A 42683-nucleotide genomic window follows, 5' to 3' on the forward strand; every position below is an offset into this window, starting at 1 on the left:
GCAGTTCCTCTATATGTGCTACGACATGCTCTGCCCTGACCACTTCTTTCTCCAGAGTATCCCGGCGCGCCACCTCAAAGGTTCCGTTTTCCATATCGCGCTGGCCTATAGCGAGGCGTACGGGAACTCCTTTGAGCTCGTATTCGTTGAATTTCCATCCTGGCTTATGCGTATCCCTGTTGTCGTATTTTACGGAAACACCTTTCTTCCTCAACTCCCGGATAAGCGGTTCTACCTTTTCCGAAATGGCACTAAGCTGTTCTTCTCCTTTGTAGATAGGGACTATAACTACTTGTATAGGCGACAGTTTCGGAGGTAATACCAGGCCATTATCATCACTATGCGTCATAATCAGTGCGCCCATCAAACGGGTAGACACTCCCCACGACGTAGCCCATACATAATCCTGTTTTCCTTCCTTATTGGCAAATTTTACATCAAAGGCCTTTGCAAAATTCTGCCCCAGAAAATGGGATGTTCCGGCCTGTAAGGCCTTACCGTCCTGCATAAGGGCTTCGATACAATAGGTCTCCACAGCCCCGGCAAAACGCTCGCTTTCCGATTTCACCCCTTTAATAACCGGTACGGCCATAAAATTCTCGGCGAAATCCGCGTAGACATGCATCATTTGTTCGGCTTCCGCTATAGCTTCCTCTTTGGTCGCGTGGGCCGTATGCCCTTCCTGCCATAAAAACTCTGCAGTACGTAAAAATAATCGGGTTCTCATTTCCCAGCGTACCACATTGGCCCACTGATTAATAAGTAGCGGAAGATCCCGGTACGATTGTACCCACTTCCGGTAGGTATCCCATATTATAGTTTCTGAAGTAGGACGAACAATAAGTTCTTCCTCCAGCTTGGCGTCCGGATCTACAATAACACCGCTGCCATCTTCTGCATTTTTGAGACGGTAGTGTGTAACTACTGCACACTCCTTGGCAAAACCTTCCACATGGTCGGCTTCCTTACTCAAATAAGATTTCGGGATGAACAGTGGAAAATAGGCATTCTCATGTCCTGTTTCCTTAAACATGCGGTCCAGTTCGGCCTGCATTTTTTCCCAGATCGCATAACCATAAGGCTTAATCACCATACATCCCCGGACACCCGAGTTTTCAGCAAGGTCTGCTTTAATAACCAGTTCGTTATACCATTTCGAATAATCTTCGCTTCGTTTCGTTAAGTTCTTACCCATTATCAGTAGTTTGGCACAAATATTGCGCTTCTGTTAAAGTAGAGAATAGTTTGGCAAAACTAACTATTTTTGTTATGTTCAACAATAAAATTTTGCAATGATGAATACTTTAAAAAATATTAAAAAGTTCCGTTTTCTACTGGCTGGTACAGTATCCGGAATTTTTCTCGTATCCTGCGGGTCCTATCAGCAGGCCTCGTATTATGACTCGGACGGTATTTACGGAAATACCACAGACTACGGTTACGCCGAAGCTCCGCAACAGCGTACCAGGACTACACCATCGTCATCGTCTTCCAACACATACCAGTCTTATTTTGCAAGACAGTCAGAACAATTGGAACAAATGACGAGTAACGACTACATCTTTACGGATATCGATTCTTATTCCAGCAACCAGGTAAACGACTCTACGGATGTCGTTGCGGATAATTATGCTTATGATTATCAGAACGGTTATGCCGGATGGGGCGACAACCCGCAATCCACCTCGGTAAACATATACAACAATTCCTGGGGCATGGGTGGCTGGTATGGCGCCGGATGGGGTGGCTGGTATGGTCCAGGAATGGGCTGGGGAGGTTTTTACGGCCCCGGAATGGGCTGGTACGACCCTTACTGGAATATGGGTATGGGTTGGGGCTGGAACAACTGGTATTATGGCGCCGGCTGGGGACTTGGATGGAGCTACTGGGGCGGATACCCCGGGTACTACTACAACCGTCCGTATTATTATAACAACCCCAGAAGGAGCTATGCCTATACCAACTCCAGAAGATATTACAACAGGAATAACATTACTCGTTCTACAGACAGAAGAAATGCTTCCGCTTACAGGAACTCTTCGACGTCCAGAAGGTCTTACCGCAACAGTTCCAATGTCGGAACCGACAGAAGTAGCACCAGCAGAAGAACGTACAGAAACAGTGCCAATGTAGGAACCGACAGGAATAGCACAAGCAGAAGAACATACAGGAACAGTTCTGATGTAAATGCAAACCGAAACAGTACGAGCAGAAGAACATACAACAGTAATTCTTCATACAACAGCCGTAACAGTTCTACCCCGTCCAGGGCTACGCGTTCATCTTCCACAACACGAAGATCCTACAGTACGCCCACCAGGTCGAGCAGCGGTTCTTCCATGCGTTCCTCTTCTCCTTCCAGATCCTCCGGTGGAGGAGCCACACGTTCTTCGTCGAGAGGTGGCGGACGCGGCAGAGGCTAAAATATAATGTTGAACAAACAAGCGTATTGATCATTGCAACAATGGTAAAAAATAATCGTGATATCAGCTATCATGATTATTTTTTACCTTAATATCACATCTTCCTTTTTTATAAATCTTATACTTATGAAAAAAATCCTGGTTATACTTATAATTTTCGGTGCTGCTGCGCAATCTCAGGCGCAGACTATCAACGACGTACTGCGGTACGGATCGGAAAATTTACAGGGAACGGCAAGATATCAGTCGATGAGCGGTGCATTCGGTGCTTTGGGCGGAGACCTTTCTGCACTGAATACCAATCCGGCCGGATCGGCTGTCTTTACCAATGGAAGCCTTACGATTTCCGGAACCAGTTACAACACTAAAAACAAGACCAATTATTTCGGAACACAGACATCTACGGATATTTCCGATTTTGATCTCAACCAGCTCGGTGGAGTACTGGTTTTCCACAACACCAATAGAAATGCGGGGTGGCAAAAGTTCTCGCTTGCTTTTAATTTTGAAAGGGCAAATAATTTCGAAAACGAATTTTTAGCTGCAGGCCGGGGTAACACCTCGATAGACCAGTATTTTCTCAATTTTGCCCAGGGCGTCCCCCTTGGAGATCTCGCCATATTCTCCGACGAAAATATAGAAGACGCATATCTAAACATCGGTTCTTCATATGGTTTCGGAACACAACAGGCTTTTCTCGGATATTACGGAGGAGTTATCGATCCGCTATCCAGCGGCGACAACAATAGCGATTACGTATCGAATGTGAATATGGGAAGTAACGGCACCGTAAACCACAGGTTTCTTCAAAGCACCTCAGGATACAATAATAAGTTTACAGTCAATTTTGCAGGACAATACCTCGAAGATTTTTATGTAGGAGCATCCCTGAATTTCCACGATGTGCAATACGAAAAATATACACAGCTCGATGAGGATGGTTATGGTTCCGGGAACAATCTTGACTATGTGAATTTTGACAACCTTCTCCGTACGGACGGTAACGGATTTTCGTTCTCCCTGGGTGGTATTGCACGTGTAGGTGAAATGGTACGGGTAGGTCTCACCTACCAGTCCCCAACCTGGTACCGCCTTACGGACGAACTATCCCAGAGGATAGGATCAGGACTGGAAGACAACAGAGTAGGATATATAAACTTTAACCAGGTGAATGTCTTCCCCGATCACAAAATACAGATCCCTTCCAAATATACCGGTAGTATGGCCGTCGTCTTCGGAAAACAAGGACTTTTAAGTGTCGACTATAGCTATCAGGATATGAGTAATGCCAAACTGAAACCCGAATCCAATCCGGATTTTTCAGCAGAGAACGATTATATCAGTGATGTTTTGAAAGCTGTATCCACCGTTCGGGTAGGCGGCGAATACCGAATTCAGCGATTCAGTCTTCGCGCAGGTTATCGTTACGAACAAAGCCCATACGATAATGATATGATAGGAGACCTCAATGGATATTCTTTCGGTCTCGGGTATGATTTCGGATCGGCAAGACTCGACGCGGCCTTCAATCAGTTTATGCGTGACTATAAATCGCAACTGTACGAAACAGGATTAACTTCAACGGCAGATATAGACAGCCGTAACACCAACGTCACCCTTTCCCTTACATTCAACCTGTAAAAATATCAGCTTCTGTCCGTATGAAAGTTATACCATTTTACGGACAGAAGTAGATTAAAGTTATAAGAGCATTGTCATTATCTATACTTCAAAAAAACAATTGTCCTATATAAATACTTATCTTTGCCATTCCTTTTGCCCGAGATGCCAAAAGTGTTTTTCTGAAAGGTTATTTTCCTTCGGTATTGCCGGGAATGTCCTTTAGAAAATAGCTATATTTGCAACCTTGTAGCAAAAGACAAGCGAGATTAAAAAATGGAACTCTCGTTTGTTTTCAGGAAATTATAAATTCCGAAACGATGAAAATAGACAAAGCCTTGGAAGAACACTTTGAAGAGATTGGTGATGACCACGTTTCATCATCTGCAGACACCCCTTTGAGGGAGGATGCTTTTGAATTGTCTGACGATGAAAAAATAGAAAAAATTCAGCAGGATGTCTACAATATCATGGAAACTCTGGGTCTCGATCTTACCGATGACAGCCTCCGGGGAACTCCGAGAAGGGTAGCCAAAATGTTTGTAAAGGAGATCTTTGCCGGCCTGCATCCGGAACGCAAACCCAAAGCCTCCACATTCCAGAATAAATACAAGTATGGCGAAATGCTCGTAGAAAAGAACATTACGGTTTATTCTACCTGCGAACATCACCTGCTGCCTATCGTAGGACGTGCCCATGTAGCTTATATCTCCAAAGGAAATGTCATCGGACTTTCCAAAATGAACCGTATCGTAGATTATTTTGCCAAACGCCCTCAGGTTCAGGAACGAATGACCATGCAGATCGTTCAGGAGCTCCAACAGGCACTGGGAACCAAAGACGTTGCTTGTGTAATAGATGCCAAACACCTTTGTGTAAATTCCAGGGGAATACGGGATATCGAAAGCAGCACCGTTACTGCAGAGTTCGGAGGAAAATTCAAGGATCCCGCAGTACGAAGAGAATTCCTGGATTACATCAAGTTAGAAACCGAATTTTAATAACACCCCGATATTCAACTCACCGAGAATGCAACTGTACCAGAACCAGAAACTAAAGCTCTATAACTCGATTACAGGAAACAAGGAACTGTTTGAACCCATCAACGAAGGCTACGTAGGCATGTATGTTTGTGGCCCCACAGTGTACAACTACGTGCACCTGGGGAATTGCAGGACCTTTATTTCTTTCGATCTCGTGTTCCGGTACCTGAAGCACCTCGGTTATAAAGTAAGATACGTCCGCAATATTACCGATGCGGGACATCTCGAAAACGATGCAGACGCAGGAGAAGATCGTATCGCCAAAAAAGCAAGACTGGAACAGATAGAACCCATGGAAGTAGTACAGCGGTATACGGTTGACTTCCATAACACCCTGGCACGTTTTAATAATCTTCCACCAAGCATTGAGCCTACGGCAACAGGACATATCATCGAACAGATCGATATTATCAAAGATATCCTCGATAAAGGATTTGCCTATGAGATCAACGGTTCGGTATATTTTGATGTCATTAAGTTCAACACGACCACAAAATACGGAAAGCTGAGCGGTCGTAATATAGAAGACCTCATTCACAATACCCGGGAGCTCGACGGACAAACCGATAAAAAAAATCCACAGGATTTTGCCTTATGGAAAAAAGCCGAACCCCAGCACATTATGAGGTGGCCTTCGCCCTGGAGTGACGGTTTTCCAGGATGGCACCTGGAATGCACGGCGATGAGCACCAAATACCTCGGGGAAAAATTTGATATTCACGGCGGTGGAATGGATCTGAAATTCCCGCATCACGAATGCGAGATCGCTCAGGCCGAAGCCTGCAACGGGCATACACCCGTAAACTATTGGATGCATGCCAACATGCTTACCCTCAACGGTAAGAAAATGGCAAAATCCACGGGAAACAATATTCTTCCCAACGAAATATTCACCGGAGACAACGATATCCTCAGCAAGCCGTTTTCTCCGGCTGTAGTACGGTTTTTTATCCTTCAGGCCCACTACCGCAGCGTGCTGGATTTCAGTAATGACGCGTTACTTGCCTCGGAAAAGGGATTCAACAGGCTTATGGAAGCTATTCACCTGCTGGATGAACTTCGCGTCTCCCCACAAACATCAGGAACCGATACAGCATCCTGGAGACAAAAATGCTATGATGCGATGAATGATGATTTCAACAGTCCCGTTCTCATCGCTCATCTGTTTGATATGGTAAAATATATCAATCAGGTCAAAGAAGGTAAAGCATCGATCTCCGAAGCCGACCTCACCCTGGTCAAAGATACTATCCACGCTTTTGTTTTTGATGTGCTCGGACTGGTAGATGTATCAGCTTCACAGGAAGACAGTACCGATAAACTGTCCGGTGTGGTAGAATTGCTTATCCGTTTGCGTGCAGAAGCCAGGGCCAATAAAGATTTTGCTACATCCGACAAAATCAGGGACGAATTGGCTGAGATGGGCATTCAGCTTAAGGATGGAAAAGAAGGCACTACCTTTTCTGTTTCCTGATATCCGGATCATTTTTGAAACCGCTATGCGATGAAACTCTTACTGAAAATACTCACGTACCCGTTTATATTTTTGGTAAAAATATACCAGCATCTCATATCTCCTCTAACCCCGGCAACTTGCAGATACACGCCCACCTGTTCTCATTATACGGTAGAAGCCCTGCAAAAACACGGACTTTTCAGAGGAGGAAAACTTGCCGTGAAAAGAATTTTCAGTTGCCATCCCTGGGGAGGTTCCGGTTATGATCCGGTTCCTGAAAAGGAAAAATAGTGATAGACCCTGTAAATAACAAAAAAGCCTTCTTCCTTTACCATTAAACCACTATAGACCTAAGGATCATAAGTTTATACAAATCATGAAATTACTGTCCCGGTCACTCATCATTAAGCTATTCAGGCAACAACCTAATACCCCAATAGCGTATTAACTCAATCCAATCGTATCATAACTTTTTTAGAAACCAAAGCGAAATACAGTAAAGTACATAGGTTTGACTCCGGATGAGACCCCTAAAAAAACAATCTGGCACATATACTACCGAAAAACTTCTTACAGTCTTCCGGCAGCATATATATATTAACTCGATGCCCCGGTATCCTTAAACTTTAACCTTATATTCCCCGGGCCTGGATCTCATGACCTGCTGAAGACGATTCCAAGAATTGATCTGAGCTATAGCCAATGTGAGCAATGCTATCTCCTGCACATTAAAAAATTGCTTCAACTTTTCAAAAAGAGTTTCTTCGATATGATGACGAGGCAGGTCGGTAAGAGCTTCAGCCAGCTCCAGCGCCACCTGCTCTTTTTCGGAGTAATACGGACATTCTCTCCAGGCCGAAACCGAATACAGTCGAAGAGGCTCTTCTCCCATATTTAACGCCTCTTTGTAATGCATATCAAGACAGTATGCACAGTGGTTCAGCTGAGATATCCTATACTTCAGCAACTCTACCAGATGGAGGTCTATACCACTTTGATGAAGATAGTTTTCCACCCCGGCCATAACCTCATACATACCTTTGGGAAGGTCCCCGTAACGTATTCTTTCCATAATAGCTTATCTTTTTAAGTTATATGCATCTAAGACAAACCAACTATAAAAAACGTGACACCTTTAACGGTTTTTGTGAAGATTTTTTAGCTTATCTGGGTTACGGACAAAATAAACATTTCTAATCTTTCCCTCCCGAATATCAACAGGCATACAACTGATCAATTCCTCACCGATATAACAAAAAACGGCAGGATAATGATTCACCCTTTCAATCTCAAAATGCATACCGGGAGTATTCATGTAGAATTTCCTGAAAATTCCCATAAGCAACCGGGATACATCTGTTTTTCCTTTCACCATATTTACTGCCGCCGAAACCTTCCCACCTCCGTCGGAAGTAGCATGAACATCATCGTGCAAAAGGGATTCCAGGCTACTCATCTCACCAGCCTTTATGACGTTCAACAGCGTAAAGAGACCTTCCTCATGCCCTCTCCCATCCTTCGAAGGATTCATTTCTCTCCCGAGTCTCCCCTTCCCCCTACTGAAGAGCTGCCTGGAATTATCTACCGTTATTTCCAGTGTCTCGGCAATTTCGGAATGTGTATAGTTATACCCCTCCTTAAGGATAAAAACAGCACGTTCCCTGGGGGTAAGTTTTTCAAGTAATATCATCAGGGCATAAGACAATATCTCGGTCCGTTCCAGAAAAATATCAGCACGATCCGTAGCTATCGGTTCCGGAAGCCAATGTCCGGGATATTCTTTTCTAAACTTATCCTGCCTTTTCCTTACGTTAATAGCATGGTTAATAACGGAACGTATCAGGTAAGCCTTCACATTGGCTACTCCGTCAACCGGATGCTCCAACTGCTTCAACCATACATCTTGAACCACATCTCTGGCATCTTCATAAGACCCCAGTATATTGTAGGCATAAGTCTCTAACAAAGGTCTTAAACTGTCTTTAATCATCTTAATCTAATTTTACGCATATCCGTTACGTTAAAAAAGTCTGCATGGTTTTAATCATACAAGACAATAATCACATCTCGAACGTGACCCCAATAGTGTTAAAATAATACTTTTAATTTAGTTTTTCGTTTGTACTCATTTCAATCCGGTTTGCCTATATTTACACCAATAAACGAAAAGCGCGGGATTTTACAGCCTGTTTCTAATCGACTTGCCTGTTACAACCGTCTTTGCAACCGTAACCTGATAATAGAAAAACATGCACTTTTTAAGTATAAACTGGAATCCGAGCGAAGGTCTGGACCTCGGTTTTTTTATGTTGAGATTCTACAGTCTGATGTTTGTCGTAGCTTTTGTTCTCGGCTGGTTCCTGATGAAAAAGATCTATCTGCGTGAAGGGCTCACTGTTAAGGAACTCGACTCTCTTTTTATATACACCGTACTGGCTACCCTGATCGGGGCACGACTGGGACATTTTCTCTTTTACGAGCCCGAGATGTTCATCAAAGATCCGTTACATATATTTCTTCCTGTAGAGTTCAGTCCCAAGTTCCGTATTGTCGGTTTCCGCGGACTCGCCAGTCATGGTGCTGCCATAGGGATTATCATAGCCATGTACTATTACAGCAAAAAGATCATACACAAACCCATACTCTGGATACTCGACCGCGTCGTCATCCCCGTTTCCATTGGCGGTGTATTTGTCCGCCTCGGTAATTTCATGAACTCTGAGATTATCGGTAAGCCTACAAACAGTGATTACGGTATCATATTCCGGAAACTCGGAGAAACATTTCCGCGACACCCTTCGCAATTATATGAAGCGGGAGGATACGTCATTGTCTTTCTGATCCTTTGGTACATCTACTGGAAAACAGACAAAAGGAATAATCTCGGGTATATATTCGGATTGTTTCTTGTACTCCTGTGGGCCGTACGGTTTATCGTTGAGTTCTTCAAGGAAAACCAGGTTGCTTTCGAAGACCAGCTTTCCCTGAATATGGGGCAATGGCTGAGTATCCCTTTTATCCTTATCGGATTTTACCTGATATACCGAAGTAAAAATAAAACTGTCAAAAGCGCATAACCGTAAAATCATCATGTTTAAAGCACCTGTATTTCTCGTTTTGTCCGCCCTGTTCCTGTTTTTATCCTGTAAGGATACCGGTTCGGGGAACAACGAGGTGAAAAAGGCAGAGATTTCCTTTACCAAAGAAGGGGAACTTCAATTATACAAACCGGACAATAGCCTGGTAAAAAAACTGGACATAGAGATTGCTGACGACGAGTATAAAATTCAGACAGGCCTGATGTACCGTACTGCCATGAAAGAAAACCGAGGTATGCTTTTTATTTTTGAGAACGAGGAGCCCCGTTATTTCTATATGAAGAACACCAATATCCCTCTTGACCTTATTTACTTCGATGCTTCCAAAAAAATTGTAAGTATCAGCGCAAATGCAGAGCCCCTGAATGAAGAATCGATCCCTTCCGGAAAACCTGCACAATACGTTCTTGAAATCAATGCCGGACTGGCCCGTAAATGGGGGCTGGAAACCGGCGATTACATGATTTTCGAGCGGAAGTAAGAGAAACGATCAGTAAGGGTCTCCGAAATGTGGAAAAACATAATTGAATCCGAGCTGTAAAGCCGCATAATGGGTTTTGGCCAGGTTGAATAGACCCGGAATATTATCTGCAATTACGTAAAAATGTATATTTTTTATATAAGCCGAAAGCCCTGCCCCAATATTCGTTTTTGAAAACTTATCCGCCGTATAGGTAATCTTGGCCGTTATTGACGGACTCAACTCCCTGCTGAAAAACCCCGTAATAGCCGGTAAAGGTCCATGAGGACGATTGACCATGAAAAACTGGGCCCCCATGGTATTGATATGATGTTCATAATCGGTAAGATAATAACGCTTCTTATTCCGACGGATACCAAAAGCATGTTGCACGGAAGCATTTAGTTTCCACGGACGTATTACGGTATACCCATCGTGTAGTCTCTTATAAGGTAACTGTGCTTCGATCTCCTCCCGGAGTTCTTCCCAGGAATCCCTCACCGCCCCCGAATCATCCAGTATAGAAGGCAGCACCAATTCAATCCCTTCCAGTTCATAAGCCCCTTTAAGGCTATAGGATTCTACATTTTCCTTATATTTTATGAACCCGAGATCCTGCAGGCTTCCTGTGACAGTCCATTGTTTGTGCGGATGATATGTAAACCCGAGATCGAGGCCCACTCCCATATTTCCTCCGAAGAAAGCACGGCTGCGGAGTTCCTTCCAGCCATTTTTTACCTGATTCCCATCATTTTCTATATCGCGCAGCGAAGTATATCCGGAAGTATGTATAACCACATCTGATACTACGCGATGCCTGTAAAAGTTTTCTACTCCGGTCTCGGTAACAAAATAACCGGAGTTACCGGTACTGCTAAAATTGATCATTCCCGAATACAGCTTGGCTCTTGCCCCTACAAACAAACGATCATTAATCTTTTTCCGGACTCCGAAATGCAGCACGGTAAGCATTTCGGCAGAACCGCTGAGATGTCCGAAATCAAAACGTTTCCCGAGATAATCCCTGTTGCCTTCGTAAGCCAGAACAGCCAGGTCCCTGGGCCAGTACATCAGGGCATCCGTCTCCTGGTACATCCCGAAGGAGTAATAATACTTCCCCTTCCAGTTATTTTTAAACCCGATATTAAATAGTTCCAGTTGCTGGTTTACCATCACCACATCCCGAGACGACAGGCGAAACACCAGGTCCCTGACCTTATCGCTAAAACTCACTTCATTATCTGCAAAGAGGTCATAAACAGAAAATCCGTTGCTCCCTGCCCCTGCACGAATACCGGACAACAACGGTATGCCCGCATACCAGCGATTATCAACCTCGGCAGCAGGGTTCAGCAGCAATGACTGGGGAATTCCGGTAAAATCATATAAGACAGGGTTATTTTGCCCATGCACAAAAACAGAAAGAAAAACCCAGCATATAAATACAATCCACTTCTTCATTACTCAATATGCAGATAAAAGGTTCCTTTCGATTTTAATTTCACATAAGCATTCTCATTACGGTTGGAGATATACGGAATATCCACGCTGAAGGCTACATGGGTCACGTATGTGAGTTGTTCGACATTTTCTTCTGTGTAAATGAGTTCTTCTGCCGAAACTTGTTCCGTTTGTCCGTCAGAGGGAGGTAAAGACATGGCGACTTCCTGCAATACCACAAAATTGTCATCCATCAACTGTATTTCGAGGGATAAAGGCTGTCCTACAGTACTCAGCGTTTCAAAATAAAGCACTGCTTTCTTTAGGTTATCTACCGTAAACGAATTGGAGAACAATTCGATACCGGTAGTATCGGATATCATCAATCCTAATGGAATACTGTCCATCACGACCGGAACGGGATATTCCAGATAAACCAGACTGTTCTCTACCACCGGCTCCATTTCAAAATCATTGACCTGGTCAAAATCGACATCGTTCAGGCAAGACACCAGGAAACCGCATACCCATAGCAGCAACACTCTATATATGCCTTGAAAACGCATTACAGGTAGGATTTGATTTCGAGAAGGCTGTGAATGGTAATAACACCATCTCCCTGCTTTTCATTCCGGGTATTGTAATGAATGGCATGCATTCCTGCTTTCAGGGCTCCGTGAATATCAGCTTCGAGATCATCGCCGATCATAACGGCATTTTCCGGAGCGGCCTGTGCCTTCTCCAGTGCATGCTGAAAAATGCCCGGGTGCGGTTTTTTCACCCCTGCAATCTCCGAATTCACCACATGGGTAAAGTAGGAATGAATACCGGAATTCAGGAGTTTTTTGTCCTGTACCTGATCAAAACCATTGGTTATAATGTGGAGCTTATACCCCTGTTTCAGGTAGGAGAGAATTTCTACGGTATGCTCAAAAAGATGATTGTGTTCTGTCAGGTATTCTATATAATCCTCGGACATCCGGTCGACGAACTCCTTGTCCAGCTCCCTTCCGAGCCTGCAAAAAGTCTGGTGCAGCCTTCCGAAACGCAACGCTTCCTGGTCAATACGTCCCTCCCTGTAATCTTCCCAGCATTTGCGATTTACCGGAATATATATTTCCAGAAAATCATCCAGGGAAATCCCCACACTGTTCTTCTCCAGTATTCTGCCGAAAGTAAGAGCGGAATTCTTTTCAAAATCCCATAAGGTATGATCCAGATCAAAGAAGACATCCGTTACACTATCAGTTCCTTTCCATTCCTTTTTTATGTACATTGAAAATTTTATTTACATCATTGCATACCGCAATGGTTCATATCTCACTAATTGTCCGCTGCATAAGCGATCCAGTCCATATAGACTTTTTTCAGATCCACACGGCTCTCTTCTGTCCACCGTTCATTGGAAAATACTGTAATAAAATTTCCCCCGACCTGTTTTACGCGATCGTACAGCACTTTCATTTTATCCAGGGCTTCGCGCTCGTTTTCCAATAGCATCAAAGCAGAATCCTGCACACAAAACGGGTTTACCTTCAAGGGTAATTGTATCTCATAACTAATATCATAAAAATAGAACGGCGTACATGTCCCGGCCCGGAATCCCACGTCATTCGAATATCCCATGGTGTAGTCTTCATTGAACCCGGCCTCTACGGCAGCTTTGTAAGTATCAGGGATATGAAGCCGGTTATATCGTGCCCGGGCCCTTTTTACCGGCCTGTTTATGATATTAATCAGACGTTCTCTTTCTTTCTTTAGCCGTACCGTATCATTCACGGCGTAATAGGACGTCATCAATGACACGATGTGATAATCCGCCACCGACTTGATCAGGGTACGAAAAGAAGCCTTATTATAAGGTATATTTTTGTCGAAAGCCGAATAATCCCCAAGCAAAAAAAAGAAGATAGCTTCGGTACCCAGGTGCTTATGTGCTGCTATCAATTCTTCAAAATGATCATAGGGATCTTTTTTAAGTCCGAGAAGAACCAGGTATCTCTCCGGGATCTTATACAGCTTCAGGGCTAAACCGTCTACAATAGTTCCTGCGAGTGTACGGATAATCCCTTTTTTGCGATAGGCATAAGCCGCTGCTATATCCATGACCGAAATATAACCGGTCTTTTTCTTCGTAAATTTTTCTTCGGGGAACCGTTTACCGAGTGCCACCGCCAGTTTCCGGACCCAATAATCGACTACCGGGATCTCGAGAAAACCGTGCTCCATGCCCATACTTTCCCTTGCGGGGTACCTGCCATGTTCGTCTTTTACATGCGGAAGATATTCTTCATACCGGCTCAGCAAATAGAAGGTGGCGGCAAAAATATCGAAGGGAATACTTCCTTTGTCACCTATTCCGAAAAAACAGGGAACATCATCCCACATCTGTACATTGATCTCCAGTGTGGTAATCCCCTGCTCGAAAAGAATATCATGACTACGCACGAAAAATTCGTTCTGCAAAGGATTTTTCGTATATGTAATCTTAGGCCCGGTATGAGCAATAAAATCTTCCACCTTAGCTGTAATCCCTACTTCAATCTGAAGCATATTTTTAAAGATATGCTTCATGACATAGGTTACTCTCGGTGTAATTTTATGTGTGTAAACTAACAGCATGATTACTTTTTACATAGTACGTTTTCCGGAAAAAGTACAAAAAAAAGGACCTTGTGGCATTGTATTTCCATACACACCGAAGTCCTGTATATCATCAGAGTATTCTTTGATCTGCAAAACTGAAATAGCTTTCCTCCGTAATGATCAGATGATCGAGCACATGAATATCAAGGCTTTCCGACGCTGTTTTCAGCTTTTTTGTCAATTGTTTATCGGCATCACTTGGCAACAGGGTCCCGGAAGGGTGGTTATGCACCAGTACGATAGCGGTTGCCCCGAGCTCTAATGCCCTTTTCATAACCAGGCGCACATCGACCAGGGTGCCGGTAATCCCACCTTTACTCAATTGAGTATATTGAAGTACTTTATGCGAATTGTTCAGGTATATTATCCAGAATTCTTCATGGGGAAGTTCGCCGATAACAGGCTGCATCAGCTCAAAAACCGATTTGCTGTTCGAGATTTTCACTCTTTCCAGAGCCTGCTCCAGCCTGCGCCTTCTTCCGAGCTCCAGTGCAGCGGCAATTGTTATTGCTTTGGCATCTCCTATACCTTTAAATTGGGTAAGTTGTGCCAGGGAAAATTTCCCCAATTCATTGAGATTGTTATTGGCGGCAGATAATATTCGCTTGGAAAGACCTACGGCACTCTCATCCCTGTTTCCACTTCCGAGCAGAATGGCAATAAGCTCGGCATCGGTAAGGACCTCTCTCCCTTTCCGGGATAGTTTCTCCCTGGGCCTGTCATCTTCTTTCCACTTTTTTATGGAAAAGGACTCCGTTTTCTCCATGCGATCGTATTTTGCATAAAGATATAGTTTTTGATGGGATTTTTAAAAATTTCCCACCCCCGATAATCCTTCATTAACCTTTATGTTCATACGCCGCAAGTGCCTCGTAAAAATCATCTTCATCTATCCCCATATGCTGACAGATCCACTGGGCGCCGATCAAATGCCTTACCACCTCTGTATCGGGCAGTGCTACCGGCATCGGCCCTTCGGATGTTTCCAGGACAAAATCATCCCCGTCTCTTTCGTATTCGGGTTGCCTGTAAGGATGCTTTCTTATGGGATTCTCCGAAGCTTCTACTATAGTTTTCAGCACTTCATCCTCTTCATTATATACGATAATTCCGCCTTTGACGATACTGTCGACAAATATCTTATAATCCGATTCGGCTTCTGAACCTCCTGAAATTCCGGTGAGCAATGCTATATTTGGCTTATACCAATGAAATTCCGGAGTGGCATCCTGTATCGAAGACGGCCGGTGACTTCCTGTGAGCAGTATAAAATCATTTTCTCCGGTGAGGGAAGCCATATCTCCCGAATCTCCGGATACCAGGTAGTCGGTCGGCCTGTTGTGATACTCCAGTATATGTAATATCACGGATACTATATAAGCACTGTCCGGAAGCCCTCCTGCTACTACCCTGGTTTTATAACGGGAAAATTCATATAAAAATTCGGGAATGGTGTATGTACTGATTCCCATATCTGTCGCAGCCTGTAGCAACAGGTTATCAGAAGATATTTCAGCTCCTGTAATTACAGCCTCGATATCTGCTGTAATTTGCCCGGCATACCATCCGTTCTCTTCCATCTCCAATCTGCGATCGGCAGCAACCTTTTCTCCACTACCGCTAATGACATGCCCGTCCTTTCTCAAAGCCCGGGCCAGGGTATACAATCTGTCTTCCCCGATTCCTATACAATGTATACGCATTCCAGTTTTTTTTTCTTGGTGTAAAGGTAAAAAAGGAGTGTCACAAAAGCATTAAAAAACATCAAAACTATAGCACTTTCCCAGCCGGATCAGGGTAGAATATACATGCCCTTCCCCTACTGTTCGTTTTTTCCGTAAATGCTCGGAAGTGCCAGCTTAAATTTCACGGCAAGTAACCGGATGGTAATCACAATGACCACAGAAATGATAAAAACAACATCGTCGGGCACAGGAAGTAACCGCATCAGGAAGTAAGATGTCGCCCCGGCTACACAGGCCGTAGCGTAAATTTCCCTGTGAAAAATCACCGGGATATCATTGCACAAAATGTCACGCACTACTCCACCGAAACAGGCCGTAATAGTACCAAGTGCTATACACATTACCGCACTGAGCTCTGCCACCATACCTTTTTCCACACCGACGAGTGTGTAAAGCCCGATACCGATAGTATCGAAAAGAAAAAGTGAAGTTCGCAGGTATTTGAGTTTTTCTTTGAAGATCAATGCAAAAATAACGGTAACAATAATAGTGTACATATATATATTGTCCTGTAACCAGGTTACAGGCTCTATCCCAATGAGGATATCCCGTATGGTCCCGCCTCCTACCGCAGTGACAAAAGCAATAATAAAAACCCCAAAAATATCAAGCCGCTTCTGTAATGCAGCCAGCACACCGGATATCGCAAAAGAAACCACCCCGAGAAGATCTATAATAAGGTAATACATGAATTCGCATTTTTAGTTTTGTCGCTAATAAATCCGTAGTTACATTTTCTGAGTGAAATAATTATAATCCTTCAGTACCCTGTCTATAAAAGCATGAACATCGGGCTCAGTCGCCTTAACCTGGATCACATCTTCTATCTTCGTTTTCAGCTTGAGCATAACCTTGTAATCTCTGGATTTTTTTGCCGACATAAATGTCTCTTTAATAATCCTCGCATCATTGTCGGAAAGCCTGATAACAGATGGATATACAGGCTGGTATTCTTCTCCGATATCCTCGAGGATCGTATGATCTATAGTGACTTTATTTTTAAGACTTATGACAGATGTTCCGGCAGTCATGTCTCCCAGTCGCTGGCTTTTCTGGCTGGCCACTATACTGATAATGGCTATAACCCCGCTCATCATATCGATATCCACGATCCGCAGAAACCACCGGATCAGATAATCCGGTAAAGAAGCCTGGTATCCGTCTATTTTTACAACTTTGATCTTCAGAAGTCTTTTCCCGGGGGTCTGCCCTTCGAGCATAGATTCAAACAACAGGGTGTAAAAAATAAAGGGGAGCAAGAAGATAAGGACCACAGCTATCTGAGACCATTGATCCATTCCGTTCAGGATAAGATCCATTTGAAAAAGCCGGAAAAGGATCTGATACATGACCACGAGATAAGCGATCTTGATCAGCATATCCACAGCATAGGCAAGAATACGTTCTCCTATGGAAGCCGCGGTAAAACTGATATTAACATTCTGTGTCGTATTGATTTGCAATTCTGCCATTCGTGTTTTATATAAACGGCGAATCCCGGTAAAAATATTTCCGGTCACTCCGTGTTATGATGTCTCCAAAGTACTGTACCCGCAGTAATCCTGTCCATCCCTTAAAACCGGTATATTTAGACAAAATAACCCGCAGCCCGGTGTAAAAGTATCAGTTTTATTTTAACTTTACACTTTCGACCCGTCTTACCGGTCACGGGAGCAAACCGCGGTTCCAAGCTAAATTACGACCATTTACAGGACTATGAGAGAAGTAGCCTTTATAAAACAAAATAAAGAAAAATGGCTCAATTTTGAAAAAGCTATTTTTAATCAACGGTTTAAAAACCCGGATGAACTGGCAACTTTGTATATACATCTTATCAATGACTTGTCTTATGCAAAGACCTACTATCCGAAAAGCAAGGTCATTACTTATCTGAATCAGCTTGCAGCACGTGCATTTCAACGAATATACAAGACCAAAAGGCAGGAAACCAATCGCTTTCTTTATTTCTTCCAGATCGAAGTTCCTATGGTAGTCTATCAATATCGAAGGTACTTCGCTTATGCTTTTATCCTGTTTTTCTCATTTGCAGCCATAGGTGCAGTTTCCGCAGCGTATGACGACACTTTCGTACGTCTTATCCTCGGGGATAATTATGTAAATATGACCATGGAAAATATACGGAACGGAGACCCTGTTGCCGTATATAAAAGCGGAAGTAACTGGGGAAGTTTCATCGGGATCACACTGAATAATATCTATGTAGGCATAAGGGCTTTTGTCTATGGTGTCTTCGGAGGATTGGGAACCGGATGGATTTTATTACAAAACGGTATTATGCTGGGAGCTTTCCAGTATATGTTCCACACAGAAGGTGTATTATGGGAGAGCGTCCGGGGAATATGGATACACGGTGCCATGGAAATTTTCGCCATCGTTGTCACGGGTGCGGCAGGTTTTATTCTGGGGGCCGGAATACTGTTTCCGGGGACCTACTCGAGAAAAACCTCTTTTAAAATGGCTTTTAAAGACGGAATGAAAATTTTACTCAGCACTTTTCCTTTCTTTGTCGCCGCAGGTTTCCTCGAAGGCTTTGTCACACGGTATTCCAATGCCATGCCCGATGCGTTGTCAATAACCATTATTCTCAGTACCCTGGCTTTTATAAGCTTTTATTACCTGGTCTATCCCTTTATGGTCACCCGAAAAAGCAACCCACATTTATGATACAGCTTTATAAAAAAAGAGATTTCGGAGAACTGTTTTCCGATACGTTTGCCTTTATTCGTCAGAACGGTGGGCATTTTTTCAAAAACTACTTTCTCATCAACGGTGCGTTTATACTCATTCTGATGGCCATAATGTATGTATTTGTCAAAGTGTACAGTGCTTTAATGACCTCTTCGCTAACACCCGGCGGCGGAGCTCCCGACCATGCTATTGAAAACTATCTCAATGACAATGCCATCCTCGTCTTTCTTTTTTTCTGTCTGTTCCTGGCTATTGCGGTCTTTGTCGGTTTTATTACCTATATGTACACTCCGATCTACATGCTGCTCTGCGCGCGGCATTCTTCCAATGCGTTCGGCACAAGAGATATCATCAAAGAAATGACCGGGAAGACAGGAAAACTGATCGTCTTTATCCTCGCTTCCGTAGTATTGTCTATGGCAGTGTTTTTAGGAGCAGGCATAGCCATGTTTATTTTGATGATTACGTTTATAGGTATCTTTTTCATCCCTGTAATTATTGCTGCCATCACATTAATGTACAACAATGCACTCATGGAATACCTGAATTCGCGCAAAGGCGTTTTTGAGTGTTTCAGCTACGGTTTTCAACTCATATTCAAGAACTTATGGACTTCGGTAGGCTGCGTAGCCCTGTTTTATCTTATGGTTCAGGTAGTACAGGGAGCTATTATCATTATTCCGTATATCGCGGGCATCTTCTCTATACTCATAAATCCCTCTGCCCTGGAAAACAATACCGAAGAAAGCGTAGCCCTGATTTTTACGATCATGATGTTTGTGTACATGCTTGCCTTCCTGATAAGTTTACTGGGCAATACGATTATTCAGATCAACCAGGGGATTATTTACTTTACCCTGAAGGAAGAGACCGAAAATATAAACACTACTTCTGTCATCGATCAGATAGGCCAGTCACAGCATTAAAAACCAGCGTGTTGAAGAAATTTATTTTACTTTTTATATATAGTATCGTCGGTACCTTTTCTTTCGCCCGGGAAAATGTACGGGACAGTCTCCGTACAGACCAAAGCATGCCGGAACAACGAAGTTTTGCACGGGATTTTAAAGAACGTTACTCCGGTACAGAATACCAGTACGACACCACAAATTCCACAGGGTGGTTCACCCGTCTCAAAGAAGCCTTTATCCAGTTTATCTTAGACCTGTTCCGGCTGGGATCTCGCCATGAAGCACAGAATATCGCAGATATTTTTCTCAAGATCTTTTATGTACTAATTTTCATCGCTGTCGTATATTTTATTGTCAGGGCTATTATGAACAAGGAAGGCCAGTGGATCTTTCGCAAACCATCCGACCGCAAAATCATTACGGCCCGGGATATCGAAAACAATATACATGGTACGGACTTCCATGAGCTTGTGAGTCATGCCGTAACCGCGGGCAGGTATCGCGAAGCAGTACGGTATTATTACCTATGGCTTCTCCAAAGACTCTCGGAAAAAGAACTGATCGATTACGATGTGGAAAAAACCAATTCCGATTACCTCCGCGAACTTGAACATCACGGATTACAACAGGAATTCCGTTACGCATCTTACCTGTATAATTATATCTGGTACGGGGAGTTCTCGATAGACAAACAACAATATGACAATGCCGCCCGGACCTTCTCGGCACTTATTAATTCTATAGACCAATGAAAAACAGCATAAAGATCTACATCGGACTGTTAGTGCTGCTTTTTATTGTGGTAGCCGTATTCGAACTGTCGGGACCCGATCCTGTAAACTGGACACCGACCTTCAATGAACAGCAGAGCAGGCCTTATGCACTGAAAGTTCTTTACTCCGAACTCCCGGAACTGTTCCCGGGGGGTATCGAAGATGTCAAAGTCACACCATACGAACATCTCCGCCCCCTGTACCAGCCATGGGACTCCGTATATTCCTCAGAGAACAGCTACATATACATCAACAGGATATATGTGCCCGATGTTACATCTACCCATGAGCTCCTTAACTATGTGTCATCGGGAAATACCGTTTTTATCGCTTCCGAAAGTATGCCGCAGGAACTCACCGATTCCCTTGATTTCACTACGGAGTACGACTTCGGTATAAAAAGAAAAGGAAGTCTCTATCTGGCCAATAGAACCCTCAAAAAAGACTCCGTTTCCCTGGAAGAAGGCATGACAGGCAGCTACTTCACTACACTCGATTCGGTCAATACCACCGTACTGGGGTATCAGGATTTCGGCACGAAAAGAATCAACTTTGTGAAAATTGCTTACGGTAAAGGATATTTTCTCCTCCACTCGTACCCGTATGCTTTTACCAACTACTATGTGCTGAAGGATAAAAATTACAGGTATGTTGCCGATGTGCTTTCTTATATCCCGGGAGACACTGTTTATTTTGATTGTCGTGACCGGGTGCATGAAGAACTCGGAAATTCGCCTTTGCGGTATATCCTTTCGCAACCTGCCCTTCGGTGGGCGTGGTATATAGCGCTGGCCAGCTTACTCGTATTTATGATCTTTAATGCCAAACGCAAACAGCGTATCATCAAAGTAATCCCCCCTGAGGAAAACACTACGGTGGCCTTTACAAAAACCATAGGGAATCTCTACTACGAAACCCGGGACCACACCAATCTTGTAGATAAAAAAATCACCTATTTCCTCGAAAAAATACGAAGTGAATACCTGCTGGACACCAATGAGCTCGATGACCGGTTTATCCGTTACCTCGCTGCCAAGACCGGGAAGAATAAAGATACGGTTAAAAAACTCGTGAGCCTGATCGTGCGTCTTCAATCCAAAACACATGCTACGGAAGAAGACCTGCTGGAACTGAACCGGGCTATCGAACAATTTTATATGACAAACACTATCAGAAAAGAACAGTAAACTATGAGTGAACAAGAATATACACCGGAAGAAACCCATGAGCAAAATCCGAATTCCGTACCGGAAAACACAGAAGTTCCCGGAAAACAGCAGGAAACAGGTACGGCACCGGCAGATCCCGATACCCTTGAATTCCGATCCCGCATAGACCTTTCCGGACTCCAGACTGCAATAGAGCAGATACGGGGAGAACTTTCGAAAGTTATCGTCGGTCAAAAACACATGATCGATATGCTCATCACCGCTCTCCTGGCGGACGGACACGTACTGATCGAGGGAGTGCCGGGTGTGGCAAAGACCATCACCGCCAAATTGCTTGCCAAAGCGCTGACGGTAGATTTCAGCCGTATACAGTTTACCCCGGACCTCATGCCATCGGATATTCTCGGAACATCGGTATTTGATCTGAAAAAATCGGAATTCGAGTTCAAAAAAGGGCCGGTTTTTGCCAATATGCTGCTTATCGATGAGATCAACAGAGCTCCTGCAAAAACCCAGGCCGCCCTGTTTGAGGTGATGGAAGAAAGACAGATCACCATGGATGGTCATCGTTATGTCCTCGAACCTCCTTTTATCGTCCTGGCCACACAAAACCCGGTAGAACAGGAAGGAACCTACCGCCTTCCGGAAGCGCAACTCGACCGCTTCCTGTTCAAGGTAGAGGTAGCGTACCCTTCACTGGAAGAAGAAGTAGAGATCATATCGCGCGAGCACCTGCTTAAAGAAACTAAAAAGACAGAAAAGATAACCGCTTTTCTCAGTCGGGAACAGGTACACACCTATCAGCAACTGGTCAATGAGATCCTGGTAGAACCGCACCTGCTCCGATATATAGCCGAACTCATCGTGAATACCCGGAGCAACCCTTTCCTTTATCTCGGGGCTTCCCCCAGGGCATCTATAGCCATACTCAAGGCCTCCAAAGCCTATGCGGCCATTAACGGAAGGGATTTTGTAACACCCGAAGACATCAAACAAGTGGCGGTTCCCGTATTACAGCACCGCATCATCATTACACCGGAAAGAGAGATGGAGGGCGTTACCGGAAAACAGGTTATTCAACAGATCATACAGGCTGTAGAGATCCCGAGATAACCCTTAGTATTAATCCAGAACAAGAAGCGATTGAAAATTTTCAGACCCTTATACCTGCCAAACCGTTTTTTTTACTGCTGCATAGCGGTAATTATCCTTTTTATTGTCAGCTTTATATTTGACAGGATGTTCTTTATGGCACAACTGGCACTGGTTGTTTTTATGGCCTTTACCGCTCTGGATGCACTGATCCTCTTCTTTACCCGTACAGGTATCGATGCGGAAAGAATACTCCCGGAGAAGCTGTCGAACGGAGATGAAAATCCGGTACAAATAAAGATACACAACTATCATACCTTCCCGGTCTACGCGCGGGTCATAGACGAGATCCCGGAACAGTTTCAGGTAAGGAATTTCCGTATAGACCGAAAAATAAAAGCTTCGGATGTCCATACCCTGGAATATGATCTGAGACCAACCGAAAGAGGGGAATACCATTTTGGTAAACTGAATATCTTTATATCATCGGCACTGGGGCTTATTTCCAGGCGTTATATCTTCTGTGACCATGCCATGGTGCCCACCTATCCCTCATTTCTGCAACTTAGAAAATACGACCTGATGGCATTTTCGCATCGCCTGCTTCAATACGGTATCAAGAAAATACGCCGTATAGGTCATACCATGGAGTTCGAACAGATCAAAGAATATGTGCAGGGCGATGATCTCCGTACGCTCAACTGGAAAGCCACGGCGAAAAAAAACCAGTTGATGGTCAATCAGTTTCAGGATGAGAAATCCCAACCCGTCTATTCCGTAATTGACAAGGGACGTGTCATGAAAATGCCCTTTAACGGACTGAGCCTGCTCGATTATGCCATTAATGCGACCCTTGTCATCAGCAATGTCGTCCTTAAAAAACAGGATAAAGCAGGGATGTTTACCTTTTCCAGGAAGGTGGAAAACATCGTAGTCGCAGAACGCAGGTCTTCACAAATGGGACTTATTCTGGAAACACTATACAACATAGAGACCGATTTTTTCGAATCGGATTTCGGCAGGTTGTACGCAGATATAAAGCGTAACATCACCAATCGGAGCCTGATTATGCTCTATACCAATTTTGAGACACTCGATGGCCTTCATCGTCAACTTCCTTACTTAAAAGGTATTGCCAAAAATCATTTGCTGGTAGTTGTATTTTTCAAAAACACCGAACTTAACGACCTCATAGACAACCGTGCAGAAACCATTCAGGAGGTCTATGACAAGGTCATCGCAGAGAAATTCGCTTTTGAAAAACGTCTTATCGTCAACGAGCTCCGGAAGTACGGTATATATTCGATTCTGACCACCCCGGAGAACCTCACTATAGATACTATAAACAAATACCTGGAAATCAAGGCCAGGGGGCTTTTATAAAGAAAACAAGTTCGGTTTACGTAACCTCCGGATCCCGGACTGGATATGCAAAACCTGAAGATTACACAGAACGACACACAGCGAGGGCATAGCTACCGAAGCATACATGAGTTACCTTACCCCATCAGGAGCAAAAAAATAAGGGGTAGTACAACCACCCCTTATATCTTTATACCACATTACCGGAACGTTATATCTTTTCGTCCAGCCATGCTTTCATCATCCATACGGTCTTTTCCTGTTCCGTAATAAAATCACTCATCATTGCATTTGTACCTTCATCACCTGCATCGGCAGACTCATCGAGTATAACACGTTCTATCTTGAGCAATTCCGTCAACGAATCCACAACCAGGGTTACTGCCGCCTCATCCTGATGTACATTTTTACCTACCGGCACCTTACCGGCCTTGATATAATCTTCGAACGTATGCAGCGGAGTGCCTCCGAGTGTCAGTACACGCTCTGCTATGAGATCTATTTTTTCCTGACTGTCATTGTACAGTTCCTCGAATTTCGGGTGGAGATCAAAAAAGCGTTTCCCTCGAATATTCCAGTGAATTCCTCTTAAATTCTGATAATATAATTGAAAATTAGCCAGCAGATTATTGAGGTCTTTCACCAGGTTCTCGGTTTTTTTAACGTCCAGTCCTAAGCTGTTTAATTGCATAATTTTATATTTTTAAGTTCCTAATCAATTTACAACAAATTTACGGATTATTTAAGGGGGCAGAGGCATAACATTTATCAATAGTTTTTATATTTTTATCGAATAAAACTATAAAAAATACCGGGAGGGTAGGATGTAGAAACCGGTTTGCATCCGTCTCCCTTAAGTTTAGATCATACGACAATGACCATCACGCAATTGCAATATGTACTGGCCGTAGCCGAGTACCAGAATTTCACCCTTGCTGCCGAAAAAAGTTTTGTAACGCAACCGACCTTGAGTATGCAGATACAAAAACTGGAAGACGAACTCGATATTATTATTTTCGACCGGAGCAAGAAACCCATTCAGCTTACGGAGGTCGGTAAGAAGATCGTGGCACAGGCCCGGAATATCGTCAGCGAATCCGGCAGGATAAAAGACATCGTTCACCAGGAAAAGGGTTATATCGGCGGAGAATTCAGGCTGGGGATCATCCCTACGGTCATGCCGACACTTCTCCCCATGTTTCTGAGGAACTTTATCAACAAATATCCCAAAGTACAGATCAGGATCGAAGAGCAAAACACGGCTACACTCATCCAGAAACTTACGGACGGACATCTCGATGCCGCTATAGCAGCAACACCACTCGAAAATGAGAATATCAGGGAACGGGTATTGTATTACGAACCCTTTGTGGCTTACATTCCCGAAAACCATCGTCTTCACTCCAATATGAAGATAGATACTTCCGACCTTAAGATAGAAGATGTCCTGCTTTTGGAAGACGGGCATTGTTTCCGTGACGGAGTCATCAACCTCTGCCATGCTGAAAAAGATTTTAAAGACGATCGTTTTCAACTGGAAAGCGGCAGTTTTGAAACGATGATAAGACTGGCAGACGAAGGCATGGGTATGACACTACTCCCCTATCTCCATACGTTGGGACTAAACGAAAAAGAAAAGAAACACCTTCATTTTTTTAATGATCCAAGTCCGGCTCGTGAGGTCAGCCTTATCTACCACAAGAGCGAACTAAAACTACACATCACCGAAGCCCTTAGAGAAGTTATATCCGGAGTTATCCGGGGGGCTATCGCTTTTCAGAATGTTCAGATCATAAGTCCGATCGGTAAGAAATAAAAAAACGGACTGTGGAGACCGGTTAAAACACAACGGGTATTTGTGCCCTGAGAACAAAAAATCCCGCAATTGCGGGATTTGATTTTTTATGATTTCAGGTGAATCAGACACTGTGAAAGTTCGGGTTTCCCCGTTATAAACTGGTCAAGCCAGATTTTTAATTCTTCCAGTTCATATGGTAATAATCGGTGAACCGCTTTTTCTACTTCTTTGCAGAAGAGAGCGGAGTCAAAGCTCACTTTCTGGAGTACGACTTGGGTATACTCATACATAGCTCTAGCCATAATTATGAACGTTTTTTAGGGTTAGTTACCGGCCATAGGCCAGATCTTAATTACACCAAATATAACGATTTTTTGTTATCGATTATTTTAGCCAATCGTTAAATATTTACTAATTAACTGATTTGCAAATGCATGAAACTTATAATTCCCAAACCTTACGTACTGAACTTCCGGATGATTCCCTTTTCCTTTATTTCTCAAGACGATCTTTAACATACTCTATCTGCGTTTTACCATGAGGCATCGGCTTACCGTCCTCGCCCAGGTTTACCATCACAATACGCTCTATCGATATAATGGTCAGCCGGGTCATTTTATTACGAACTTCGCACCGCAGACTGAGGGAACTTTTTCCGAAATTCACGACATCGATCCCGATCTCTATAATATCACCCTCCCTCGCCGAATCCACAAAATTGATATCGGACATAAATTTGGTAACCACTTTTTTATTTTCGAGTTGAATAATGGCATAAAGAGCCGCTTCTTCGTCTATCCATTGTAAAAGACGTCCTCCGAACAATGTACCGTTTGGATTCAGGTCTTCGGGCTTAACCCATTTACGGGTGTGAAATCTCATAGTAAAGGTATTATGTTTATCCCCTAAAATTATTTATTTTGCACGACATAACCTAATGGAAATCTCTATCGTTAAAAACCCGAAACACCATACGATTTGGAACTTAGTAACAATACAATGGCACTGCCCGGACCCGAACTGAAGGAGTTTCTGGATATCAAGGCAGCAACATATAACACTACCGATTTTATAGCGACAGATCCCATACAGGTACCCCATGCGTTTTCCCGTAAAGAAGATATCGAAATTGCCGGGTTCCTGGCTGCAACCATCGCCTGGGGTAACCGGAAAAGTATTATAAGTAACAGCCGGAAGATCATGGAACTCATGGGAAATGCTCCCTATGAGTTTGTCATGGCCCATACCGCTGAGCAACTCGAAAAATTAACCACTTTCGTACATCGTACCTTCAACGGATCGGATCTTCAGGGTTTTGTAAGGTCTCTTCGCCATCTTTATACGGCTCACGGAGGACCGGAAGCCGTTTTTGCCCGACATGCCCGGGAGGGATCTCTCCAGGAAGCCATTCATCACTTCAAAAAACACTTTTTTGAGATCCCGCACCTGCAACGTACGGAAAAACACGTATCGGACCCGCTGAAAGGTTCTTCCGCCAAACGCATAAATATGTACCTCCGGTGGATGGTCCGTAATGACAATACCGGTGTGGATTTTGGTATATGGAAGAAATTATCTCCGGCACAGCTTTCCTGCCCGCTCGACGTACACTCGGGGAACGTAGCACGAAAACTGGGATTGCTACACCGTAAACAAAACGATGCCAAAGCCCTTGCCGAACTCGATACCAGCCTGAGGAAACTCGACCCCGACGACCCGGTTAAATACGATTTTGCACTATTTGGACTCGGGGCTTTTGAAAAGTTCTGATCATTTATGCCAATTCAAAAAATACTACACCTATAGACTGAAGTACATCGCCTTGTAAAAAAGATAATATCCGGCCTTGTAAATTTCGTATATCCGTATCAAAACCCATATCTTTAACTGTACAATAAAACATATCCTAACCCAACAAATAATCTCGATGAAAAAGAAAAATACATTTTTACTCTTTGCTTTTTTATGCTGTTCGGCATTGTTTGCCCAGAAACGCACTATTCCTGCAGACACTACCGTAACCACGACACATCAGGTAACAGTCGACGGAAAACGTTTTTCATACGCAGCCACTACCGGGACCCAACCGGTATGGAATGAAAGCGGTGATCCGGTCGCGACACTATACTACACCTATTACGAACGGCAGGATATCAAAGACAGGGCCGCAAGGCCACTCGTCATATCCTTCAACGGTGGCCCCGGATCGGCTTCGGTATGGATGCATATTGCCTATACCGGTCCGCGGTTGCTCAACATCGACGATGAAGGTTATCCGGTACAACCTTATGGCATCAAAGAAAACCCGTATTCCATACTTGATGTTGCGGATATCGTCTATGTAAATCCTGTGAATACAGGATATTCCCGTCTTATCGAAACTGAAGAAAAAAAAGCGGAAAAATCAGACTTCTTCGGGGTCAATGCCGATATCAAATACCTTGCGGAATGGCTGAACACCTTTGTCACACGCTCCGGCAGATGGCAATCGCCCAAATACCTCATCGGTGAAAGCTATGGAACAACAAGGGTTTCCGGACTCGCCCTGGCATTGCAAAACCAACAATGGATGTACCTCAACGGGGTTATCCTCGTTTCTCCTACCGAACTCGGCATCAAGAGAGACGGTCCTGTAGAAACAGCCAACCGCCTTCCTTATTTCGCAGCGGCAGCCTGGTATCACAACATGTTGCCATCCGATCTGCAGCAGAAAAAGCTGGAAGAAGTTTTACCGGAAGTAGAAGATTACACCCTCAACGAGCTCCTTCCAGCTATTGCCCTGGGCGGACATCTCGACCAGGGAAAGAAAAAAGCGGTAGCCGCCAAAATGGCCAGGTATTCCGGTTTATCCGAAAAAGTATTACTACAACATAATCTCGATGTATCGTATTGGTTTTTCTGGAAAGAGTTGCTCCGGGACAAAGGGTACACCATAGGTCGGCTCGATTCGCGTTATCTCGGAATAGATCGCGAAGACGCCGGAGATGCTCCCGATTACAATGCCGAACTCACCTCCTGGTTACATTCCTTTACTCCCGCCATGAATTATTACGTTCGCGAACACCTCAATTTTAAAACAGATGTTAAATACAACATGTTCGGGCCTGTACATCCCTGGGACCGGTCTAAAGATAATACAGGTGAAAACCTCAGACAGGCTATGGCGCAAAATCCGTATCTGAAAGTCATGGTACAGTCGGGCTATTTTGACGGGGCCTGTACTTATTTTAACGCAAAATATACCATGTGGCAAATGGACCCGGCAGGAAAAATGAAAGACCGTATGCGGTTCGAGGCTTATCACAGCGGCCACATGATGTACCTGCGTAAGGAGGACCTGAAAACCGCGAATGAACACATCCGTGAATTTATAAGGAACTCCCTGCCCGGAAAAAACACTCCGGCCAAATATTAATTTCAAATCCTATGCCGACATGTTAAGTTCCATATTCCCCGGTAAAACACCTGCCCCATACCGTTACGGCATAGCACTCGGCGGAGGTGGTGCAAGAGGGTTTGCCCATCTCGGGGTTCTTAAAGCACTGGAAGAGCTGGGCATCAAACCCGATATCATTTCGGGCGTAAGTGCAGGAGCTATCGTAGGAGCCTTTATTGCAGGCGGTTTCTCACCCGAAGAGGTCTTTGGAATCATGAAAGAAAACCGGCTGGGAAATTTTACCAGCATACAATTCCCAAGGGACGGGTTGCTTAATTTCGACAAGCTGCAACACACTATTGCCAGGTATATTCCGGCAAAGAATATCGAAGATCTTCCTGTTCCTTTTTATGCGGCAGCCTCCAATCTGAACGATGGCATTATAGAATACTTCGATAAGGGCGACCTGGGAAAGATCGTGCAGGCATCGTCGTCCATACCCGTATTGTTTTCGCCGGTGAGAATTAATGGTAAAAAGTATGTAGACGGTGGGATTTTTGACAATATTCCCATTGCTCCGTTAAGAGGAAGGTGCGACAACATTATTGCCATCAATATCAGTCCGTCTCACAAAGCGGACAAACTTAACAATCTCATAGATATAGCAACAAGGACTTTTCATCTCAGTGTGGAATCGACCTCGATACGAAAAAAGGAAGAATGTGACATTTATATAGAACCTCCGGAATTATACAATTATCCTATACTCGATGCTTCGAAAGCCGAAAAAATGTTTCAGATCGGTTATGAATACACCCGTATGCTGAAGGTATTCAACCCGGAATAATCGGGGAGATTATTGAAATTTCAATTCGCTGTACCTCGCCTGTACGGTAATTTCCCGGGAGGAATCACTTTTTTTACGATATCCTTTAATGACTTTTTTCTGCGAATCCCCGGAAGAGGAAACCTTGAGACTTCGGGGGGTTTTAACCGAAGAATTATCTCCGTGGACCAAAAGCCGGAAATCCGATTCCGGCAGTACGATCAATGCATTGGTATTATCCAGTATGACCTCGAGTTTGTGAAAGTCGGTCCCGATAGTATCCACGGTGAGATTACTAAATGTACCGCGGATATACCCGGTGCCCGATAAGTGGCCTACCCGGACATCGGATGTATTGGATATCAGGTCAAGGCGACTTACATTGCCCAGGTTAACATGGTCTACATAATTCACTTTCAGAGTACCCCCGTTCCAGTTTTTAACAAGAACGGGAGCATAAGAAGTTTCTATGGAAGTCTCTTGTCCGTCTACACGGGCGGCCAGTAAACTGGCATGAGACAAAGTAGCCCGTATATTCTCCGAATTTTCTGCGAGCTTTACTTCACCATGGCGTACATTCATTTTCAGTTTTGCCTTCTCGGGAATCCGGATCAGGATGCGCTTTTTTATTTTTATGTGTTTTCTTCCGGAGTCACCTCCTTCGATACGGACCTCTTCCGGACCGTTTTCACCGGACAGGTAAATAACTTTCATGTTGGCATATTTCTTAGCAGCCTCCTTTCCTATTTTTTCTGCCTGTGTCCGGATCTCTTTCGACCGTTTTTCCATCTCCTTATTCCATTCCGCCATACTTTTCTTGAAATCCTCATTGAAAGTCCCCTTGATTTTCTCTTTCCATTCCTCCATATAAGCTTCCCCATCTTTCTGATAGGCTTCGTAATCGAAACTGAGTGCGGACATATCCGGCATTTGAGGAGGTATGGGAGGCAGAGGTGGAAGGACCTCAATAGTCTTCGGAACATCCGGAACTTCGGGGATGCCGGGAAATACAAACACATTCCCCGGATGCGTGGATATTTTAACCAGGCTTTTGTCTCCCTCTGCACGGAAGTCCCAACGTTCGAAATACCTGCTCGCCTCCTCTGCGGAGAGTCCTTCCGTTTCTATGGTCGCTACGATTTCTACTTTATTTTTATTCCAGGTCTCAAATTGTATATCGGAGTGACTGGTATTCACCTCCACGGTTACGTCTTTAGCCACCGGAAAGCTTTCCCGGAATGTTTTTGTTTCTTTTTGGGCCTGTAAAGACAGGGCACAAAACCCGGCCAGTAAGACACTACACCTGTACATCAGAAAATTTTTCATCATTTTTGCTTTTTAATTCCTGTAATTTGTTTTTCAACCGGTAGAGCAATTCTAACCTCAGTTTCAAATTATCTATCAAAGCAACAACCGTCTGTTCGTTGGGCCCTATATCGTTCAGTTCCCGGTTCAAAGCCTGATATTCTTTATTGAGTTCGCCAAGTCTGGCCATATATTCGTCGAAAAGCTGTTTGTTTTCGCTGTCCACTTCTACCTGAGACAATTCCCAGTTTATTGCCGTAACATAGTATTCTTCTACTTTTTTGAGGTCGGGGGAAAGATCGCCTAACGAAATCTTACGGGCATATTCCTCCGTCTTGTCCTTACCACCGGCTACCTGGCGGGTATCAGGGATATCTTTGTCGTGTTGCAGGCCGTAAAAAAGAACGGCGGCTACACCTCCCAGGAGCAGGAATGAGGCAGCAATTTTCCACACTTTCCCGGTTTCCTTTTGCTTACGCTGTTTAGCCGGTGGTATCTCGCGATCAAGCCTGTCCAGAAACCGCTCTTCATGCCCCTCCGGCATGTGGTCTGTCTCCTTATATCCTTTCTCTAACAGTTCCCTGATATCTTTCATACAACCTTCATTTTTACATTAAACCGTTTTCGCTGTCAATAATTCCTTTAATTTTTTCTTTCCCCGGAACAGTAATGTCCTCGAGTTTACTTCGGTTATTCCCATGATCTGCGCAATCTCCTCATGATCATAACCTTCGAGCAAGAACAGCATCACAACGTACCTGCAACTGTCCGGAAGCTGCTCCATAGCCCGGATCACCATTTTCGGTCGTACATGGTCGTCTACCATCCAGCCACCCGGATCATCTTCCACCGGTTGCGGGTAGATCTCGTCCAGCGACAGCAGTTTTTCCTTTTCCAGCTTTATCTTGTCCAGACAATAGTTGATCACTATCCGTTTCAGCCAGGCTCCGAAAGCTACTTCTTCCCGGTATTGGTGTAGTTTCCGGAACACTCGTATAAAAGATTCCTGTACGGCATCTTCGGCATCCTCTCTATTAGGCAGATAACGCTTAGCCACGCAAAACATAGCATCGCAATACTTCCTGTAAAGCACCCATTGTGCCTTACGGTCATTATTTCTGCATTTTTCAATGAGATCTGTCTGAAACATTCCAGCCGGTTTGTTCTTAATTTATAAAATTACGGTTCCTGAGATCGCTATAGCTTTCAATAGTATAGACGACACAAAAAAACAGGTGTTGCAAATATTCGTATTTTTTTGCGAATAAAAATTTCTACCTCAAAAACTATTCCCCCATAAAAAACTGAAAACAAGATAGCTAAGCCGTACTTTTCTCCTACCAGAAAGTTATTACGGCTAAAGCCAAAGGACAAAGGTTCCGTAATCCATAGAATGTCATATTTTCAATATCGGTGTACGACGATGGCAACACCGGAATACCCCGGCTGTGGCATACAGTCCGTAAATTTGTTTTATTTGAAACACACAAAGCCTGTGAATACCGGGTTTTTGTATTTTAGCCCCTTGCAAAAACGATTTACGATTTCCCGAAAGGATGTCGTATCCTAAAAATATATTCCCAGTGAAACATACCATTAAGAATGCCCATATCAGCTTAACAACCTTGACTTACGGCGCTACCATCCAGCAACTTCTCGTAAAAGACAAATATGAGAATGACATTAATGTCGTGCTTGGCTTCGAAACCGAAGATGACTATAAAGACAATCCCTTTTATATCGGGGCGTCTATCGGACGCTATGCCGGAAGAATAAGTAAAGGAGGTTTTGCACTCGACGGGGAACACTATACATTGTACCAGGACAACGGTGTCCACCTTCATGGTGGCAAAAACGGATTCGATAAAAAAGACTGGACTGTAGAACATATCGATACGAATCACAACCATCCTTACATCACGTATACCCTGACCAGTCCGCATCTGGAAGAAGGATATCCCGGAACACTAAAAGTGAGCGTTACATACCGACTCGTCGGGAATGGCCTGAAAATTACTTACCAGGCAACAACCGATAAAACGACGGTAATCAATCTTACCAATCATGCCTATTTTAACCTGGAAGGGAAGCATTCTATCCTGAACCATGAACTTACGTTACACAGTGAAGCCTTTGTAGAACTCGACAGCAAACTTTTACCCACGGGAGATTTTTTGCCCGTAAAAGACAGTCCGTATGACTTTCTGGAACCGGAGATTATCGGGGATAAACCCGGATTTTCCGGAATAGACGATGTTTTTGTACTTCATGAGGATGAGCCGGCTGCTATATTATATTCGCCCGTTACAGGTATTGAAATGGTGGTAAATACCGACCAAAGAGCTACGGTTGTGTTTACACCCACGGATCTCGGTGACCGGAATTTTGTGAATGGAGTTAAGTACGGAAATTATTCTTCGATTTGTTTTGAGGCACAGACTTTTCCGGATGCTCCTAATCAACCCAATTTCCCGTCTGCCGTACTGCAACCCGGAGAAACCTATCACAACAAAACGATATTACAATTCGGTATTCGATAATACCGTTTTCACCTGTTTGAACAGAGGAGTTTTTGAATTCACGGTGAAAAAAGACCGGGAAATTGTATTTTTACAACAATAACTTATCGGGAACAAAAGGGGTTTATTCCACAAACCCAAAATATTAAGCATTCAAAGGACGGGATTTTGGCAGCAGAACAAGAACATCATAAAGCGTTACGACAAGGACCGGAGCATTCTTCTCCGGCCCGATCGGTTACACCCCATCTGCAACGAAGGTTGAAACACGTCCGGATCGTTCCCGAAAAATTAGCTGAAAACATTATTTCTGGGGACATCGTCGCCCTTAGCCGCGCTATAACACTAATAGAAAGCACCCATCCGGACCACGCCGAGGATGCCTCGAAAATAACGGAGATGTGTCTGCCGTATGCCAACAAATCCGTCCGCATAGGTATTACCGGGGTTCCCGGTGCAGGAAAAAGTACGTTTATAGAAACTTTCGGTAAATTCCTGACGGCTTCGCACAAAAAGGTTGCCGTACTGGCGGTAGATCCCAGTAGTACGATCAGCAGGGGGAGTATACTCGGCGATAAAACCCGTATGGAAGAACTGGTTAAAGACCCGAATGCTTTTATACGCCCTTCTCCTTCCGGAAACTCTCCGGGAGGCGTCGCACGAAAAACCAGGGAAACCATCCTGTTGTGCGAAGCCTGTGGGTTTGATACTATTATAGTAGAAACCGTGGGGGTAGGCCAGGGAGAAACCGCCGTACACAGTATGGTCGATTTCTTTCTTTTATTGAAACTGGCCGGGGCAGGCGATGAATTGCAGGGTATCAAGCGCGGAATCATGGAGATGGCAGATGCCATCGTCATCAATAAAGCTGACGGCGATAACCATAAAGCCGCAGACCAGGCAAAAACGGAGTTTGCGAGAGCCTTGCACCTGTATCCGCCCAAAGAAAACGGATGGATTCCAGAGGTATTGACAGCTTCGGCACTCGAAAACCGGGGTATTCCCGAAATATGGAGGCTTATCTGCTCCTATATTAACGAAGCCCGAAAACATCATTATTTTGAACAGAAACGAACAGAACAGAATAAATACTGGCTGATACAAACCATCGAAGACAGACTTAAAACCCTTTTTTACCAGGACAAAAAGATAAAAAAACAGCTTGTCAAAGAGCTTTCAGCCCTGGAACGCAATGAAACCACTCCCTTTGCTGCTGCACGCAGACTACTGCATATATGGAACGCCGAAAATGCGGACCAGCCATAAAAATAAATACATAAATGTTCCTAATCGGGATATTTACAACGGATATCACATATTTTTTTTTCATCTTTGCGTGTTAAAAGCAGCCAGAATAATCCGTACAGGATTTCTGCTATTATTAATCGGAGAATGAATTACCAGTTTACCATTATAGTTCCTATCTACAACGAAGAAGATAACCTCGAGCGTTTAGAAAAAGAACTTTCCAGGTATATTTCCAATACACAAACCGCTACTCGTATACTTCTTGTGAATGACGGCTCCAAAGACCGGAGCCAGGTACTTATCGAAGCAATATGTCAGCGCAACGAAGCTTTTCACTTTTTACAATTTGCAGAGAACAGGGGATTAAGCGCTGCCATTAAAGCGGGCTTCGATCATGTAGACACCCCTTTACTGGGTTATATGGATTCTGACCTGCAAACTTCTCCGGAAGATTTTGATCTTCTGCTCGAACATATCGGCGCTTATGACCTGGTTACCGGTGTGCGGGCAGACCGGAAAGATTCTTTTGTTAAAAATATGTCCTCTCTCATTGCCAACAAGATCCGAAGGACATTTACGCACGACGGTATGGACGACACCGGATGTCCGTTAAAAGTCATCAAGACAGATTATGCCAAAAGAATTCCCATGTTCAAAGGACTCCATCGTTTTCTGCCTGCCATGATACTGCTTCAGAACGGTAAGATTATCCAGATACCCGTCCGCCACTTTCCCCGAACGGCCGGACAAGCTAAATTCGGGTTGTGGAACAGACTATTCGGACCTTTGGTAGACTGTTTTGCCTACCTCTGGATGAAAAAGAAATACATCAACTACACCATAGCCAATAAGGGATAAATGCAAGAGTGGATCATTTACGCTATCGGTTTTTTCGCCCAGATCCTGTTTTCCAGCCGACTGCTGCTACAATGGATCGTCTCTGAAAAAAACAAGGTTGTTCTCACTCCACGACTGTTCTGGCAACTCAGCCTGCTCGCTTCGTTCCTGCTCTTTATCTACGGATACCTGAGACATGATTTTGCGATCATGCTGGGGCAGACACTAACGTATTTTATTTACATCCGAAATATTCAAATCCAGGGAGATTGGATTAAATTCCCAAAAGTTTTCCGGGTTTTTTTATGGATTTTTCCGCTGATCATTGTAGCTTACTATTATAATAACAATACATTTGATATACAGAACCTGTTCCGAAATGAAAACATTCCGTTATGGTTGTTAGCATTAGGGAGCATTGCCCAGATTATTTTTACGTTCCGCTTTATCTATCAATGGATATATTCGGAACGCAAAAAAGAATCTGTTTTGCCGGCAGGGTTTTGGCTGCTCAGTCTTATCGGGGCATTACTGATACTGGTGTATGCCGTATTACGAAAGGACCCCGTATTACTAATAGGCCACCTGTTTGGAAGTATCATTTATTTCAGAAACCTGATGATCTTAAGAAAACAACATGGTTAAAAACCTGGAAAGATATCCGGTAATCACACTTTTACTGGTATGCCTCATTATTTTTTTCTGTAATCTGGACGAATTATACGTCAATATCATGGAAGCGCGGAACTTTATTACGGCACGCGAAATACTTTCGGAGAACAACTGGTTACTCACCACGCTTAACGGGCTTCCCCGTTATGAAAAACCTCCTCTGCCCACCTGGCTTACCGCGATCTCAGCAGCAACATTCGGGATGAAGAGCCTTTTTGCCCTGAGGCTTCCCGCAGCACTGGCTGCCACACTGATGGTAATGATGATGTACAGGTTTACTCTTAAACTACATCTGAACCCCCGGCTAAGCCTGTATTCCGGACTGATCCTGGCTACGTCTTTTTACGTTATTTTTTCGGGACGAAACGGACAATGGGACATATTTACTCACGCGTTTATGCTCACCGCCATTTATTTCCTCTACAACCTATTTCGCGGGGAGCACTTATGGAAAAATGCATTGTTTGCAGGGCTGTTCGCCGGAGCTTCTTTTCTGAGCAAAGGCCCGGTTTCGCTTTATACCTTACTGCTTCCTTTTATAATAGCTTATGGTATCGTCTATAAATTCGGTGGTTTTCGGAAACGTCTTCTGCCGCTAATCTTCTTCCTGCTGATCATGGTTGTCACAGGTCTCTGGTGGTTTGTCTATGTCCGCATAGCCGATCCGGAAGCCTTTATAGCCATAGCTTCGGAAGAGGCGGCCAACTGGGGGAGCTACAACATACGTCCCTTTTACTACTACTGGAGTTTCTTTACACAGAGTGGTATATGGACCATTCCCGCCTTTATAGGTTTATTGTATCCGTACCTGAAAGACAGGGTCAGCAACAAGAAAGCATATCTCTTTTCACTGCTCTGGACGTTGAGCGCTGTAGTGTTACTCTCTCTCATTCCAGAGAAAAAATCGCGCTACCTGCTTCCCGTATTATTGCCATTGGCTATGAATACCTCTTTTTACATCGAGTACCTCATTAATAAATTTGGTGTAATCAAAGACAAAAAAGAGACCTTCCCGGTGTATTTCAATTTCGGACTCATCGCGCTTATCGGTACGATATTTCCGGTTGCGGGATATTTCTTTTTCGGAAAAGAACTGGAAGGTTTCATGCTGGCTTTCCTGCTTACATCTATACTGTTGTGTACCACGGGATTATTGATGTACCGTAACCTTTTCAGGAAAAACATACGTAATGTTTTTTTCCTTACCATAGCGTTTATCCTTATTATTATAGGAATTGGGTTACCGCTGGAAAACACCTTTAGTAATGACAATAAAGATTTTCACAATATCGACCAGCTTGCGGATAAGGCAGCTCAACACGGCATAAAAGTGTACTCCTTCGGAGAGATCGCACCTGAGACGGTTTGGGAATACGGCAAGGTTGCTCCGCGTCTGGATGCTTTCCACACGTTGAAGTACCCCGAAGAAACGAGTTTCGGGGTTTTGGTAGCCCCTGCTGACGAAACCGAATTTAACCGTATCTTTGCTTCCGGCTTTGATCTTCGTCTCGAAGATGTCTTTGACATCAACTACACCGCCGGGAAAGATGAAAAAGACTATAAGCAACGATTGGTAAGCCGGTATTATATCGTAACAAAAAAATTGTAAGACAGACATCAATTTACCTTCTCCAGTATCCCACCGGGTACCGTATAAGGGAAAGGATTAACAGAAATTTCAATGAAAAATTTAAGCAGAATAGAAGTTTTCGGGTATATGTTCCTCATTATTACTTTTGTGAACAGCCTTTATTTCGGTTTTACCGACGCCTCACTTTTTAACGAGCATTATGCGCAGGAAGATGGTCTCGTGGAGAACGAAACCGCACTGATGCTGCTCTTAGTATCTGTCCTGAGTGTTTATCACCTTATTAAGTTATGGAAATTTAAAAAACCGCTATGGAAAGTCGGCACCCTCATTTTTGCCATTCTGTTTTTCTTTGCCGCAGGGGAAGAGATCTCATGGGGACAAAGAATATTCGGCGTGGAGTCGAGCGAGTTTTTCCTGCAGAACAATGCACAGGGAGAAACAAACCTTCATAATATGGTTGTCGGAGACACCAAAATAAACAAACTTATATTCAGCCAGATACTTATGATAGTAATGGTTTTATACCTGGTTTTCGTACCCGTGCTGTACAGGAAGGTCCGGGCCATAAAAAACCTCGCAGACACCTTTGCCGTACCTATCGTAGAATGGCGTCATACCATAGCATTTATCGTATGTACCATATTGGTAAGCATCATTCCGGCAGACAGAAAATGGGAAGTTTATGAGCTCGCTTTCGGAATTATATTTTTCCTGATCTTCCTGAATCCGCTCAACAGACATATTTTCCAGAAAAACGACGCTGCAGAACAGTAGTTATAAACGTTTACCGAGCAGAAGGTTTTTCCATTGACTTAAAAAAAACCTTCTTGCTCGTCCAACGCAGCAATACGAGGAACAGGAATCCTGCTGACACACCCACAACCATACCGGTAAGGACATCGGTCGGAAAATGTACGCCCAGGTATATACGGCTATAAGAAACCACCAAAGCCCATAACACCAGTATCGCAGTGAGAGATCGGTAATATCTCCCGAGCAGGAGTGAGAAAAAAGTGGCTACGGCAAAAGTACTGCCCGCATGGGCCGAAAAATATCCAAATTTACCCCCGCATTTTACTATACGCATCTTCCCCTGAAGCAACGGATCGTGACAAGGGCGCAAACGTTCAAAACCATATTTAAAAACGTTGGCTACCTGATCGGTAAAAGCGATCATCAGGCCCGTAGCTGCCAATACCAGTAAGGTCATCCTCCATCCGAGTTTTTTTACACAAAAAAACAAGAGCACCAGGTAAAGCGGTACAGATGTAAACTTATTCGTAATAATCAACCAGAAACCGTCCCATCCTTCGGAGCCAAGGTTATTGAGAAAGAGAAACAATTCGTGGTCGTACTCTACAATTCTATCCAGCATACGAAATGAGGTTTAAGAACGGTAAATATTATTCGTACCTGCTTATCTCGCGATCGTAGAAATCGTTAGCCTGCTGTATGAGGTTACCGGCTTCGGTTTCGAGCTCTTGTTCATCGGACGGATCAAAGTCTTCCAGCCATTCCACCTCATCATTTTCCAGGTTTATAATAAAACGGGGATAATCCGTATGAATTATAAATATCGCATCCGGATAATCGGTGTTATCCCCCAATAAGAATTTAGGAAGTTCCATAATATCAAATATGTTATATCAAAAAAATCGTGTGTTGTAATCCGTTTTATGCACTATCGCGTATAAGTTTCCTCGTCAGGTTGTTAAACCTGATAAAAAGCAGTACGGCCGAAACCGAGAGTCCGGCCAGTAATCCCATCCAGATCCCTGCGCTTTCCCATTCGGTATGCAGACCAAGGTAGTAAGAAACCGGGAAACCTACGATCCAATAGGCTACAAAAGTAATAAAAGTAGGGATCTTTACATCCTGTAATCCTCTCAGTGCCCCAAGCACAGCCACCTGTACTCCATCGGAAATCTGGAATACGGCAGCCACCATAAGCAGGCCGGATGCTGTTGTCATTACTTCTGTAATATCAGCCCTGTTGGCGATATCGTGCTGATCGAGGTACATGGTCGGCAACCAATCTCTGAACACCCAGAAACAAAGAGCAAATATAACATCGAGAATAATGGTCAGGACAAATACGGAAAAAGCAATTCGTCGCAATTCGTGAAAATTACGCAGTCCTTTCTGGTTTCCTACCCGTATCATCGCCGCCACGCTGAGACCGGTAGCTACCATAAAGGTCATACTGGACAGGTTTAAAGCAATCTGATTTGCAGCCTGAGGGTTTTTACCAAGCACTCCGCTGAGCCATATAGCAGAGGTAAATATCCCGACCTCAAAAAGCATCTGTAATGCAGAAGGAAAACCGAGATTTATTATTTTGGAAAACATAGACTTGCTGTACTCCCGAAGCTTAAACCCGGTAATATAAGCATGAAATTTGGTATTACGCCGAAACATATACCACAGAAAGATCACCATACCTATCCGCGAAACCAGGGTCCCAATAGCCGCACCTATAATCCCCATTTCAGGAAAGCCGAAATTACCGAAGATCAGGAGGTAGTTAAGGAGGATGTTTATAATATTGGCCACTACCGTAGCATACATAGGGTATTTGGTCTCGGAAAGCCCGTCCGAAAATTGTTTTAATGCCTGGAACATAATAAGAGGCACTAATGAAAATGCCACCAGATCCAGGTAGGGCATGGCATATTCTACCACCTCTGCCGGTTGATCCATTATATGCATCAGCGGTTTGGCGAACAGCAGGATCGTAAAAAGCATAAGACCAAGGCTCGTACACAGTAAAAGACCGTGTTTTAAAGCTGCTTTACCTCTTGCTACATTTCCTTCTCCGTCCGCCTCGGCTACAAGAGGTGTAATCGCCGTGGAAAAACCGATTCCAAGCGACATCGCTACAAAAACAAAACTGTTTCCCAATGATACTGCAGCCAGTTCTGCCGTACCGAGCTGCCCGACCATAACGTTGTCGGCAAAAGCTACGAAAGTATGTCCCAGCATCCCCAGCATTACCGGAAATGACAATTTCAGATTATAGGAAAATTCCCTGGCGTATTGTGAAAGCATGACTCCGAATTGAGGGGCAAAGATAGAAATTTGATACCGGTAAAATCCCGGGAATATCACAATTAATATTCTTTTAAAAGAAAGCCTTCGTCTCCTTATTTCTATTGAAAAAACTGTTCAGAAGACAATTAAAACACAGGACTACAGCCATATCCTTCCGAATTTACTACCGGAAGAATTCTTTAGCCTCATTCCAGTATACGTCCATTTCCTCCAGCGACATATCCCGGAGTGCTCTTTGGGAGGCCGCTGCTTTCTCTTCGAGATACCGGAAACGGTTTATGAACTTCTTATTGGTTCGCTCCAAGGCATTTTCCGGATTTATTTTCAGAAAACGGGCATAGTTGATCATACTGAAAAGTACATCTCCGAATTCGGCTTCCATTTTATCACTATCTCCTCGTTTTACCTCTTCGTAGAATTCACGGAGTTCTTCCTGCAGTTTTTCCCATACTTGCGAAGGCTCCTCCCAATCAAACCCCACTCCGGCTACTTTATCCTGTATCCTGTTAGCTTTTACCAAGGCCGGAAGGCTCCGGGGAACTCCTTCGAGCACACTTTTTTTGCCTTCCTTCAATTTGAGGTTTTCCCAGTTACGTTTTACATCTTCTTCATCAGCTACTTTCACATCGCCATATATATGCGGATGCCGTGCAATGAGTTTATCACAAATGGCGTTGGCAATATCGCCGATATCAAAAGCAGAGGTTTCACTTCCGATCTTCGCATAAAAAACGATATGCAACAAAACGTCTCCAAGCTCTTTTTTTACTTCTTCCAGGTCGCTGTCCAGAATGGCATCTCCCAGCTCATAGACCTCTTCAATGGTCAGGTGACGCAGGCTCTCGAGTGTTTGCTTCCTGTCCCATGGACATTGTTCGCGAAGTTCATCCATTATCGTAAGCAGCCTGTCCATCGCTTTCAGGTTCTCTTCCCTGGAATTCATAAGTTTTGTATTTATTTGTGTTTAAATGTTCCGAAGTTCGTTTTGCGATATTAATGATATCTGCCGAATATTAAAAATATAGGGGCTAAAAAACGATGTAACTTCCTATACAGCGTCTGTTTACTATGTACTTCCCAGCTTCAGGTAAACTATACAATCAGTGATCAGAAAGTTCCCGGGCACATACATAGTTGAATTTTAACCTCAAAAAAAGAGGCCGTCTAAAAAGTTTTAGGCGGTCTTTTTATATTTAGGCTATTTTCTTGCTTTCAACCTACAAGGAGCAAGAGTTGCGTGTTAAAAAGTTAATGAGTTAATAGAAGTTGTGGGATTACGCCCTTAACCCAACCTTTTTAAGATTGTGTGCCATAGCCACAAGCCCTATTTCGGTTTCCACTTTATCCAGTCCTCTGAGCATAAAGCGCTTGAAGCCCATATTCTGCTTTATATTCCCAAAGACAGCCTCCACCTCCCAGCACCTCCTTTTTCGGTGGGCAATGCCCTGTTCTGAGAGCAACAGTGCTTTGGCCTTGGCCTTTAACCGTATTAGCTCATGGTTTCTCTGGATGG

45 protein-coding genes are annotated in these 42683 nt (G+C 43.9%); 23 read left to right on the forward strand and 22 right to left on the reverse strand.

What is annotated here, in order from left to right:
* Nucleotides 1-1195: proline--tRNA ligase (gene proS, locus BT112_RS19675; protein WP_072319179.1), on the reverse strand; the 1195-nt coding region annotated here is incomplete at its 3' end.
* A 97-nt stretch (nucleotides 1196-1292) separates the two neighbouring features.
* On the opposite strand from proS, the gene BT112_RS19680 reads away from it, so the two are divergent.
* From BT112_RS19680 to yidD, 5 genes are all read left to right on the forward strand, one after another.
* On the forward strand, nucleotides 1293-2423 hold the full coding sequence (locus BT112_RS19680) for a hypothetical protein (protein WP_139276316.1): 1131 nt from the start codon (nucleotides 1293-1295) through the stop codon (nucleotides 2421-2423).
* Nucleotides 2424-2549: 126 nt separating this feature from the next.
* Entirely contained in the window at nucleotides 2550-4064 is a 1515-nt protein-coding gene (locus tag BT112_RS19685) for an OmpP1/FadL family transporter (protein WP_072319221.1), read from the forward strand.
* A 299-nt stretch (nucleotides 4065-4363) separates the two neighbouring features.
* Nucleotides 4364-5044, forward strand: coding sequence for a GTP cyclohydrolase I FolE (folE, locus tag BT112_RS19690; protein WP_072319181.1), 681 nt, complete (start codon nucleotides 4364-4366; stop codon nucleotides 5042-5044).
* A 28-nt stretch (nucleotides 5045-5072) separates the two neighbouring features.
* Nucleotides 5073-6560 carry a cysteine--tRNA ligase gene (gene cysS, locus BT112_RS19695; protein ID WP_072319182.1) on the forward strand — a complete coding sequence of 496 codons (1488 nt, stop codon included), beginning with the start codon at nucleotides 5073-5075 and terminating at the stop codon, nucleotides 6558-6560.
* Nucleotides 6561-6590: 30 nt separating this feature from the next.
* Entirely contained in the window at nucleotides 6591-6833 is a 243-nt protein-coding gene (gene yidD, locus BT112_RS19700; protein ID WP_072319183.1) for a membrane protein insertion efficiency factor YidD, read from the forward strand.
* A 328-nt stretch (nucleotides 6834-7161) separates the two neighbouring features.
* Here the strand turns inward: yidD and BT112_RS19705 are convergent, their stop codons facing one another.
* Both BT112_RS19705 and BT112_RS19710 read right to left on the reverse strand, forming a co-directional pair.
* Complete coding sequence (locus BT112_RS19705; protein ID WP_072319184.1) at nucleotides 7162-7614, reverse strand: carboxymuconolactone decarboxylase family protein; 453 nt, start codon at nucleotides 7612-7614, stop codon at nucleotides 7162-7164.
* Between the two features lie 63 nt (nucleotides 7615-7677).
* Entirely contained in the window at nucleotides 7678-8532 is an 855-nt protein-coding gene (locus BT112_RS19710; RefSeq protein WP_072319185.1) for a sigma-70 family RNA polymerase sigma factor, read from the reverse strand.
* A 259-nt stretch (nucleotides 8533-8791) separates the two neighbouring features.
* Between BT112_RS19710 and lgt the strand changes: the two genes are divergently transcribed.
* On the forward strand, nucleotides 8792-9619 hold the full coding sequence (lgt, locus tag BT112_RS19715; protein WP_072319186.1) for a prolipoprotein diacylglyceryl transferase: 828 nt from the start codon (nucleotides 8792-8794) through the stop codon (nucleotides 9617-9619).
* A 13-nt stretch (nucleotides 9620-9632) separates the two neighbouring features.
* A complete protein-coding gene (locus BT112_RS19720) occupies nucleotides 9633-10121 on the forward strand; it encodes a DUF192 domain-containing protein (protein ID WP_072319187.1) in 489 nt (162 codons plus the stop codon).
* A gap of 9 nt (nucleotides 10122-10130) precedes the next feature.
* On the opposite strand, the gene BT112_RS19725 is transcribed toward BT112_RS19720, so the two are convergent.
* The 8 genes from BT112_RS19725 to BT112_RS19760 form a co-directional block, all read right to left on the reverse strand.
* The gene (locus BT112_RS19725) at nucleotides 10131-11561 is read right to left on the reverse strand and encodes a DUF5723 family protein (protein WP_072319188.1); all 1431 of its coding nucleotides are present in this window, start codon (nucleotides 11559-11561) and stop codon (nucleotides 10131-10133) included.
* The gene (locus BT112_RS19730; protein ID WP_072319189.1) at nucleotides 11561-12106 is read right to left on the reverse strand and encodes a hypothetical protein; all 546 of its coding nucleotides are present in this window, start codon (nucleotides 12104-12106) and stop codon (nucleotides 11561-11563) included. Before BT112_RS19730 ends, BT112_RS19725 begins: the two co-directional genes overlap by 1 nt.
* Complete coding sequence (locus BT112_RS19735) at nucleotides 12106-12816, reverse strand: YjjG family noncanonical pyrimidine nucleotidase (RefSeq protein ID WP_072319190.1); 711 nt, start codon at nucleotides 12814-12816, stop codon at nucleotides 12106-12108. The genes BT112_RS19730 and BT112_RS19735 overlap by 1 nt, the downstream gene beginning before the upstream one ends.
* A gap of 47 nt (nucleotides 12817-12863) precedes the next feature.
* On the reverse strand, nucleotides 12864-14162 hold the full coding sequence (locus BT112_RS19740; RefSeq protein ID WP_072319191.1) for a polysaccharide deacetylase family protein: 1299 nt from the start codon (nucleotides 14160-14162) through the stop codon (nucleotides 12864-12866).
* 94 nt (nucleotides 14163-14256) lie between these two features.
* Nucleotides 14257-14952: a RadC family protein gene (gene radC, locus BT112_RS19745; protein WP_072319192.1), complete on the reverse strand. Its 696-nt coding sequence runs from the start codon at nucleotides 14950-14952 to the stop codon at nucleotides 14257-14259.
* A 73-nt stretch (nucleotides 14953-15025) separates the two neighbouring features.
* Complete coding sequence (locus BT112_RS19750) at nucleotides 15026-15889, reverse strand: Mur ligase domain-containing protein (protein WP_072319193.1); 864 nt, start codon at nucleotides 15887-15889, stop codon at nucleotides 15026-15028.
* A gap of 116 nt (nucleotides 15890-16005) precedes the next feature.
* A complete protein-coding gene (locus tag BT112_RS19755; protein WP_072319194.1) occupies nucleotides 16006-16620 on the reverse strand; it encodes a trimeric intracellular cation channel family protein in 615 nt (204 codons plus the stop codon).
* A gap of 39 nt (nucleotides 16621-16659) precedes the next feature.
* Nucleotides 16660-17403, reverse strand: a complete 744-nt coding sequence (locus BT112_RS19760; protein ID WP_072319195.1) for an RDD family protein — start codon at nucleotides 17401-17403, stop codon at nucleotides 16660-16662.
* 244 nt (nucleotides 17404-17647) lie between these two features.
* Between BT112_RS19760 and BT112_RS19765 the strand changes: the two genes are divergently transcribed.
* From BT112_RS19765 to BT112_RS19790, 6 genes are read left to right on the forward strand one after another with little or no spacing between them, the layout of a single operon-like run.
* A complete protein-coding gene (locus BT112_RS19765) occupies nucleotides 17648-18616 on the forward strand; it encodes a stage II sporulation protein M (RefSeq protein ID WP_072319196.1) in 969 nt (322 codons plus the stop codon).
* A complete protein-coding gene (locus tag BT112_RS21930) occupies nucleotides 18613-19566 on the forward strand; it encodes a hypothetical protein (protein WP_072319197.1) in 954 nt (317 codons plus the stop codon). Before BT112_RS19765 ends, BT112_RS21930 begins: the two co-directional genes overlap by 4 nt.
* 11 nt (nucleotides 19567-19577) lie before the next feature.
* Nucleotides 19578-20303, forward strand: a complete 726-nt coding sequence (locus BT112_RS19775) for a DUF4129 domain-containing protein (RefSeq protein WP_072319198.1) — start codon at nucleotides 19578-19580, stop codon at nucleotides 20301-20303.
* Nucleotides 20300-21511, forward strand: a complete 1212-nt coding sequence (locus tag BT112_RS19780; RefSeq protein WP_072319199.1) for a DUF4350 domain-containing protein — start codon at nucleotides 20300-20302, stop codon at nucleotides 21509-21511. The genes BT112_RS19775 and BT112_RS19780 overlap by 4 nt, the downstream gene beginning before the upstream one ends.
* A 3-nt stretch (nucleotides 21512-21514) precedes the next feature.
* Nucleotides 21515-22606, forward strand: coding sequence for an AAA family ATPase (locus tag BT112_RS19785; RefSeq protein WP_083565001.1), 1092 nt, complete (start codon nucleotides 21515-21517; stop codon nucleotides 22604-22606).
* A gap of 30 nt (nucleotides 22607-22636) precedes the next feature.
* Nucleotides 22637-23968 carry a DUF58 domain-containing protein gene (locus BT112_RS19790; RefSeq protein WP_072319200.1) on the forward strand — a complete coding sequence of 444 codons (1332 nt, stop codon included), beginning with the start codon at nucleotides 22637-22639 and terminating at the stop codon, nucleotides 23966-23968.
* A gap of 190 nt (nucleotides 23969-24158) precedes the next feature.
* On the opposite strand, the gene BT112_RS19795 is transcribed toward BT112_RS19790, so the two are convergent.
* Complete coding sequence (locus BT112_RS19795) at nucleotides 24159-24638, reverse strand: Dps family protein (protein ID WP_072319201.1); 480 nt, start codon at nucleotides 24636-24638, stop codon at nucleotides 24159-24161.
* Between the two features lie 183 nt (nucleotides 24639-24821).
* Between BT112_RS19795 and BT112_RS19800 the strand changes: the two genes are divergently transcribed.
* The gene (locus BT112_RS19800) at nucleotides 24822-25763 is read left to right on the forward strand and encodes a LysR substrate-binding domain-containing protein (protein WP_072319202.1); all 942 of its coding nucleotides are present in this window, start codon (nucleotides 24822-24824) and stop codon (nucleotides 25761-25763) included.
* Between the two features lie 86 nt (nucleotides 25764-25849).
* Here BT112_RS19800 and BT112_RS19805 read toward each other — a convergent pair whose 3' ends face one another.
* Together BT112_RS19805 and BT112_RS19810 are read right to left on the reverse strand one after the other, a co-directional pair.
* Nucleotides 25850-26047 (reverse strand): hypothetical protein, encoded by a 198-nt coding sequence (locus tag BT112_RS19805; RefSeq protein WP_072319203.1) that lies wholly within the window; start codon nucleotides 26045-26047, stop codon nucleotides 25850-25852.
* Nucleotides 26048-26237: 190 nt separating this feature from the next.
* Nucleotides 26238-26627 (reverse strand): acyl-CoA thioesterase, encoded by a 390-nt coding sequence (locus BT112_RS19810; protein WP_072319204.1) that lies wholly within the window; start codon nucleotides 26625-26627, stop codon nucleotides 26238-26240.
* A gap of 117 nt (nucleotides 26628-26744) precedes the next feature.
* On the opposite strand from BT112_RS19810, the gene BT112_RS19815 reads away from it, so the two are divergent.
* The 3 genes from BT112_RS19815 to BT112_RS19825 all read left to right on the forward strand — a co-directional run bounded on the left by BT112_RS19815 (nucleotide 26745) and on the right by BT112_RS19825 (nucleotide 29968).
* Nucleotides 26745-27515, forward strand: a complete 771-nt coding sequence (locus tag BT112_RS19815) for a TIGR02757 family protein (RefSeq protein WP_072319205.1) — start codon at nucleotides 26745-26747, stop codon at nucleotides 27513-27515.
* A gap of 157 nt (nucleotides 27516-27672) precedes the next feature.
* Nucleotides 27673-29160 carry a S10 family peptidase gene (locus BT112_RS19820; RefSeq protein ID WP_072319206.1) on the forward strand — a complete coding sequence of 496 codons (1488 nt, stop codon included), beginning with the start codon at nucleotides 27673-27675 and terminating at the stop codon, nucleotides 29158-29160.
* Between the two features lie 19 nt (nucleotides 29161-29179).
* Entirely contained in the window at nucleotides 29180-29968 is a 789-nt protein-coding gene (locus tag BT112_RS19825; RefSeq protein ID WP_072319207.1) for a patatin-like phospholipase family protein, read from the forward strand.
* 9 nt (nucleotides 29969-29977) lie between these two features.
* Here the strand turns inward: BT112_RS19825 and BT112_RS19830 are convergent, their stop codons facing one another.
* The 3 genes from BT112_RS19830 to BT112_RS19840 are packed head-to-tail and all read right to left on the reverse strand — an operon-like array spanning nucleotide 29978 to nucleotide 32402.
* Complete coding sequence (locus BT112_RS19830) at nucleotides 29978-31276, reverse strand: hypothetical protein (RefSeq protein ID WP_139276317.1); 1299 nt, start codon at nucleotides 31274-31276, stop codon at nucleotides 29978-29980.
* The gene (locus tag BT112_RS19835) at nucleotides 31245-31847 is read right to left on the reverse strand and encodes a hypothetical protein (RefSeq protein WP_072319209.1); all 603 of its coding nucleotides are present in this window, start codon (nucleotides 31845-31847) and stop codon (nucleotides 31245-31247) included. Before BT112_RS19835 ends, BT112_RS19830 begins: the two co-directional genes overlap by 32 nt.
* 18 nt (nucleotides 31848-31865) lie before the next feature.
* Nucleotides 31866-32402: an RNA polymerase sigma factor gene (locus tag BT112_RS19840; protein WP_072319210.1), complete on the reverse strand. Its 537-nt coding sequence runs from the start codon at nucleotides 32400-32402 to the stop codon at nucleotides 31866-31868.
* Between the two features lie 433 nt (nucleotides 32403-32835).
* On the opposite strand from BT112_RS19840, the gene BT112_RS19845 reads away from it, so the two are divergent.
* The 6 genes from BT112_RS19845 to BT112_RS19870 all read left to right on the forward strand — a co-directional run bounded on the left by BT112_RS19845 (nucleotide 32836) and on the right by BT112_RS19870 (nucleotide 38893).
* Nucleotides 32836-33792, forward strand: coding sequence for an aldose epimerase family protein (locus BT112_RS19845; RefSeq protein WP_245777077.1), 957 nt, complete (start codon nucleotides 32836-32838; stop codon nucleotides 33790-33792).
* A 147-nt stretch (nucleotides 33793-33939) separates the two neighbouring features.
* Entirely contained in the window at nucleotides 33940-35037 is a 1098-nt protein-coding gene (meaB, locus tag BT112_RS19850; protein WP_072319212.1) for a methylmalonyl Co-A mutase-associated GTPase MeaB, read from the forward strand.
* 126 nt (nucleotides 35038-35163) lie between these two features.
* Nucleotides 35164-35877 carry a glycosyltransferase family 2 protein gene (locus BT112_RS19855; protein ID WP_072319213.1) on the forward strand — a complete coding sequence of 238 codons (714 nt, stop codon included), beginning with the start codon at nucleotides 35164-35166 and terminating at the stop codon, nucleotides 35875-35877.
* Entirely contained in the window at nucleotides 35878-36501 is a 624-nt protein-coding gene (locus tag BT112_RS19860) for a lipid-A-disaccharide synthase N-terminal domain-containing protein (RefSeq protein ID WP_072319214.1), read from the forward strand. It begins immediately after the preceding gene.
* Nucleotides 36494-38137: an ArnT family glycosyltransferase gene (locus BT112_RS19865; protein WP_072319215.1), complete on the forward strand. Its 1644-nt coding sequence runs from the start codon at nucleotides 36494-36496 to the stop codon at nucleotides 38135-38137. Before BT112_RS19860 ends, BT112_RS19865 begins: the two co-directional genes overlap by 8 nt.
* Nucleotides 38138-38209: 72 nt before the next feature.
* Nucleotides 38210-38893 carry a hypothetical protein gene (locus tag BT112_RS19870; protein ID WP_072319216.1) on the forward strand — a complete coding sequence of 228 codons (684 nt, stop codon included), beginning with the start codon at nucleotides 38210-38212 and terminating at the stop codon, nucleotides 38891-38893.
* A 10-nt stretch (nucleotides 38894-38903) separates the two neighbouring features.
* Here BT112_RS19870 and BT112_RS19875 read toward each other — a convergent pair whose 3' ends face one another.
* The 5 genes from BT112_RS19875 to BT112_RS19895 all read right to left on the reverse strand — a co-directional run.
* Nucleotides 38904-39494, reverse strand: a complete 591-nt coding sequence (locus BT112_RS19875) for a phosphatase PAP2 family protein (protein ID WP_072319217.1) — start codon at nucleotides 39492-39494, stop codon at nucleotides 38904-38906.
* 28 nt (nucleotides 39495-39522) lie between these two features.
* Complete coding sequence (locus BT112_RS19880; protein WP_072319218.1) at nucleotides 39523-39747, reverse strand: hypothetical protein; 225 nt, start codon at nucleotides 39745-39747, stop codon at nucleotides 39523-39525.
* A gap of 46 nt (nucleotides 39748-39793) precedes the next feature.
* Nucleotides 39794-41167: an MATE family efflux transporter gene (locus BT112_RS19885; protein ID WP_072319223.1), complete on the reverse strand. Its 1374-nt coding sequence runs from the start codon at nucleotides 41165-41167 to the stop codon at nucleotides 39794-39796.
* 166 nt (nucleotides 41168-41333) lie between these two features.
* The gene (gene mazG / locus BT112_RS19890) at nucleotides 41334-42113 is read right to left on the reverse strand and encodes a nucleoside triphosphate pyrophosphohydrolase (protein ID WP_072319219.1); all 780 of its coding nucleotides are present in this window, start codon (nucleotides 42111-42113) and stop codon (nucleotides 41334-41336) included.
* A gap of 331 nt (nucleotides 42114-42444) precedes the next feature.
* A partial coding sequence (locus BT112_RS19895) for a transposase (RefSeq protein ID WP_072319220.1) occupies nucleotides 42445-42683 on the reverse strand: 239 nt, incomplete at its 5' end.

Source organism: Sinomicrobium oceani (assembly GCF_900119185.1).
GTDB classification, from domain to species: Bacteria; Bacteroidota; Bacteroidia; order Flavobacteriales; family Flavobacteriaceae; genus Sinomicrobium; species Sinomicrobium oceani.

Excerpts from the sequence above, each read along its gene's own strand:
- BT112_RS19680 (WP_139276316.1), top strand. The coding sequence starts at position 1,293 with ATGATGAATACTTTAAAAAATATTAAAAAGTTCCGTTTTCTACTGGCT.
- BT112_RS19685 (WP_072319221.1), top strand. The coding sequence starts at position 2,550 with ATGAAAAAAATCCTGGTTATACTTATAATTTTCGGTGCTGCTGCGCAA.
- folE (WP_072319181.1), top strand. The coding sequence starts at position 4,364 with ATGAAAATAGACAAAGCCTTGGAAGAACACTTTGAAGAGATTGGTGAT.
- cysS (WP_072319182.1), top strand. The coding sequence starts at position 5,073 with ATGCAACTGTACCAGAACCAGAAACTAAAGCTCTATAACTCGATTACA.
- yidD (WP_072319183.1), top strand. The coding sequence starts at position 6,591 with ATGAAACTCTTACTGAAAATACTCACGTACCCGTTTATATTTTTGGTA.
- BT112_RS19705 (WP_072319184.1), bottom strand. The coding sequence starts at position 7,614 with ATGGAAAGAATACGTTACGGGGACCTTCCCAAAGGTATGTATGAGGTT.
- BT112_RS19710 (WP_072319185.1), bottom strand. The coding sequence starts at position 8,532 with ATGATTAAAGACAGTTTAAGACCTTTGTTAGAGACTTATGCCTACAAT.
- lgt (WP_072319186.1), top strand. The coding sequence starts at position 8,792 with ATGCACTTTTTAAGTATAAACTGGAATCCGAGCGAAGGTCTGGACCTC.
- BT112_RS19720 (WP_072319187.1), top strand. The coding sequence starts at position 9,633 with ATGTTTAAAGCACCTGTATTTCTCGTTTTGTCCGCCCTGTTCCTGTTT.
- BT112_RS19725 (WP_072319188.1), bottom strand. The coding sequence starts at position 11,561 with ATGAAGAAGTGGATTGTATTTATATGCTGGGTTTTTCTTTCTGTTTTT.
- BT112_RS19730 (WP_072319189.1), bottom strand. The coding sequence starts at position 12,106 with ATGCGTTTTCAAGGCATATATAGAGTGTTGCTGCTATGGGTATGCGGT.
- BT112_RS19735 (WP_072319190.1), bottom strand. The coding sequence starts at position 12,816 with ATGTACATAAAAAAGGAATGGAAAGGAACTGATAGTGTAACGGATGTC.
- BT112_RS19740 (WP_072319191.1), bottom strand. The coding sequence starts at position 14,162 with ATGCTGTTAGTTTACACACATAAAATTACACCGAGAGTAACCTATGTC.
- radC (WP_072319192.1), bottom strand. The coding sequence starts at position 14,952 with ATGGAGAAAACGGAGTCCTTTTCCATAAAAAAGTGGAAAGAAGATGAC.
- BT112_RS19750 (WP_072319193.1), bottom strand. The coding sequence starts at position 15,889 with ATGCGTATACATTGTATAGGAATCGGGGAAGACAGATTGTATACCCTG.
- BT112_RS19755 (WP_072319194.1), bottom strand. The coding sequence starts at position 16,620 with ATGTATTACCTTATTATAGATCTTCTCGGGGTGGTTTCTTTTGCGATA.
- BT112_RS19760 (WP_072319195.1), bottom strand. The coding sequence starts at position 17,403 with ATGGCAGAATTGCAAATCAATACGACACAGAATGTTAATATCAGTTTT.
- BT112_RS19765 (WP_072319196.1), top strand. The coding sequence starts at position 17,648 with ATGAGAGAAGTAGCCTTTATAAAACAAAATAAAGAAAAATGGCTCAAT.
- BT112_RS21930 (WP_072319197.1), top strand. The coding sequence starts at position 18,613 with ATGATACAGCTTTATAAAAAAAGAGATTTCGGAGAACTGTTTTCCGAT.
- BT112_RS19780 (WP_072319199.1), top strand. The coding sequence starts at position 20,300 with ATGAAAAACAGCATAAAGATCTACATCGGACTGTTAGTGCTGCTTTTT.
- BT112_RS19785 (WP_083565001.1), top strand. The coding sequence starts at position 21,515 with ATGAGTGAACAAGAATATACACCGGAAGAAACCCATGAGCAAAATCCG.
- BT112_RS19795 (WP_072319201.1), bottom strand. The coding sequence starts at position 24,638 with ATGCAATTAAACAGCTTAGGACTGGACGTTAAAAAAACCGAGAACCTG.
- BT112_RS19800 (WP_072319202.1), top strand. The coding sequence starts at position 24,822 with ATGACCATCACGCAATTGCAATATGTACTGGCCGTAGCCGAGTACCAG.
- BT112_RS19805 (WP_072319203.1), bottom strand. The coding sequence starts at position 26,047 with ATGGCTAGAGCTATGTATGAGTATACCCAAGTCGTACTCCAGAAAGTG.
- BT112_RS19810 (WP_072319204.1), bottom strand. The coding sequence starts at position 26,627 with ATGAGATTTCACACCCGTAAATGGGTTAAGCCCGAAGACCTGAATCCA.
- BT112_RS19815 (WP_072319205.1), top strand. The coding sequence starts at position 26,745 with ATGGCACTGCCCGGACCCGAACTGAAGGAGTTTCTGGATATCAAGGCA.
- BT112_RS19820 (WP_072319206.1), top strand. The coding sequence starts at position 27,673 with ATGAAAAAGAAAAATACATTTTTACTCTTTGCTTTTTTATGCTGTTCG.
- BT112_RS19825 (WP_072319207.1), top strand. The coding sequence starts at position 29,180 with ATGTTAAGTTCCATATTCCCCGGTAAAACACCTGCCCCATACCGTTAC.
- BT112_RS19830 (WP_139276317.1), bottom strand. The coding sequence starts at position 31,276 with ATGATGAAAAATTTTCTGATGTACAGGTGTAGTGTCTTACTGGCCGGG.
- BT112_RS19835 (WP_072319209.1), bottom strand. The coding sequence starts at position 31,847 with ATGAAAGATATCAGGGAACTGTTAGAGAAAGGATATAAGGAGACAGAC.
- BT112_RS19840 (WP_072319210.1), bottom strand. The coding sequence starts at position 32,402 with ATGTTTCAGACAGATCTCATTGAAAAATGCAGAAATAATGACCGTAAG.
- BT112_RS19855 (WP_072319213.1), top strand. The coding sequence starts at position 35,164 with ATGAATTACCAGTTTACCATTATAGTTCCTATCTACAACGAAGAAGAT.
- BT112_RS19860 (WP_072319214.1), top strand. The coding sequence starts at position 35,878 with ATGCAAGAGTGGATCATTTACGCTATCGGTTTTTTCGCCCAGATCCTG.
- BT112_RS19865 (WP_072319215.1), top strand. The coding sequence starts at position 36,494 with ATGGTTAAAAACCTGGAAAGATATCCGGTAATCACACTTTTACTGGTA.
- BT112_RS19870 (WP_072319216.1), top strand. The coding sequence starts at position 38,210 with ATGAAAAATTTAAGCAGAATAGAAGTTTTCGGGTATATGTTCCTCATT.
- BT112_RS19875 (WP_072319217.1), bottom strand. The coding sequence starts at position 39,494 with ATGCTGGATAGAATTGTAGAGTACGACCACGAATTGTTTCTCTTTCTC.
- BT112_RS19880 (WP_072319218.1), bottom strand. The coding sequence starts at position 39,747 with ATGGAACTTCCTAAATTCTTATTGGGGGATAACACCGATTATCCGGAT.
- BT112_RS19885 (WP_072319223.1), bottom strand. The coding sequence starts at position 41,167 with ATGCTTTCACAATACGCCAGGGAATTTTCCTATAATCTGAAATTGTCA.
- mazG (WP_072319219.1), bottom strand. The coding sequence starts at position 42,113 with ATGAATTCCAGGGAAGAGAACCTGAAAGCGATGGACAGGCTGCTTACG.